We start from the raw sequence: 56,750 nt of genomic DNA, 5'->3' as shown, positions 1-56,750 counted from the left end.
CGCCATCACAGGGATATCTGACCTTGTCATCGCCTTTATGCGGTCGGCAACCTCGGCTCCCCCCTCGATCTTGACTGCAGATGCTCCGGCCTCTTTGAGAAATCTTCCGGCATTTCTTACCGCTTCTTCGATAGATGCCTGATATGACATGAAAGGCATGTCCCCGATCACCATCGCATTTTTTGATGCCCTGGATACCATCTTTGTATGGTATATCATCTCATCCATTGTTACAGGCAGTGTATTCTCAAGTCCCTGAACCACCATTCCCAGAGAGTCTCCTACAAGGATCATATCTATACCTGCCTCGTCAACTATTTGGGCAAAAGGGTAGTCATAGGCGGTAAGCATTGTGATCTTGCTGCCGCTGCGTTTTTTGTTAATGATATCCGTGATAGTAATTGATGACATGGTATTTATCTTTTATGCTACTCAGTAATAATTTCTACCAGCTCCAAATCGAATGTAAGGTCTTTGCCTGCAAGGGGATGATTTGTATCCATCATAAATCCTTTTGGGGTTTTTCCGATAACCGTTGCCATGACCGGCATCCCGTCAGCCCTGTGGAGTTTTACAGTCTGCCCGATCGACGGGTCAAACTGTTCGGGCGCTTTGCTTTTATCAAATTCAAATATCATCGCTTCATTCCTCGCGCCGTAAGCCTCAAGGAATGGTATATGGACTGTCTTTGACTCTCCGACCTTCATGCCGGTCACGCCCTTATCAAACCCGGGGATGACATGTTTATCGCCAAGAGTGAACTCTAAAGGATGAGTTTCACGCGAAGACTCTAACACCTCATTATTTATATCTTTTAACGTATAGTGAACCTTAACCTTATCGCCGCTCTTTGCAATCATTTATCCTGCCCTCCAAATACTGATTATTATTTTATCATTGATTATAACACAGACAAATCTATGCTATGCCTTACTGCCGCTTCTTATGAAATATATCGCTGCACCACAAATTATCATTGTCAGGCATAGCGCCTGCCCCATGCTTAAAGGGCCGAGGATGAATCCGAGCTGGGGATCGGGCTGCCTGAAGAATTCTATGACAAACCTGACAAGCCCGTACCCTATTAAATACAGCGACAGGAGAAATCCATTGAACGGACTCTTTTTGCGTACGCTCCATAGAATGATAAAGAGGATTAACCCCTCAAAAAATGCTTCATACAGCTGTGACGGATGCCTGAGCAAGGTATCTGAATCAAGCGGAAAGTACATCCCCCACGCAGCAGTTGTCTCTCTGCCGTAAAGCTCGCCGTTAATGAAGTTGCCGATCCTTCCGAATGTGTAGCCGAGAGGAGCTACAGGGGCAAAGAGGTCTGTGAAATACCAGAAATCGATCTTCCTTTTTCTACAGAAGAGCAGGGCGGCTGTTATGAGCCCTACGAGTCCACCATGGTATGACATTCCCGCAATGCCGATGAATTGAATGCCGTTCTCAAATGAGAATGGGAGAAATATCTCAAGCGGGTGCGAGAGGTAATAATTCAGATTGTAAAACAATACATACCCGAGCCTTCCTCCTGCCATAAGGCCGACGATCATCCAGACAAAGGCATCCTGTATAGTCTCTTTTGTAAAACTGAATCCTTCACCTTTGACCCTCTTTATTACAAGGAGATAGACAATGGCGAACGCGACGATGTACATCATTCCGTAATAGCGGATCTGAAACTGGCCGATAGCTATGATGTTAGGGTTGATGTGCTCCGGTATATGCTGCCAGAAGTCAGTGAAGTTGTTCATGATTTCCTGTAAGTTATTTTAATTCCCCTCTATCAAGAGGGGATTAGGGGTGTGTTGCTCCCTAATGCCATGCGCCTATTTTACGAAATAAGAGGCACGGGTTACAAATATTGACAATATAAATTTCTGCTGTAAAAAAGTTCTTGTTTAAAATTCTAATAAATATTATGATTACATTCATTATGAGCTTTAAAGACATGAGTCAGAAAATGATAGATACAAAAATCACGACGCAACTTTGCAACTTCATGAATATCAGGCGACGATTATTAATGCTGTTTATTATGTTGCCAGTACTGTCTGCGTGCAGGCATCTGCCAACGCCCCCGATCATTATGCCGTTTGAGGTGCAGAAGGCTGGAACAAAGATCGAAAGCTATTTCCGTATCGAAAAGAGTGATACATACAGCTTCACTTTGCGGGTTGGGTTCAAGAAGGGTGATTTTGAGCGTGTCGCCAGGCTGGCTGGTCATTTCAAGTATAGTGACGGCATCCCCATTCCGCTGCGAATTCGAGTCGCGCAAATCGATACTACGGGTGAAAAAACGATTCTGGATAAAGAGGTATCAGAGTTGCAGTATGCTGGAATTTCCGTTGACAGATTTCATGGAATCATTATTAATTTTAAGATGTCCCCCGGCGATTACCGGGTCTATATCGAAAGTCTAAAAGATATTTCTGCGTTGCAGGGAACCCAAATTGAGTTCGCAATCGAGCGGGCTTATCTCGGAAAATAGTGCAGCCTGCACTCGCAGGCATCTTGTCTTTATTCCTCCTCTTAGCAATTACAATCTGCAAAAATTGTATAATAAAACCGGAGGTGCTGATATGCAAAAAACATTGTCTGCCGAAATTAAGAGAGTAACAAAAGATAAGGTCAAGTTTGAAATAACAAAAGAAAATTATGAGATGTTCTGTAATGCTGTCGGTCTTTATAAAAAGGATTTTATCGAGACACTGAAAAAATCAGAAGCAGATCATAAAGCAGGCCGTACAATAAAGAGAAAATCTCTGCTTGAAATCGCATAGAAGGCATGACAGAGATATATACTACTGCAACATTCGATGAGTTGTTTCTTAAACTTCCGATAAAGATTAGGATTAAAGCTGACGAGAAGACAAAATTATTCAGGGAGAATCCCTTTAATCCCATCCTCAGAACAGAAAAACTTCATCCAAAAGGTCATGATGTCTGGAGTTTCAGAATTGATATCCACTACAGAATCGTATTTAGATTTACAGGGAAAGATGTGGTTGAATTCCGCTTCATAGGCCATTACAATCAAATTTACAATTACAACATTTTCGGTTGAGAATAATGCGTAGAACCCCTTGCCTTTATTTCCTCCTCTTAGTTTAAGGGGAGGTTAGGAGGGGTTATTATAGTAACTCCCCCTTGCCCCCTCTTAACTTAAGAGGGGGAGGAGTTTCTGAAATCTTAAAGCAGTCCGGCTCTCTCCATTATCTCAGGCACTTTGTCTTCCGCGCCGATCGCCATGATGTGAACGCCGTCGCAGATCTTTTCATCCTTAAGCTGTCTGATATGCCTTGCCATTATATCTATTCCTGCATCTAAAGCCTTTTCTTTGCCCGCTGCCTTTAACTCATCGATAAGGTTCTGAGGAACGGTAATTCCGGGAACGAACTTGTTCATGAAGTTAGCCATGCCAGCGCTCTTCAGGAGAACTAATCCGGCAAGTATCTTAACAGGGAATTGCCTTGAGTAATTCATAAAATCCTTGAACTTGTCTATGTCATATATCGCCTGTGTCTGGAAGAAGTTCGCTCCTGCCGCTATCTTCTTTTCAAACTTCATAAGCTGCGGCTCAATCGGATTGGACTCAGGTGTGACAACAGCGCCCTGATAAAAATCGGTCGCGCCTTTAAGCTCATTACCCATCATATCTTTGCCTGCATTAAGACCGGCTACTATCTGAAGAAGCTGGACAGACTCGATGTCATATACAGGTTTTGCCTCTTTATGGTCGCCTGCATTAGGATGGTCGCCGGTCATGCAGAGGACATTCTTTATTCCGAGTATACTCGCGCCTAACAGGTCTGACTGAAGCCCGATGCGGTTTCTGTCGCGGCAAGTCATCTGGAGGATAGGCTCATGCCCCATTTCAAGAAGGAGTTTGCAGAATGAGACAGAGCTGATGCGCATGACGGCAGACTGGTTATCCGTTACGTTCAGGGCATCCACTTTCCCTTTGAGCAACTCTGATTCATGGAGTATCTTCTTTATATCAGTGCCCTTTGGAGGGCCGACTTCTGCTGTTACAACAAATTTTCCGGAATTAAGGGCGTCTCTAAGGCTCACTTTTTTACCTCCTCTTTCTCACGGGTATTAAGGGTAGCGGGCTTTCTGCTGGCTGACCAGTTCTTCGGGCTGAGCGTCTTTTTGAAATCTTCAAGCCTGTTGGTCTTCTTCATCCTGTTATATATCCTTACCCACGCGCACTCTATGTCCGGGCTGACCTCGCATTTGCCTTCATTCGTCCCGCCGCAGGGGCCGTTCAGAAGCCCCTTGGGGCATGCGGTGACAGGGCAGATGCCGCCTGTCTTATCAAGTATGCACTCGCCGCACAGGGAGCATCTTTCATCGAACATCTGAAACCTTGTCATGTTGCCGAGAAAGAGCGTATCGTTGGACGGGAATACGGGTTTGTCAGGGAATATCTCAACGGCTGACTGTGTGCCTGCTCCGCAGGACATGACGATTATGGCATCAGCAGCAGCGCATGAATCTTTATCTTTTTTTAACTCGATCTTTGTGCCGAGCGTCTGGCATCCTGTCTTAGGAAGCATGGTTCCGGTGACGGTCTTTCCCTCAGCTTCAAGCGCTATTTTAAGCGCTGCGAGTTCTGGTTCGCCGCCTGTTCCGCAGAGTGAAGCGCACTCGGAACAGCCGATGAGAAAGAAACTTTTGTAGTCTGCGATATTTTCCAGCAAAGCCTTAAAGTCGCGTTTCTTGGTGATTATCATTTTTCACTCCTTATGCCTGAAATATGGGCCGGTTTAATTGTTCTGCTTGATAAGCTCCAGAAGCTCCATCCTTGTAGATTCCTTGGTCCTGAAGATCCCTCTGACGGCTGATGTGACTGTGCTCGCTCCTGACTTCTTAAGCCCGCGCATGGAAAGGCAGAGGTGCTCCGCGTCAATGATCACCATCGCGCCTTTTGGTTTTAATTTCTTCATTATAAGGTCGGCAAGCTGGGTTGTAAGCCGTTCCTGCACCGTGGGCCTCTTGGCAAAGAGTTCAACCGCTTTTGCCAGTTCACTTAAACCGACGATCTTTCCGCCTGAAGGGATATAGGCGACATGCGCCTTGCCTATAAAAGGAAGAAGATGATGCTCGCATACTGAATAGAATGGGATATTTTTAAGAAGCACCATCTCGTCATGGCTTTCACCCTCTATTGGTTTAAGAATCTCATCATCCGGCGTGGAGAGGCCTGCGAAGATCTCTTCATAGAGTATGGCGATGCGCTGCGGCGTATCCTTGAGCCCGGGCCTTTCGGTGTCTTCCCCGATGCCTTCAAGAACCAGCCTTATGCCTTTTTCAATCTTCTTTCTATCCATGTTTGCCACGTAATATAAAACAGATTATCTTATTTTGTCATCAAAGCAGGAAGTATCGCCTCAAGCGCGTCAACAGCATGCACAGGATGGCTGTCAGGATGTATCGCTCTATTAAATAGTTTTTCAGCATTGACTGCTGCATCAGATTCACTTGAGCCTGCATAAGAGGCAAGAAGTTTTGTAAAAGTTGAAACAGTAATTGACCTGTTGTCTTCAACTGCCTTTCTGACCTTATCTATATTCTGGTACAGCATGCCGAGCCATCCCTGATGCACAAGTTTGGTGACCGTAGCAGGGCCGACGCCGCCGGTCTCCAGAGTGAATGCAGCAGCTTTAGAGCGCGCAGCAGGGTCAACATCACCATAAGGCGATTTGCCGTCTTTTCTGAATGATGTGGATGCGTCTATTATCAGGCATCCCTGCTTAACCATCTCAGGGGTAAAGAAGTATTCTGTGTCAGAATGAACTTTGTAAGGGTGAAATCCCATGCAGCCGAAGATTATATCAGCGCGTTTTGAAAGTTCAATATAAATTCTACGCTGTGTTTCTTTATCAGAAGCGCCGCCTGAACCTGTCTTTGTATGCAAGGGCCCTAATACCGTTGCGTCAAAGCGCTTTAATAGATTAAAGAGAGGTTCTCCGACGATATTGCTTCTGCCTGCTACTACAACCTCAAGTCCTGCGAAGCTGGCTATGCCGTCCGGGCGAAGCCTGGCTCCTTTCTCTCTGACGAGGTAGACGCTTGACAGATCCACCATGCCTCTTGGAGTGCAGCAATCATAATAGCGTTCCGCGCCCAATGACATAAGTCCCAGCGTGACCTGATTAAGCCCGTCGCCGTCCTTTGCTACATTGATACGGTTGCAGAGAGCGGTTGTATCAATCGTCTCTCCTGCCTTGCCGCCGAATGGAAGCTGGAACATTAAGATGGATATGGATTTGTCATTGTTCCACTGCTCAAGCTTTTTGTACATTTCAGAAGCTGTGACAGTAGAAGGGAATTCTTCGAGCATGCTGGAGAGGCCTGACATCTTTGTTGTGGCTGATTTCATACCGACGTAGCTTCTTGATGCTGCGACTTTCGGATCGTCTTTGTCACCAACCAGAACGGTCAGTACCTTTGAGTCAGCAGGCTTAACATCCTTTAGAGCCGGTATCTCGCTCAGAAAATCAGACCTGCGTTTAAGTTCGGGTATGATCACATCCTGATATCCCTTTGGAAATTTCTGCTCTCCCTTTACGACCCCTGAGCCGTTAATGACATTGGAATATTCTTCTCCGCGGAATGTGCGTGAAATAAGATGTTTGAAATCATCCTGCGCAAACAGCCAGTGGTTAATGCCTCCGATGCGTTCTTTATACTCTCTGTAATCCATTAGTTCCTCCTGAGAATTATTTGAATTTTAGTCAGGGATTGCTTTAAAAAATTGAGAAGAATTTTAGCATTTATGAATTATGAGTGTCAAAAAGTGATAGAGGCAGATAAAGGCAGATTTAATGATGAGAGTGAATTAAAATCAATCCCCTCTTGCCTGAATAGCAAGAGGGGATTGATTGAATAACAGCTGAATACAATTGCAATTACGAACTAACCCTTTTTCTCCTGTTTTGCTTTTCTCTTTTCTTTAAGGGTCATCTTTGGTGCTTTCTTAACATCTGATTTTTGTTTGTCTTTTCCTTTGCTCATTTGATGCCTCCTTTTTTAAGATGGGATTAGTTTTTGTTTATTGTTATGAATCATTATAAATATTTTTATTTATACAAGCAAGGGGAATATGCGGAGATCATGCTTTGCAGGAGATGACCCGTTTATCAGTAATGATGATATCAACCTTGATGTCATGAGGTTCTGCCGGTATCCTGTCGCCGATCTGTTCTTCAAAAGCAAGCGCCACGGTTATTATATGTTCAGCCTTTGAAAGCATCTTTGATTCATAGCTCAGCAGCCTGTCATAGTAACCGCCTCCGTATCCCAGCCGGTTCCCTTTAGTGTCAAATCCTGTTCCCGGAATGACAACCAGGTCGATCTCTTTCAATGAGACTTCACGGTCTTTCAGTATGCCCGGTTCCTGTATGCCCATATATCCCGGGATAAGCTCTGAAACGTCCCTGACCTCAAACAGCTTTAATCCTCTGTTATCATGCTCAACCAGCGGTAAGATGAGTTTCTTCTTTAGATGTATCACGTCCTGAAGGTAATTCATTGTATCAACTTCAGAGCGGAATGAGGCATATAACAATATGCATTCAGACTTTTTAAAATCTTCCAGTTCAAAAAGCTTCTTTTCAATAGATCTCTCTTTTGCCTTCTTCTCGTCAGGATCTATTGAATTGCGCTTATTGAGCAGGTCTTCCCTGATTATCTTTTTCAAATATGCTTCTCCAGATTCATCTTTATCTTTTTAACTTCCTCAACTGCAATGGCTGACGCCTTGTTTGATGGAAGCCCTTTGACGTCAGCCTCCATTATATCGTTGTTAAAAGATATCGCCCCAAGCAGTTCCATATCCTTCAGCGAATCTTTAATAAAAGATATATCGCTTTCACCTCTCGTCTTATTGGCAACGGCAAAAATCTTTTTGATGCCCAGTTCTTTTGCGAGCCTTTTCACGGAGAGCGCTGTCTGTATGCTCCTCTGCCCCGGCTCCACAACAACTATGAATCCGTCCACGCCTTCGGCAGTACCCCTTGTGAGGTGCTCTATGCCTGCCTCCATATCAACTATGACGATCTCATCTCTCTCAAGGATTAGATGCTTGAGCAGTCTCTTTAAGAGCGCACTCTCAGGGCAGTAGCATCCAGATGAGGCAGTCCTTGATTTTCCCATGATAAGTAGAGTTGTATTGCCGAGTTTAAACCCGAAGCCTTCAGGTATATCATCAACCTTGGGATTGAGCCTGAATATTCCGCCCGGTTTTCCTGGTTTTACACCTGTCCTCTCTTCTATCAGGTCCGGCAGGTCAGCTATCGGCCGTATGGTGCTTAGATCATCTTTTGAGATGCCCAGTGCAGCAGCAAGGTTGGCATCCGGGTCTGCGTCAACCGCTATGACCTTTTTGCCTTCTGAAGAGTAGATATGGCTTAAAAGAGCCGACAGCGTTGTCTTGCCGACACCGCCTTTGCCTGTTATCGCTATTTTCATTATATTAACTCCTCAGTTATTGAATGGATGTATGAATCAAATTAACATGTATGAAATATTTTATCAAAGAATTTAAATTATTAATTATTTCATTGACTCTGAAATTGCGCTCTGATAGGATGTTCTTATGGCAGAGAAGGCAAAGAGCGCAATATTTTTCGGTAAAGAATACAGAGTATTCCTCTTTAGTATCAGCCTCATCATAGCCATTTTTGTGTCAGGAATTTTTCTCGGATTATATTACAGGAACGGCCAGTTGATCGAGGAAGAGATCCTCACTGCCGCAAGAGGTGACTTCAATGACATCGCGCTGAACAGAAACTGGGGCTCCGGGCACAGCGGGGTATATGCAGAGAAGAAGAAGGTCATCGATCCTGAGAACTATCTTAACAATCCTGATTTTGAATCCATGAACGGCAAGTTTTATACAAAGGTCGGTTCGACACTGATGACAGGCGAGATTGTGCGGTTTGCGGCGATTGAGGAGATGCTCCTGTTTCATATAACGAGCCTTTATCCTCTTGATCAAAAGAACCTCGCGGATGAGTTCGAGCGGGATGCTCTTGTGAAGTTCAATGAGGGCGTTCAGGAGTTCTACCGCAAAGAGGTTATAAATGACAGAACATATTTCAGATACATGGCGCCTCTCTACATGAAGGATGAATGCCTTGGGTGCCACTTTGAGCAGGGCTACAGGCTTGGAGAGATCAGGGGCGGTATAAGCCTTAACTACAATATCGAGCATATTCAGGCAAAGCTCAAAAACAATAATTTCATAATCTTGTCTTTAGCTGTTCTGACGATCATCTTTCTTCTCGGGATCATTTATTTGATCGTACTGAAACTGATGAGGAAGCTGTCACAGGCGTATAAGAGGATCGAGGAGCTTTCGATAATAGATGAACTTACAGGCCTGTATAACAGGAGATATCTTGCATACCGCCTGCATGAAGAGGTCAACAGGGCGCAAAGGTATGGCCATTATTTAGGATGCATCATGATGGACATTGACCACTTCAAAAAGTTCAACGACACATACGGCCATATATTCGGCGATCTGATACTGCAGAAGGTTGCGGCGATAATCAGGAAGCACTGCCGGGCTGAAGATATAATCGTGCGATACGGCGGGGAAGAGTTTGTCATCATCTCACCTGAAACGAGGGTTGATGGCGTTCACGTGCTTGCGTCAAGGATACATGATCTGATAGCTGAGGAAGAAATTGAGGGCCCCGGTTCTGAACCGATCAGGATAACAGTAAGCATGGGTATTGCCGAATTATTCTATGAAGAGAAGGAAATTCCCGAGAGTGAAGATGAGATAATAGAACTCGCCGACAGGGCGTTATACTCTGCAAAAGCAAAGGGCAGGGACAGGATAGAGGTTTTTGAAGAGTTGGAGAAATGATTGTTGTGATGACATTTATTTTATCTTCGCCAACAAGACCTTTCGCATAACATCAACAGGCGGTTTCACTCCGGTCCACAATTCAAACGCAAGCACACCCTGCCAGAGCAGCATGCCTGAACCATTGATCGTCTTTGCGCCTCTTGCCTTTGCTTCTTTGAGAAGAGGAGTCTCTTTGTAGATAAGGTCGCAGACCACCATTTCAGAAGTAATTTTATTCGTGTCAAAGGGCAGGGGGTCGGTATCTTTCAGGCCGAGCGGGGTGGCGTTTATGATAATGTCTGGCTTGCCGGCTTGTTTAATATCATCCAGCAGTGTCACGTTATCACGAATTTTGCTGAGATCGTCCACAAGCTTTTGAGCCTTGGTTTTGTCTATATCAAACATGAACAGCTTTGACGCCTTCTCGCTCAAATAATAACTTATCGCCCTTGAGGCGCCGCCGGTTCCTATAACGAGCACATCTTTATTATCTATGGTGATATTTTCTTCAGACAGCGAACTCATAAATCCTCTGCCGTCTGTGTTGTAGCCTTTAAGCCTGCCGTCAGTATTAACTATCGTATTGACAGCGCCTATGAATAATGCCTCTTTATCAACTTCATCAAGAAGAACGATTACATTCTCTTTATGCGGGACTGTGGTGTTTACGCCTAACATCCCGAGCGCTCTTATGGAGTTTACAGCGGCGGGCAGGTCATGAGGCGCAACTTTAAATGGGACATAACACATATCAAGTCCAAGCTTTTCAAATGCTGCATTGTGCATATTAGGCGAGAGAGAGTGCTCAACCGGATACCCGAATATGCAGACTATTTTAGTCTTCCCACTTACATCCATCTTTTATTCCTTCTATAAGTCCCTGAGGTGTTGACTCGATGACCTTGACCGGAATGCCAAGCGTCTCTTCGATGTCTTTGATCTTAACATTATCAAGAAATACATTTGTCCCATCCCGCAGTGTTACATCCGGGACAAGAAGGCAGTCAGCCCTTGTCTTGCCTACGAGGGTCTTTATTATGTCCTTGCCTGTCAAAAGCCCGGCAACGGTCACTGACGAACCAAAGTGCCTGTTCTCAACCTCAAAGACCTCAAGGTTAAGCCCGTCTATCGTGTCCAGCCTTTTTTTGAATTCATTAAGAAATGGCATAAAAGATCTTCCGGTAAATGTGACTATATTTTTCGGCTCGATCTTTTTTGGGAGTTTTGCTTTTTTAGCCAGGTTCAAAAACAGCGGGACCATTCCGACACCGTTCTCTAATTGAGGAAGGTCGCCGTAGTTCTTTAATGCTGGGGAGGGTATGCCGGCATCAATGTATAATTCATCAGCGATGTAAACGAGAGTATCACCATGGCGTTTATTGAATCTTGCCTGAAGCTTCTTAACTTCCTCAATGACCTTTTTTGCTCCATCTGCTTCAATAGGCTGCACAAGTTTCTTTTTGTATTTGGTCAGGCCGACAGGCACAACAGAAATGGAGAGCATATACGGGTAAAATTTAGAGAGATCTCTTATTGTGCTCAGCAGTTCTTCCCCGTCATTAAACCCGGGGCATAGCACTATCTGGGCATGTATCCTTATCTTGTGAGAAGTGAAGTATTTTATTTCTTCAAGTATGTCGGGCGCCTTTTTATTGCCCAGCATCTTTCTTCTTAAATCATTGTTCGTTGTATGCACGGATATATACAGCGGGCCCAGCCGTTGCGAAACGATCCGCTCCTTATCTTTTTTTGTGAGGTTGGTCAGTGTCACATAATTGCCATAAAGAAAAGACATACGGTAATCGTCGTCTTTAAGATAGAGGCTCTTCCTCATGCCCTTGGGCAGCTGATTCACAAAGCAGAAGATGCAGTTGTTATTGCAGGATTTAGTCTTAAAGGATTTAAGTTCAATGTCAAGGTTTGAGATGTCTTTCTTTGGAACGGTGAAGTTCAGTTTTTTATCGCCTCTGATGATATCCATATGCAGAGATGAATCAGCGGCATGGAACATGTAATCTATTATGTCCTTAACAGGCTCGTTATTAATGGCTGCTATAACATCGCCTTTTTTTAAACCGAGCTTCTCGGCGTTGCTGCCTTCTTTTATATGGTTGATGCTTAGGTTCATAATCTTTATGCCTGGCTGTTGCCGGGATTAATTGTCTTTAGTCCGTTATATATGTACTGCAGCCCTGAAACTATTGTCAGAAATGCTATGAATATCAGTAACAGAAAGAGTGAAGATGTATCACCATTTATATTTACAAACAGCAGGACAACGCCTATAAAAATAAACTGAAATGCGCTTGATGCCTTTCCTAAAAGTGTAGGTTCTATCTTAAGCCTGTTAACGATAAAGTATGTGATGATGCATCCGGTAATAACTATCAGGTCCCTGCTTATGACCACAATAGTGAGCCACTTTGGTATCATGCCGTAATAGGTCATCAGTACAAATGATGTCACCATAAAGAACTTGTCTGCTATCGGGTCCAGAATCCTGCCAAGTTCGGTTGTCTGTTTTGTTATCCTCGCTACAAGGCCGTCAAAGATATCAGTGCAGGCTGCAAGTATAAATATATAAAGTGCGGCCTGGTATTTATTGTACATAAACGCAGCAACAAATGGCGGCAATAAAAGTATCCTTGTGATGGTAAGAATATTTGGAATGTTTTTAAACATAAAATAATATCAATTGCCTAATAAATCATATAAATAACAGAGTTAGCATATATTGCTAATAAAAAGCTTTAAAAATAAAACAGCCCCTGTTATAAAATGATAACAGGGGCTGTCAAAGCTTATTTATGTATTTTTAAAATACGCCTTGCACTTTACCTGTTTCAGTATCTACATCAACCCTCTTGAATGCAGGATTGGAACTTGTTCCAGGCATAAGGCTGATAGCGCCTGCCACAGGAACGATAAATTGTGCGCCGCCGTATGTGAGCACCTCTCTGATCTTGAGCTTCCATCCGGTAGGCACGCCCTTAAGAGCAGGGTTATCAGAAAGAGAGAGGTGTGTCTTGACCATGCACAGCCCTAACTTTGAGAGTTCAGGGTCTTTCTGTATCCTGGCAAGAGCTACCTCTGCCTCAGGCGAGTATTCAACTCCGTCTGCGCCGTATACTTCCTTTGCGATAAGCTCGATACGCTCTTTAACAGGCTGATCAAGCTCATAGAGGAATTTAAAATCATTCTTTTCTTCACATGCAGCAACAACTGCTTCGGCAAATTCAATAGCGCCGGCACCGCCTTTCTCCCAGTGTTTTGAGAGAGCGACCTTTGCGCCTGCGGCTTCAACGAGTTCGCGGACCTTGGCGATCTCAGCGTCGGTGTCAGAGTAAAATGCGTTTATACATACAACAGGGCTGATGCCTGCCTTTCTGACATTCTTAATGTGATGGAGAAGATTTCCGCAGCCTTTTTCAACCCAGCCGACATTCTCAGTGCTGTATTCTATAGGCATTGCCTTGCCAGGAACAGGGACCGGCGCTCCGCCGTGGCATTTAAGAGCCCTGATAGTTGCGACTACAACCGCGCAGTCAGGAACGAGTTTACTGAAACGGCATTTAAGGTTCCAGAACTTTTCAAAACCTATATCAGCTCCAAATCCTGATTCTGTCACATGATAGTCAGAAAGCTTAAGGCCGATCTGGTCAGCGATGATAGAGCTCTGGCCGATAGCGATATTGGCAAACGGGCCGGCATGAACAATAACAGGCTGGCCTTCAATGGTCTGCATAAGGCTTGGATTTAAGGCAGAGACCATCCATGCTGTCATCGCTCCCGCGACCTGAAGGTCTTCAGTTGTGATAGGCTTGCCCTTCTTGTTATAGGCAACGACTATCTTGCCCATGCGCTCGCGCATGTCCTTCAGGCTGGTTGCGACTGAAAGTATCGCCATGACCTCTGATGAAACAGCGATGCCGAACTTTGACTTCATCAGGAAGCCGTCTTTATTGCCGTTAACTCCGTCAATGCCGATTATTATATTTCTTAAAGACTGTGCGCAGAAATCGATTATCCATCCCATCTCAACTTTAGTAGGATCGATATCAAGCCTCTCCATGTTGCTCAGCCTCATAAGCTGCTCGTCATTATAATTACGTTCATGCTGCATCCTTGATGTAAGAGCAACCATAGCAAGGTTGTGCGCGTTCATGATTGCGTTGATGTCGCCGGTGAATCCAAGCGAGAAGGGGGTCAGCGGGATACACTGCGCAAGCCCGCCGCCTGCCGCAGAACCCTTGATGTTCATTGTAGGGCCGCCTGAAGGCTGCCTTATCGCTGCGCTTACACTTTTGCCGAGCTTTCCAAGGCCCTGAACAAGGCCCATTGTTGATGTTGATTTCCCCTCGCCAAGCGGCGTTGGGGTAATTGCCGTAACGTCAATATACTTTCCGTTCGGCCTGTCCTTAAGGCGTTCCATAACAGCCCTGTAGTCTATCTTTCCGATGTAATGGCCCTGAGGCAGAAGCTCCTCTTTCTTAAGTCCAAGGCGCTCTCCTATCTCATAGATAGTTGCCATTGTTTTTTCTGCTTCTTCCGCAATCTCCCAGTCTTTGTGTTTTGTTGGATCGAGTGGCATTGTTTTAATGTCCTCCTTAGTTTTTGATATTGTTGAACTATTTAATGCAGACTAAAATGCTTTGCAGTTTGTATGTAATAAATCTATAATATCTGCAGCCTGGCAATGACAATTGCAGGTCTGAAACTTTAGCATAGAGTAAACTTGAGTGTCAAACATTTTTTAGCATCAAATCTCAGAAAATAACATTAAGGAGGATTGATCAATGAAACCGAGTGAAAGAGAAGCAGAATTTATCGCAAGGATGGAGTTTGATAGAAAGAGGAAGGTCGATGAAGAGAAGCACAAAAAACTTAAAACAGAAGAGAAGAAGAAACTGAAAGACCTTCATCAAATGAGATGTCCTAAATGCGGAATGGAATTGATAGAGATAGACTACAAAAAACTTAAGGTGGATAAGTGCTCTGAATGTGACGGCATATGGCTCGATGCCGGTGAGCTTGATGCTATATCAAAGCTTGAGAAGGCAGGGCTTGATAAGCTGTTTGGTGTTTTTAAGAAATAAAGGTTAATTATACCTGACAGGCGAGGCCTTTACCGCGATGAGCAAATGTATATTAACGGTAAAGGTCTTTCTTGTCATAACTGTTGTTCCACTATAATCTAATTACAGATACTTTCAAAGGCAATTTGAATGACGCTTTGGCTTAGTTTCATCGTATGCACATCTGTAATTGTCTATTCAGGGACAAGGCTTGCCAAGTACGGAGACGTTATCGCTGAGAAGACAGGGCTTGGCAGGGCATGGATCGGCCTGGTGCTCATGGCGTCAGTAACGTCCCTTCCTGAACTTGTTACAGGTATAACCTCTGTCACATTTGCAGGGGTTCCTGATATCGCAGCGGGTGACGTCCTGGGAAGCTGTGTCTTTAATATGCTCATCCTTGCGCTTCTTGATGCTGCGCACCGGCCGCAGCCATTGTCTGCAAAGGCACACCACGGACACATTCTCTCTGCTGGTTTTGGAATACTTCTTTTGGGAGTAGTCGCCATAAGCCTGTTTTTGGGAGACCGTATTCCTGCATTTGGCTGGATCGGACTTTATACCCCTCTAATTATGGGTGTCTATTTAATCGCCATGAGGCTGGTCTATTTTTATGAACAAAGGCAGATCTCCGCATTCATAAAAGAAGTAGCTGTTGAATTGCAATACGAAAAAATATCGGCAAAGACTGCTGTCGTACATTACAGCATCCATGCGATTGTTGTTGTCATAGCAGCCATCTTCCTGCCCAAAATAGGCGAAGCTATTGCAGAGACAACAGGTTTGGGCCAGACATTTGTGGGCAATATCTTTATAGCTGTATCCACATCCCTTCCTGAGGTGGTGGTCTCTATAGCTGCCGTGAAGATGGGGGCGATAAACCTTGCAGTCGGAAACTTGTTCGGATCCAATATATTCAACATATTAATCCTTGGCATTGACGATCTCTTTTTCTTGAAAGGCCCTATGTTATCATTTGTAAATCAGAACCATGCGATCCCGGCATTATCCGCCATTGCCATGACAGCCATTGCAATTATCGGTTTGACCTATCGTGCTGAGAGTAAAAAATTGTTTCTGGCATGGGATTCTGTCGGGATGATTTTAATATTTATGATTAACCTAATGCTGTTATATATGATGAAATAGAAGGAGAGATAAACAATGAACTGGCATCAAAAGAAAATCAATGAGGTAGTTGACGAACTGAAGACTTCGCTGCAGGGGATCTCTTCGGAAGAAGCTGCCAAACGTCTCGGAGAATACGGCCCCAATGAATTAAAGGAGAAGGCGAAGAAGACCCCGCTCATGATGTTTTTTGACCAGTTCAAGGATTTCATGATAATGGTGCTTATCGCCGCCGCTGTTATTTCAGGGTTCATCGGTGAGGTGTCCGACACTATTGCAATCATTGTAATTATTGTTATAAATGCGGTTATCGGCTTTATACAGGAGTACAGGGCTGAAAAGGCTATGGCTGCTCTTAAAAAGATGGCAGCTCCATTTGCAACGGCAATAAGGAACGGCGTGCCTGAGACCGTAGACGCCTCGCTGCTTGTTCCGGGAGATGTTGTCATAATTGAGGCCGGCAAGATAATGCCTGCTGATATGAGGCTGATCGAGTCAGCGCAGCTGAAGGTGGAAGAGGCGGCCCTTACCGGTGAATCAGAGGCTGTTCTGAAACATACGCATGAACTCCATGATGAGCACCTGCCTTTAGGCGATAGAAAGAACATAACATATAAGGGCACATTCGCGACCTATGGCCGCGGTTCCGGCATTATCATTGCGACAGGCATGAATACAGAGCTTGGCAAGATCGCGACAATGCTGCAGGAAGAGGAAGAGGTGAAGACCCCGCTTCAAAAGAGGCTTGCCAGCTTCGGCCAGAAGCTCGCCATTGCCGTGCTTGCCATATGCGCAATAGTCTTCGGCATCGGCGTGATGAGAGGGGAGGATCCCATGCTGATGCTCCTGACAGCTATCTCCCTTGCTGTTGCAGCGATACCTGAAGCGCTGCCTGCGGTAATAACTATATCTCTTGCCCTCGGCGCAAAGAAGCTGGTTCAGCAGAATGCACTCATAAGAAAACTTCCTGCCGTAGAGACGCTCGGCTCAGTCACCTACATTTGCTCAGACAAGACAGGCACTCTTACCCTCAATAAAATGACGGTGGAGGAGCTGTATATAGATAATGAAATAGTAAAGACAAAAACTTCTCAACCTCAAAATTTCAAAACTTCTCCATCCTCTTTGCTGATGACCGCTCTCGCGCTCAGCAATGACGCTGTCTTTGATAAGGACGGCAAGCTGATCGGAGACCCGACTGAGACCGCGCTTTTTGATATCGCAGACAAGAACGGGTTTAACAAGTTGGAACTTGAGAAGGAACTTCCACGTGTTGCTGAGATCCCGTTTGATTCTGACAGAAAATGCATGACAACGTTTCATATGACCCCCCCCATCCCCCCCTTGGTAAGGGGGGGCGAAGGGGGGGTAATCTCCTTCACCAAAGGCGCGATAGATGTATTGCTCGATAAAGCTGACAATATCCTAACGTCTGACGGACTCAAGCCTGTCAATAAAGAAGAGATAATAAAAAATGGCGACAGGATGGCTGCTGATGGCCTGCGTGTTCTTTGCGTTGCCATGAGAAAGTGGGAGAGCCTGCCTGATGACATGTCTTTTGAAAATGTTGAGTCAGGGCTTACCATTATTGGCCTCACCGGCATGATGGATCCGCCTAGAGAAGAGGCAAAAGAGGCTGTCGCGATGTGCATAAAAGCGGGAATAAAACCCGTGATGATAACAGGAGACCATCCGATCACTGCGAGAGAGATAGCAAAGAGGCTCGGCATCATTGATGAGGACCCGAGGACGATAATTACCGGAAGAGAGCTTGATAATCTGACAATGGAGGAGTTTGAGGAGCGGGTTGAGCATATAAGGGTTTACGCGCGAGTCGCGCCTGAGCAGAAACTTAAGATAGTAAAGGCGCTTCAGGACAAAGGGCAGTTTGTCGCAATGACAGGCGACGGCGTGAATGACGCACCGGCATTAAAACGGTCTGACATCGGCGTTGCCATGGGAATCACCGGCACGGATGTCTCTAAAGAAGCCTCGGATATGATACTGCTTGATGACAATTTCGCGACCATAGTTAAGGCTGTAAAGGAAGGCAGGAAGATATATGACAACATCAGGAAGTTCGTAAAATATCTCCTTACAACCAACTCAGGCGAGATATGGACGCTCTTTCTTGCTCCGCTGGTCGGGCTGCCGATCCCGCTTTTGCCGATACATATACTATGGATAAATCTGGTTACTGACAGCCTTCCGGCGCTTGCGCTTTCCGCCGAACCTGCGGAAGGAGATGTTATGAGCAGGCCGCCGCGGCATCCGAAAGAGAGCATATTTGCTTACGGATTGGGGATTCACGCTATATGGGTCGGGCTATTAATGGGCGGTGTAGTTCTGTTCGTTCAGGCATGGTCGATCAATACCGGGCATGCCCACTGGCAGACGATGGTATTCACCGTGCTCTGCCTGACGCAGTTAGGCCATGTCCTTGCCATACGGTCGGAGAAACAGTCTCTGTTCACCATAGGCTTGTTCACCAACAAGTTCCTGCTCGGAGCAGTTGTGTTGACCTTCATCCTTCAGATGGCAACCATATATGTCCCGGCATTTAACTCTGTTTTTAAGACAGAGCCGCTGACACTGAGTGAACTGGCATTAACACTCGCGTTATCGTCTATAGTTTTCATTGCGGTTGAGATAGAGAAGTGGTGGAAGAGGAGAATGGATTAATTGCAGGTGGATGTTCTTTTTCCTATTAACGCAGGGTCATTCACCTATCTCGTGCCTGATGAGTTAACCTCTGGTATTAAGATCGGCTGCCGTGTGCTGGCGCCGTTCAGGCGTTCAGAGAAGGTCGGCATCGTAATTGGAATTAATAAAAATCCCCCCTTGCCCCCCTTTGCCAAAGTGGGGGTACATGGAATTGCCAAGGCGATCAAACTTAAAGAGATAACAAAGGTCTTTGATGAAGAGCCGCTTGTCCCTGATAAACTTCTGAAGCTCATGGATTGGGTAGGGCAGTATTATATCGCTTCCCCCGGCATGGTCTTAAAAAACGCATTGCCGTCATCTATCTTTGAAGGCAAAAAAACCGGAAAGCAGAGAATAACTTCCGGCTCGGAAGAAGGAATTAAAAAACGTATCGTCCTGAACCTTGAACAGAAGGATGCTTTAGAGAAGATCAATGATGCCGAATCAGGCGTATTCCTTCTTCATGGCGTTACAGGCAGCGGTAAGACAGAGGTATATATCCGGGCTGTAAAATCTCTTCCTCAGAATAAATCTGCGATAGTCCTTGTGCCTGAGATAGCTATCACAGCCCAGATGATAGGACAGTTCAGGAATAACTTTGGCGACAAGGTTGTCTTTTATCATAGCGGGCTGTCTGTCGGCGAGAGGCTTGCAAGCTGGCATAAGATGCGCACCGGCGAGGCTAAGGTCGTGCTTGGCGTGAGGAGCGCGGTCTTTTCTCCGTTTGATAATCTCGGCCTTATTATAATTGATGAGGAGCATGACGGGTCTTATAAACAGTTTGACGGGCTTAAATACAGCGCAAGAGATGTCGCTCTTGTGCGGGCGCAGATAGAGGGGATAAAGATCGTCCTCGGTTCAGCCACGCCGTCACTCGAGACTTTTTATAATGCTGAGATCGGGAAGTTCACTAAGATCGAACTTCAGCACAGGATCGACAAGAGGCCTATGCCGGATATTGAGATGATCAATATGTCCAAAGAGAATAAGGTGCTGTCATTCTCTGAAAAGTTAATAACAAAGATCAAGGAGAAGCTCTCTGCGAAAGAGCAATCACTGATACTGCTTAACAGAAGGGGATATTCCCCGTTCCTTATGTGCATCGACTGCGGATATACCTACAAGTGCCTTGTCTGTAGCATAACCCTCACTTATCACAAGAATACCGAGAGCCTGAACTGCCACTACTGCGGCTCATATCTTAAACCTGCTGACGCCTGTCCTGAATGCCGCAGTACGAAACTTGAATATATCGGCACAGGCATACAGAAGATAGAAGAGGGGCTTAAAGACCTTATCCCTGAGCTCAGAGTGGCAAGGATGGACAAGGACACAACCACACGCAAGCTCTCTCACTACAGAATGGTCAAGGATATGGAGGCCGGAAAGACGGATCTCCTTTTAGGAACCCAGATGGTTGCTAAAGGGCATGATCTTCCTGATGTTACTCTTGCCGCTGTGATATCCGCTGATGTTGCGCTTAACCTGCCTGACTTCAGGTCAGCGGAACGCGCGTTTCAGCTATTTACCCAGCTTGCCGGAAGGGCGGGAAGGGGCGATAAAAAGGGCGAGGTGCTTATTCAGACTTACGAGCCTGATCATTATATGTTTGATTATGTCAGGCGGCATGATTACAGGGGCTTTTATGAAAAAGAGATTGATCTCAGAAAAGAACTTTCTTATCCTCCCTTCAGTAAACTTGTCCGAATAGTGTTTGGTTTTAAGATTAAAACAACAGGCGAAAAGGTTATTAAGAGCCTGTCAGCAAGGCTTAAGAAAAATGAGGCCGGCAGTGTGACAGTTCTCGGCCCGGTCATTGCGCCTATTGAAAAGATAAAGAATCTCTACAGATGGCATCTGATATTAAAAGGGAAGAATTCTAAATCTCTGAGGCAGAAGGCTCTTGAGATCGCTGATATGGTCAAAGACATTAAAGATATGAAGGTTGATATAGATGTTGATCCGATAAATATGCTGTGAACTAATCTATCTGATATTCAGTGTTTATCTTTTAAAACTGTTTTTATCTCTTCAATATCATTCCTCATCTGTTGGGCCAGTTCTTCAACACCTGCAAATTTCTTCTCATCCCTGATGCGCTTTATGAACTCCACATTTATCTCCCTGCCGACGATCTCGTCGTCAAAGTCAAAGATGTGGACTTCGAAACTTAGCTTCATCTGTTTAAAGGTCGGGTTTACCCCGATGTTGGCGGCGCCGCAGTATGTTTTTTTGTCGAACTTTACCTTTACCGCATAGACACCGTCCATGGGAAGAAGTTCGTTAGATGTTGAGATATTGGCGGTCGGGATATTAAGGAGCGCCTTTCCTCTCTTTGCTCCCTCGATTACCACGCCTTCAACAGAGTAGTGCCTTCCAAGAAAGAGCGGCGCCTCATCTACCTTGCCCTTTGCGATAAGGCTTCTCACCTTTGAACTGCTGAGAGTTATATTGTTGTATGTGATATCAGGTATGGATGTTACCTTGAAGCCGTATTCATTGCCAAGCTCCTTCAGCATTTCAGGACACCCTTTTCTCCCTTTGCCGAAGCGGTAGTTGGCGCCTATGAATATCTCCTTCACGCCGATTGCATCCCAGAGTATGTCGTGCACAAAATCCTCAGCTGTCATATGAGAGAATTCTTTTGTGAAGTTTGCGCAGACCAGCACGTCTATCCCGTGCTTCTTTATAAGTTCAGCCTTGCTCTTAAATGGGGTAAGCCGGCTTGGCGCCCTTTCAGGTGCTATAACCCGCAGAGGATGGGGCTCGAATGTAAATACGATGGATGTTCCCTTCTTCTTTCCGGCTTTATCAGTGACCATTTTAAATATCGACTGGTGGCCGAGATGCACGCCGTCAAAGTTGCCTATAGTAAGGACAGGGTAGGGGTACTTCTTTTTTATATGCTCAATCCCGTCAATGATGATCATGCTTGATAGTATAACGCATGTCAGCTTTTATATGCCGCCTTAAGCTGGCCGCAGGCAGCGGATATTTCCGAGCCTTTGCTCTGTCTTATGGTAGCAGGGAGCCCTGCATTTAAAAGTATCTCCTGGAACAGATGTATCCTGTTTCCAGATGGTTTATTCAGCGTCTTGTCATCAGATGCGTTATAAGGAATCAGGTTGACCTTTGCCCTTATGCCCTTAAGCAGTTTCACAAGCCTTTTCGCATCTTCATCCGAGTCATTCAGTCCGTCTATCATTACATACTCAAAGGTGATCCTTCTCCTTGGCGCCAATGTGAATTCCCGGCAGGCGTCCAGCAGGTCTCTAATCGGATATTTTTTATTGACAGGCATTATTCTGCTCCTGACCGCATCGGTGGTAGCATTCAGGGATATCGCGAGGTTTACACCAGGGCCTTTTTCACCAAGTTCCAAGATCTTCGGGACTATGCCGGCGGTTGAAAGGGTTATCTTTCTCTTTGAATACCCCATCAGGGAGGTGAGTTTCCACAATGCCGTGTTCACCTCTTTGAAATTATTAAGCGGCTCGCCCATCCCCATCAGCACGATATTGGTGATATCCTGTTCATCCTTTTTATCTTTAACATCCGCGTTAATATATTTCTCAAGCACTAAGACCTGATCAATGATCTCATGAGATTTGAGGTTCCTTATGAAGCCGAGCTTTCCGGTCATGCAGAATTCGCACTTCAGTGCGCATCCGACTTGTGAAGATATGCAGATGGTATATTTCCCTTCACCGTGAATATTAGGGATAAGCACGCTCTCTATCGTCTCGCCGTCCTCAAGTTCAAAGAGGAATTTACTCGTTCCGTCTTTGGCTGTTTTTTTATCAAGAAGCTTCAGGCTGCTGATAAACGCCTTTTCCTTTAACCTCTCCCTAGTCACGGCCGAGAGATCGGTCATCTCGTCAATAGATGCGGCGTGTTTTTTGTATATCCAGTTTATGACCTGCTTTGCCCTATACGGCTTTTCGCCGAGCTTTTGGATGAAGATGCTCATCTCTTCTTCAGATAACTGTTTAAGATTTGTTTTCATAATAAATCCGGAAATTTTTATTTTGATATAATATATTATTCTATCTATTATTTTGGAGAAGAGATATGAAATGTAAGATGGAAGAGCACAGGGATTTATGTAATTGCACCTATGCATCGTGCGAGCGTAAGCTCAAGTGCTGCGACTGTCTTCATTATCATAGAAAGAAGAGCCAGCTTCCGGCATGTTTTTTCAATGCCGAGTTTGAACGGACATATGACCGTTCTATTGAGAACTTCATAAAGATGTATCAGAAATAAAATATCGCCGGTGTGGTGTAATTGGTAGACGCGCCGGACTCAAAATCCGGTCTGGGCGACCAGGTGGGAGTTCGATTCTCCCCACCGGCACCATTTTTGAAGTTTCATCGTATTATTTTCTCTCGATTAATATATTAAACTTGAATTGTCCAGGACATTGAGGCATTAATGTATTTTTTGGATTTTATTAAGGCGTGGTCAGAGAATAATTTAGATATTATCTTCTTCTTTTCCGGGTTCGGCTTCTTCATCATGGGTATCGCCATCCTTGTCCAGCCCAAGAAAGGGAGCGAGTTCAGGGTTGCTGACTTTTTCTGGCTCCTTGCGGCCTTTGGGTTGACCCACGGATTGAACGAGCACCTTGACATGTGGTCATTGATAAGAGGCAGGCACCCTTTTCTTGATTTTGTCCGATGGTACATCCTTGTAATCTCTTATATCTTCCTATTTGAATTCGGAAGGAATCTTATTCGCATGGTTTCCCCTGGTTCTTCCATGTGGCAGAAACGGGCAGCTAAGTTTCTCGGTTGGTGGTGCACTCCTCTTATTGCAGCGTTTATCCTGTATAAAAGCGTATTCACTTATGACTTTTGGATGATAGCCAGCATATGGACAAGATATCTCTTCGGTTTTATCGGAAGTTTATTGATAGGACTCGGGCTTTCTTTATACTACAGGAACAACGAGGCCATCTTCAGGCCCATAAGGGTTAAAAAGTATTTTTTAACGTGCAGCATCGCTTTTTATTTATACTGCTTTCTGGGCGGACTGGTTGTGCCCAAAGCCGATTTTGCTCCATCAAACTGGCTTAACACGGAATCATTCCTTGAAATGTTTTATTTTCCGGTTCAGTTCTTTCGTGCCGTTTGCGCCCTGACTGCTGCCTGGGCAATAGCCGGTATCCTTAAGATATTTAACTGGGAGGTGAGGAGTAAACTTGAGGTATCCGCTAATCGTCTTCGGAAGATGATATTTAAAGTATCAAAATTGGAAGAAGACGAGAGAAGGCGCATTGCCGAGGACTTGCATGACCATATCGGCCAGAATTTAGCCATTTCCAAGCTAAGGTTAAAAACGATTAAAGAGGCCTCGATGCCTTCATCAGAAGCTATTGATGATGTCCTTGAACTGATCGATGAGTCAATAGCATATACAAGATCGCTTACGTTTGAATTGAGCCCGCCCATCCTTCATCAATTGGGATTCGTTCCTGCAGTTGAATGGCTTGCGGAGCAGTTCAGGAAAAAGTACGGCCTTATTACAGAGGTAGTGTCAGAAGGGGAGATTCATGATATCAGCGGAGAAAAAAGCATAGTCCTATTTAAAACTGTCAGGGAACTTCTGCATAATATTGTTAAACACGCTCTTGCCGAAAAAGCAGTCATCAGAATAAAGAAAGCTCACCAAGACCTCTGTGTTACAATTGAAGATGACGGCATCGGATTTGACGCCAAATCAATTAATGATTACCTGGAAAACGAGAGTGGATTCGGAATATTTAACATACAGGAAAGAATTGCTTATTTTAAAGGGACATTTAATATAGAATCTGAAAAATCAAGAGGGACAAAGATTGAAATAATTGTTCCCCTTGAGCATTATTAAGATAGCTATGACTGATACGAATATAAAAATTCTCATTGCGGATGACCATAAAATAATGCGTGACGGCCTCCGTACGCTGCTTGAAAAACAGGCTGATTTTCAGATCGTGGCTGAGGCGGGTGACGGGAGAACCGCAGTCAAGATGGCACAGGAACTATCTCCTGACCTTATTGTTATGGATGCTTCTATGCCAGATATGAACGGCATCGAAGCGACCCGCCAGATAATTTCCAGCATTCCAGGCATAAAGATAATCGCTTTATCAATGCACTCTGACAGGCATTATATTGTTGAGATGTTAAAGGCAGGCGCGTCAGGATATGTGCTGAAGGATTGCGCATTTGATGAATTGATATCTGCCATGCGGTCGGTACTTGATGATGCGATGTACCTGAGTCCAAAGATAACAGATACGATCCTTACCGAGTACATTAACGATGTGCCGTTTAAGAATATTTCCGCTTTCTCTTCCCTTACAAACAGGGAAAGGGAGGTTTTGCAGCTTATCGCCGAGGGCAATACCACTAAAGAGATAGCAGGACTTCTGGGTATCAGCATAAAGACTGTCGAAACCCACCGCCAGCAGTTGATGAATAAATTGAAGATCCACAGCATAGCCGGTCTTACCAAGTATGCTGTCCGTGAGGGCCTGACCTCTCTTTAGTGAGGCTGCAGCTTTTGCAGTAAATTATTTTTTGTTAGCCAAATACATAACAAATATGTACAATAAGGTAAAATTATTACAGGAGATATAAATGAAGAATTTGAAGATATCCTTATTCACATTAATACTGGTCGCTGCTTTGGGGCTCATTGTAGTTTATGAATCTGTAAATGCCGAGGATCTTATTCCATGGAAGGGAGACAGGGTAATCGGATCACAGGCCGCTGATTTCACAATAAAGGACCTTAAGGGCAATGATGTCACACTCTCTTCTTTCAAAGGCAAGCCTGTCCTTCTGAACATCTGGGCTACCTGGTGCCCTTACTGCAGGAAGGAGAGGGCTGAGCTGAATGAACTGTATAAAGAGTATAACGGGAAAGGGTTGGTAATAATCTCGGTAGCGAATGACAGATCTATTGAAAAGGTAAAGCAGTATATTAAAAACAATCCTGCCAGTTACATGGTCCTTTCAGATGAGGACAGCATTGTAACAGATGCTTATAGTGTTTATGGCTTGCCGACCAATTTTCTTATTGACCGCAACGGTATAATAAAAAACAAGTTCTCGGGTTTTCGAAGCTGGACTGACCCTGAGTCAAAAAAGCTCCTGGAAGAGTTTATCAAGTAGCCTTTCTTTCTTGACAAATAAAATCTCCAATGATTAGAATTTCTCTCATATTCGTTTTTATATAGTTACATTTAATATTAAATAAACAACTAAATAAGGAGGAACATTATGAATCCCGAAGACGTCAAATATCACAAAGAACACACCTGGGTAAGGGTCGAAGACAAGAAGGCTACGGTCGGCATCACTGACTATGCACAGGAATCACTTGGTGACATTGTCTATATAGATGCTCCTGAATTAGATGGGGAAGTAGATGCAGGGACAGAGCTCACTCAGATCGAGTCTACCAAGGCTACCTCTTCTGTGATCAGCCCCGTAACAGGTACAATCGTGAAGATAAACGAGGACCTTTCTGATTCTCCGGAGATCATCAATGAGGACCCGTATGGCAAGGGCTGGATAGCTGTACTTGATATTGAGGACGAGGGCCAGCTTAACGGCCTTATGGATCTGGAGGCGTATGAGAAATATCTTGAGGAAGAGGTGAAGCTTAAATAATGAAGATAACAATTCTGGGCGCGGGCCCTGGCGGGTATGTAGCAGCATTAAGGGCAGCACAACTGGGAGCTGAGGTAACGGTAATTGAAGACGGTGAGGTAGGCGGCACTTGCCTTAACTGGGGATGTATTCCTACAAAGACACTTATCGCGTCCGCTGAGGTTCTGCACAAGGCGAGAAACGCAAAGGATTACGGGCTGGATTTTGAAGGCTCTATCTCTCCTAATATAGCGAAGATAGTTGAGAGAAAGAACAAGGTTGTAGGCACTCAGGTCAAGGGCATACGCGGGCTCTTCAAGTCATGGGGAGTCAGCCTGATTGAGGGCAGGGGCGTTATCGCTTCCCCGAAAAAGCTGAAGGTCACACTGAAGGACGGCTCTGTTTCAGATATTGATACTGACAAGATAATTATCGCTACAGGTTCAAGACCTGCGCAGATACCGGTATTCCCATTTGACGGGAAAAGGATACTCTCAAGCGACCACGCAATCAATCCGGATTCCATTCCTAAAAGCCTCCTCATCGTAGGGGCGGGCGTCATAGGGTGCGAGTTTGCATTCATATACAATGAGTTTGGTTCTGAAGTGACTATGGTCGAGATGATGCCGAACGCCGTCTCAACAGAAGATGAAGAGATATCGCAGATACTCGAGAGAGAGCTTAAGAAGAACAAGATCAAGCTCCTGACCAATACAGGCGTTGATAAGGTTGACGTAAAGGCTGACGGCATAACCGCTACACTCACAAATGGAAAGACTGTCGAGGCTGAGAAGGTGCTCGTATCAATCGGAAGGGCTGTTAACAGCGCGAATATCGGACTTGAAGATGTTGGCGTCAAACAGGGCAAACGCGGAGAGATAATCGTAGACAGCAGCCTGCAGACCAATGTTGAAGGTATCTATGCCATAGGTGATGTTACCGGAGGGATAATGCTTGCGCACCTCGCATCAAAAGAAGGTATGGTCGCTGCTGAGAATGCCATGGGCGGAAACAGCAAAGTTAATTATGATGTTATTCCTGCTGCGATATTTACAAGCCCGGAGATAGGATCAGTAGGACTGAGGGAGAAGCAGGTCGCTGCAATGGGGATTAAATACAAGGTCGGAAGATTTCAGTTCAGGGCGCTTGGCAAGGCGCATGCCATGGGGGAGATATCAGGCCTCTTTAAGATGATAACCGAAGAAGTGACTGACAGAATAATTGGCGCGCACATAATAGGTGCGCATGCTTCCGACCTGATACATGAAGTTGCTCTTGCTATGCAAAATGGACTGACCGCAAAGGATATTGCAGATACAATACATGCCCACCCGACACTTGCCGAAGGTATTATGGAGTGTGCTGAAGATGTCCATGACAGGGCGATTCATTCACCAAAAAAGTAGACAGGCTTTAAGCATTAGTGAATAAAATACATCATGTCTTATCAGATAACATATTGAATTTATAATCATGGTCAGGCTTTTTGCCTGGCCATATAATTTTTTCAGGTAATTAAATAATGAAGACCAATGAAGTAAAGATAGGAAATGTATCTATCGGAGGAGATAACCCTCTTGTATTTATTGCAGGCCCCTGTGTTATCGAGTCAGAAGCGTCTACTCTTAAGGCTGCTCTAAGGCTTGCTGAGATGTCTCAGCGGCTGAATATCCCGATCATTTTCAAAAGTTCATATGATAAGGCAAACAGGACATCTGTTACTTCATACAGAGGCCCCGGCATTGATGACGGGTTAGCTATTTTAGATAAGGTCAGGCAAGAGACAGGGCTTTCTATAATCTCTGATGTCCATTCTGTTGAAGAGGCGAAGAAGGCTTCTGAAGTGTTGGACTGCCTTCAGATACCGGCATTTTTATGCAGGCAGACCGACCTTATAGTTGAGGCTTCCAAGACCGGCAAGCCTGTTAATGTAAAGAAAGGACAGTTTCTTGCGCCGGGTGATGTAAAGAACATAATAAATAAAGCTCTCTCAACCGGAAATGAAAATATTCTGATCACAGAGCGCGGCGTTTCTTTTGGATACAATAATCTCGTTGTTGACATGCGCTCCATACCGATAATGCAGGGGTTTGGTTATCCGGTAGTTTATGATGCCACTCACAGCGTTCAGCTTCCGGGTGGGATGGGGAGTTCATCAGGAGGCGAGAGACAGTTCATAGAGCCGCTTACGAGAGCTGCGGTTGCAGCAGGGTGTGATGCTGTCTTCTTAGAGGTACATGAATGCCCTGAAAAGGCTCTATGTGACGGGCCGAATATGGTGGCGCTGGATTCACTGCCGGAATTACTGCAGCAGCTGGTTCAGATCAACGAACTGATAAGGAAGATGTAAGTAAAGTCATGGATAAGTATATTGAACAGGCAAAAAAGGTTTTAAGGATCGAGGCGGATGCCATCGAGGCTATGATCGAAAGGGTCAATGAAACGATCATAGAGGCTATTGATATCCTGTATCAATGCAAGGGGAAGGTCGTGGTCACCGGGATGGGAAAGTCAGGGCTTATCGGCAAGAAGATAGCCGCGACACTTTCATCAACAGGAACCTCCGCATTCTATCTTAATCCTGCAGAAGGAAGCCACGGCGATATCGGCATGGTGACAAAAGATGATGTTGTCATTGCAATATCAAACAGCGGCGAAACTGACGAGATAATTAATATCCTTCCTGTGCTTAAGAGGCTTGACGTAAAGATTATCGCGATGACTGGGAATTCCGGATCGACACTCGCCAGGAAATCTGATGTCGTGCTTGATATATCAGTTAAGGAAGAAGCATGTCCAATGGGGCTTGCTCCGACCGCCTCAACCACAGCCACGCTTGCGATGGGCGATGTTCTGGCCGTGACCGTATTAAGCAGGAAGGGCTTTACTGAGGAGGACTTCGCATTCTGCCATCCAGGAGGCAATATCGGCAGGAGGCTGCTGACAACTGTCGAAGACCTTATGCACAAAGGAAGCGATGTGCCTGTTGTCGGCCTTGATACGAACATGAAGGTTGCCATACTAGAGATCTCATCCAAGCGCCTCGGCATAACAACGGTTGCTGATGCGGAGGGAATGTTCAAAGGCGTGATCTCTGACGGGGACCTCAGGAGAGGTCTTGAAAAATGGGGTGAGGGTTTTATCAATCTCAAGGCCGGTGATGTCATGTCAGTTAGTCCCAAGACAATAATGCGCGACGCCCTTGCTACAAAGGCTGTTTCTATAATGGAGAAGAACTCAATTACATCTCTTGTCGTTCTGGATCAGTCACGGAAGGCTGAGGGGATAATACATCTGCATGACCTGCTTAAGGCTGGGATAGTTTAAAAAATGAAAGATATGAATAATACCGCTGAAAAAGCAAAGAATATAAAACTGCTGATACTGGATGTTGACGGTGTTATGACTGACGGCAGCATAATGCTTGATAATAACGGGAATGAATACAAGATATTTCACGTCAGGGACGGCCATGGGATAAGAATGCTGGATAAGGCCGGCATTAAGACAGCTATCATTACAGGAAGAAGGTCAAAGGTTGTGGAAAGAAGGGCGCTGGAGCTCGGCATTACTGATGTACATCAGGGAGTATATAAGAAGTCGGATGTCTATGACGGGCTTCTCAAGAAATATGGTCTCAACGACGAGAATGTTGCTTTTATGGGTGACGATACGGTTGATATCGAACTTTTCAAAAGGGCAGGCATGACCGCTGCGCCGGCAGATGCTGAGGATGATGTCAAAAAGATTGCAGGCTTCATATCAGGCAGAAACGGCGGGAGAGGCGCTGTAAGAGAATTTATCAACTTAATATTGAAGTCTTCGGGCCTCTGGAAAGATGTCTCAGGCGAGTCCATTGATTAACATACCCACTCTCATCACATTAAGCAGAATATTTGTGATCCCGGTCTTTGTCTTTGTTGCGGCGAAGAATCCTTTTATGGGCGCCATTATATTTTCGCTTGCCGCTATTACAGATTTCTTTGACGGATATATTGCGAGAAGGTCAAAGCAGGTGACCAAGCTCGGGATACTGCTTGACCCGATAGCAGATAAACTTCTCGTCATATCCGCTCTTATCGTTCTTGTGGACATGGCGCTTGTGCCGGCGTGGATAGCCATAGTCATCATTGCCAGGGAATTTCTCGTGACCGGACTGAGGGTGGTTGCATTGACAAAAGACCTGGTGATACCTGCCGAACTTGGGGGAAAGATAAAGGTCGGCGCGCAGATAGCTTCGATAATAATACTGCTGCTTGACAGGTCATTGATCAGCTATGATTTTTTCGGTCCGCTCGAGTTCCTTGTTGAATACAGCGTCGGTATCACGCTCCTTTGGGCAGCAATGATAATAGGCCTGGTGTCCGGAGTACAATATTTTAAGGCATTCTGGAAGAAGCTGTAATGAGTCTCAGAATTTATCTTTACCTTCTTATCCCGCTCTCTTACCTTATCGGCTCCATTCCTTTCGGCGTTATCATAAGCAAGGCAAAAGGCATAGATATAAGGAGCACTGGAAGCGGCAATATAGGGGCGACCAATGTCTTGAGGGGCGTTGGCAAACTACCCGCGCTTCTTACGCTTGTATGTGACATTCTTAAGGGGGCGGCGCCTTTCTTTTTACTGTATCTTATACTTGGCGAACGTGGTTCTTCTTCTTTTGATCTATGGGGCGGGATGGCGGCTCTGGCAGTTGTGGCCGGACATCTCTTTCCGGTCTTTCTTTCCTTTAAGGGAGGGAAGGGCGTTGCAACAGGACTTGGGGTTATGCTTTTTTACAGTCCGATAACCCTGGCAGTTATGGTCATTATATGGCTGGTGACCGCTGCCATTGCCAGATACTCCTCTCTCTCTGCCATAACTGCATATTCTGTAATGCCGATAATACTTGCACTGTCAGGCGCTTCATTTATTAAAGTTTCTTTTGGTTTAATACTTGCTATGATGATTGTCTTAAAACATGCTTCAAATATAAAGAGGCTTTGCAATGGCGCAGAGACTAAAATAGGCGGCAGTAAGGGATGACTGGCAAAAGAAAACCGGCTGTGGTTCTTTTAAGCGGCGGCATTGATTCCACGACAACCTTGTATATCGCAAAGGCTCTTGGGTTTGACCTTTATGCCATAACATTTAACTATGGCCAGAGGCACAGTATTGAGCTTAGCATGGCCCGTCTATGCGCAGAGAGGCTTGATGTCAGAAAACATCTTGTCCTTGATATTGACCTGAGACAGATAGGCGGGTCAGCTCTCACCTCAGATATGGAAGTGCCGAAAGCAGTTAACAGCCAAGAGCAGGCACAATCCCAAATCCCTGTTACTTACGTTCCGGCAAGGAATACCATATTTCTATCATTGGCGCTTGCCTGGGCTGAAGTTATAGGTTCCGAAGATATCTTTATAGGCGCCAATGCTGTTGATTACAGCGGATATCCTGACTGCAGGCCGGAGTTTATCCATGCATTTGAGAATATGGCAAACCTCGCTACCAAGGCTTCAGTTGAGGGAAGTCTAAGATATAAAATTCATGTTCCGCTGATAGATATGACTAAAGCCGGGATAATAAGGAAAGGCGCTGAACTTGGCGTGGATCATTCTCTTGCATGGAGCTGTTACGATCCTGAAATGAGGAACGGTAAATATTTGCCGTGTTTGAGATGTGACAGCTGTGTGCTGAGAATTAAGGGATTTAAAGAGGCAGGAATAAGTGATCCTTTATCAGATGCCTGAAGAACTTAAAAATCGCTGTTGAACTTGTAGCCGAATCCGGCCCTGCAGACCCCGTTAATATGTTCTGTCCACTGGGCAAGCCCGAATTTCGGTATATCGTCGTGACTTTCTGCTTTGATCGTGATGACCTGGCCTTTTTCAAGGGGATAATGGGTTATCAAACTAAAACCAAGATCCGAAATATCAACTATCTTTCCTCGAGAAAGGATCTTTGTGCTCTGCCTGAACTGTATCTCAGTAACTTTGAACTCGATATCAATGTCGGTTGTTCTTCTGAATGACTTCCGTCTTTCTTTCATTGTTTTAACCTTGCAGTGTTTCTATATAAATCTTATCAATTAGAATTAACTAAGTCAAGGAACTGATAATGTTTCTATTGCCCTGATTAATTATGTTTTGTTGTGTTGACCGCAATAAGATTGAAAATAATTTATATTTAGATTTAAATGAAGTAAAATGAATAAGTATGGAAGATAAAGGCATAAATACAGCAGGCATTATCATAATCGGCAATGAGATACTCTCCGGCAAGGTGCAGGATGTGAATTCTTACTATCTTGCAGCTGAACTCAGGTCGTTAGGCGTTGATGTCAGGCGCATATCAGTGATACCTGATGAACTCGATGTCATAGGAAAGGAAGCAAGGGATTTCTCCGTTGCATATGACTTTGTATTCACGACCGGCGGGGTGGGCCCCACACATGATGATGTCACAATGGAAGGTATCGCGCAGGGCTTTGGTGTCAGGCTTGTGCGCAGCCCTTTGATCAGGAATATTTTATCATCGTTATATGACTCTATGAATGACGCAGTGTTGAAGATGGCCGATGTGCCTGACGGTTCTGATATTATCTTTAATGAAAAAATGCGGTTTCCCGTTGTTAATTTTAAGAACATATATATCTTTCCCGGAATCCCCGGCTACCTTAAGAACAAGTTTCCCCTCATCAGGGAGAGGTTCGCATCATCTTCCATATATCTGAATAAAATATTTCTAAAGACACGTGAGTCTGATGTTGCCGCAGTGCTGAGCGAACTGGATTCCTCGGAGAATGGCATCACCATAGGGTCGTACCCCATTTTGGAGTGCGATGATTTTAATCTTATTGTTACAGTCGAATCCAGGTCTATGGACTCATTGGAAAGAGCAATGAGGAAACTTATTGAAAAACTCCCCGGAGAGGGCATTATAAAAATAGAGTAATATGGATGAGCTTTCAAAGGAATATGTTATCTCCTATTACAGTAAGTCCCTGAACTTTCACGGTGACACGCCAGCCGCTGTAAAATGGACCGGGCAGGGACAGCTCCTCCGTTTTGAATCCCTGCTCAATCTCAATGGGGATATCAGCGGCTGCAAGGTCCTTGATTACGGGTGCGGCAAAGGGGACTTTTATCAGTTTCTTACGGATATGGGGATCGATGTTGATTATGTTGGATTTGATATTAATAAGGATATGGTCGCTTTAGCCAGAAGAAAGTTTCCACAATGCAGGTTTGAGATCTTTGATATTGAGAAAGATACGCTGGATGAGGATTTTGATTATATTTTCCTGTGCGGTGTCTTTAATCTTAAGTTAGAAGGTATTTATGAGACTGTGAAGAATGTGCTTTCGAGACTCTTCAAGCACTGCCGTCATACCCTTGTTTTTAATGCGCTTTCTTCACATGACCCGAGAAAGGACTTCGAGCTTCACTACATCTCACCCGAGGATATTTATGATTTTGCGGCAGCTGATATTTCACCTTACGTCGCCCTCAGGCAAAATAAGGGTTTGTATGACTTCAACCTGTTTATATATAAGTCAGATAAGCACTAATGAGTCAGGTGGTCTTTTCTTGGTTTCAGCAATATGTATAATATATTTAATGGATAATATTTAAACTCTTGCCTTTGTCTTAATTGATCATATGAAAGCCAATAAGTTTCTTGTCTACATTATGCTTTTATCGATAGTCGCGGTTGTATCCCTGCCGATATTTACCGAACTATATGTCTATCCTGCTTTTTCCAGATACCATATGAAGGAAACAGAAGAGCATTCTGTACACATATCCAATCACATCGCCGGGATCTTCGACATTAACAACTTGTCTATAAACTATACTTCCTCTGATGATTTTGTTAAAGAGATAGATAATGCCAGGAAGAACTTTAACCTTTTTAAGATAAAAGTCTTTACACCTGACGGCAGGCTTGCATACTCAACTGACAAGGGGGAGATAGGCGATATCAATAAACACCCGTACTTTTACGATATCGTCCTTAAAGGTAATATTTATTCAAAAGAGGCAAAGAAGGATACGAAATCTCTTGACGGCAATATTATACCTATCGATGTTTTTGAAACTTATATACCTGTAATGAAAGATGGAAAGGCTGTTATTATTTTCGAAACCTATCTTGATAATTCTACAAGCAAGGCGGCCTTTGATAAGATCATATCAGATATAACTAAAGCGATGTCAATTGTGTCATTGCTTCTTTTTGGCACGGTCATGTTCAGTTCTTTCAAGGCAAGAAGGAGCATGGCAGAACGTGAGCGCGCAGTAAATGAGCTTATGAAATACCGCGACAACCTTGAGTCAGAGGTCAAAGAGCGTACCGCAAAACTCGAAGATGAAAAGGCCAAGACGGAAAGTATTCTTGCCGGAATGGGTGAAGCTGTAAGCATGCAGAACCTTGATTTCAAGGTCATGTACCAGAATAAGGCGCATATTGACATTGTTGGAGATCATTTTGGTGAATATTGCTATAAGGCATATCAGAAGCAGGATAAAGTTTGTGAAAACTGCCATCTTGAAATGGCTTTTAATGATGGCAAGATCCATACTGCGAAACAATCCAGAATAACCGAAGATGGGGAGATACACTATGAAATCATGGCGTCTCCCTTGAAAGATTCATCCGGGAAGATAATAGCGGGTATTGAGATGGTCAGAGAAATTACTGAAAATGTTCAGAGGGAAAGGATGCTTGACGAAGCAGTTTTAGAATTGACCAGATCTGAAAATGACCTCAGAAACCTGTTTGAATCTGTTAATGATGCTGTCTTTGTTCTTGATCTGAAAGGGAACTTTATTGATGTCAACTCCATCGCTTTTAAACGGCTGGGTTATACAAAGGAAGAGATGCTTTCAATGCATATCTCTGCACTTGACTCGCCAGAGTTTGCCTCAAGGGTGTCTGAACGCTTTGATGAGATCACAAAACGAGGCAAAGCCATATTTGAGTCTGCCCACCTGAGAAAGGACGGCACAGCCATGCCTGTTGAGGTGAATTCAGTCCTGACCATCTTCAAGGGCAAAGAGGTATTGCTCAGCACTATTCGTGACATAACCCAAAGAAAGCAGATTGAGAATGAACTGTTTCAGTCAAGGACGGAGTGGGAGGAAACATTTAATAACATAACCGATATGATCACTATCCATGACAAAAATTTTAATATAATTCAGGCAAACCAGGCCGCGCTTAATACGCTGCATTTGCCAAATTCAGCCCCCGGTAAACAGCTTAAATGTTATCAGTATTATCATCGCACATCATCTCCGCCTGAAAAATGCGCGAGCTGTGAATGTATCACTACCGGTAAGCCTACCACTTTTGAGATGTATGAGCCGGCATTTGATAAGCACTTAGAGGTCAGGGCCATGCCCAGGTTTAATAAGGAAAACGAGATTGTCGGGGTTTCCCATATTGTAAGGGATATTTCTTACCGTAAGGCTTCTGAGCAGGCCCTTAAAAACGCACATGATATGCTGGAGGAGAGGGTCAGGGAACGGACAACGGAATTGCAGAAAACCAATGAGCAATTATTGGATGAGATGAATGAGCGTCTTCAGCTTGCGCACGAACTGAAGGAGAGCGAAAAACGTTATCGGAGATTTTTTGAGGATTCACCGACATCTCTCTGGGAAAAAGACTTCTCTGAGATCAAGGAATATATTAATAAATTAAAGAGGGCAGGTATAAATGATTTTAGGGATTATTTTTACAGCCATCCTGATGAGGTCAGGCACTGCGCGACACTGCTTAAGGTAACCGATGTAAACACAATAACGCTTGAGATCTACAAAGCAAAAAGTAAAAAGGAGTTTCTGGAAAATCTGCACAGGGTTTTTTGTGAGGAGACTTATGAACTTTTCAGGCTTGAGCTTATTGCTGCTGCTGAAGACAACTTTGAACTTGAAGCTGAGGGCATAACTCAAGATCTTAAGGGCAGGAAGAACCATATTTCCATAAAATGGTCTGTGCAGTCAGGTTCAGAAAAGACGCTTTCTAAAGTTCTTGTAGCTGTTGTTGATATAACGGAAAGGAAAAAGGCTGAGGAGTCGCTGATCGATAATGAAAAACGGCTGCGCGCAATTACAGATTCAACAACAGACCTTATATGGGAAGCAGATACAAGGTATGATGTATTGTACTGGTTTGGGGATGTCGATGGACTGCTTGGTTATGGCCCGGATGAGTTTCCGCGCACTATTTCAGGCCATATGGAGAACATACATCCCAAAGACCGCGAAAGGATTGCCGCATCTTTTGAAAAAGCAATAAAAACCCAGAATGATTTTTCTGCACAATACAGCATTATATGCAAGGACGGGACTTATCGTGTATGGGAAGAGAGGGGAAGGGCGGTTGGTTTTGAAGATGGCAAGGCTGTCAAATGGGTCGGTTCAATAACCGATATTACTGAAAAAGTCAGGATGGATGAAGAGCAAAAGTTTATGCAGGCAAAACTGCTTCATACCAACAAGATGACAGCACTCGGCACGCTTGTTTCCGGAGTTGCCCATGAGATCAATAACCCTAACGCATTTATAATGACAAATGCTGAATTGCTATCCATGATCTGGAAAGATGTCAGCAGCCTGCTTTCTGCTCATTATAAAAACGATAAAGAGCTTTCTCTTGGAGGGCTTCCTTACTCCGAGCTTCGAAATGCAATGCCCCAACTGCTGAAAGGCATCACTGAGGGGGCAGGCAGGATCAAGTCAATAGTTGACAACCTAAAGGACTTTTCAAAGCCTGATAAATCAAATCTTGATGAGGATGTTGATATTAACGAGGTTATCAGAAGTTCTGTATTGATACTCGGCCCGCAGATTAAGAAACATACCATTCATTTCAGCACACACTATATGAAGAATCTGCCTTTGATAAAAGGCAACAGACAGAATTTTGAGCAGGTAATTATAAACCTTCTTTCTAATGCTCTCCAGTCTTTGACGGAGAAGGAATGCGGTGTGCGTGTATCCACGCTTCATAATCAAAAAGACAATGTCATTATCGTAACTATAAAAGATGAGGGCGCAGGCATTCCGCCTGATATCATGGACCGCATCACTGAACCCTTCTTCACAACAAAGATCGACACCGGCGGCACCGGGCTCGGCCTTTATATTTCATATGCTATTATCAATGATCACAAAGGCAGCATGAAGTTTGAATCCATAGAAGAGAAGGGAACGACTGTTACCATTTATCTCCCAATAGTCAATAATGAATACAGAAAAAACTAAAGTGCTTCTGGTAGACGACGAACCTCAGATACTTCTGAGCCACAGCCTTTTGCTGCGTACATCCGGCATTGAGACGGTAACTCTCAAAGACAGCCGTGACGTTATGTCTATGCTCCAAAAAGAGAACATATCTGTTATAGTGCTTGACCTTTCAATGCCGCATTTATCCGGCACGGAACTTTTGTCCAAGATCAGATACGATTTCCCACATATCTCCGTGATAATTATGACTGCAACCAATGAGATTGAAAAGGCGGTTGAGTGCATAAGGTTAGGCGCAATGGATTATCTTGTGAAGCCTGTTGAAAAGAGCCGTTTTTTCTCCAGTATTAATAAGGCGATCGAATTGTACAATCTGCGCAATGAGATATCTTATCTAAGTAAGAGCATACTGACAGATGAACTTGAAAATGAGGATGCTTTTTCCGGGATAATCACAAAGAACAAAAAGATGAGGTCGATCTTTAATTATATTGAGGCTATTGCCAGATCCAGAAAACCTGTATGTATAACAGGCGAGACCGGGGTTGGCAAGGAACTGTTTGCAAAGGCTGTACATAATGTCAGCAAGGTTAAAGGCCCTTTTATCGCTGTGAATGTTGCCGGGCTTGATGATACTATGTTTTCTGATACGCTGTTCGGGCACAAAAAAGGGGCATATACCGGCGCTGATAGAGAAAGGAAGGGGCTTATCGTCAAGGCTTCAGACGGGACACTTCTTCTTGATGAAATAGGGGATCTCAACGAATTGTCACAGGTAAAGCTCTTGCGCCTTCTTGAAGAGGGTACATATTATCCTCTCGGGTCTGATATTTCTGAGAAGAGCAACGCCCGCGTCATTGCAACTACAAATAAGGACATCGGCAATGAAACCATTGGCGGCAAGTTTCGTAAAGATCTTTATTACAGGCTCAGTGCGCATCTGATACATATCCCGCCGCTCCGTGAACGCATTGAAGACATACCGATGCTGCTAGGTCATTTTTTAAGTGATGCCTCAGAATCTTTACACAAGAAGACACCTTCAGTCCCGATTGAGCTTGTCCCCCTGCTTTCTAACTTTTATTACCCCGGCAATATACGGGAACTGCAGGCTATGGTCTTTGATGCAGTGTCGCAGCATGGGACTGGGACACTCTTTATGGACAGCTTTAGAGATCACCTGAAGAATAATGCCTCGCTTTCAAAAAATGAATTGATGGTGCCGTTAGACATATCCAGATCCGCCATTGAAATATCAGGACGCTTCCCGACCCTGCAGGATGTAAATGATTTTCTTGTTTCAGAAGCACTTAAACGCTCAAGCGGAAATCAGGGGGTCGCGGCATCTCTCCTGGGGATAACCCGTCAGGCTCTTAATAAACGCATTATCAGAAAGAAACAGCCATCATGATAATGGATATAGACATTTTTTGCTCCTGAGACATTTTTTGCAATTAGATAATCTCTTTTGTTTCCAGTAAGATAAACCTGAACAACCGTAAAAAATAATATTCTGTCTCATCTGCAGTCTATTTCCACAATCTTACAAGTCGATTCTAATCCATTGATATTTCAGTATAAAATCAATATTTTCTATTTGGGCATCTTTCTTGCTTTTTATAGAGTTCTGATGCGTAATTTAATGTTGTCAGTTGCAGCAGGTTAAGAGGAGGAGGATATGCAGCTTAAAGTCAGTGAGGATGTCTTAAAAGATACAAGCAATTGTAAAATGGGTTTTTCCTGTTTATCAGGAAAAGGAGATTGCCTTTGTGAGGTTGAGGATAGTTCCAACGGCATGGTTCTTTTTATTAAGCCTGCCTGCAAGTCCGGTTTCTGCTATTACAGGCTCTCATTCGGCTGCTCCTATATCTGTAACTGCCCTGTCAGAAAAGAGATATTTAACCGTTATAACACATAACTTAGAAATATATTAAATTTATTTTCGGAGGATTAATAATGAGAAATCTGTTTGGAGGGCTTGATGTTGTTGAAGGTGAGTACGAAGATGTCATTGTAAACGAAAATGATGTTGAATTGTTTTTTGAAGAACCTAAAGAGATCGTAACCAGGGATGAGCAGACAACAGACAACCCGATAGAGATATACCTTAAAGAGATGGGCGCATTCCCTTTACTTACAAGGAAAGGAGAGGTAGATGTAGCTAAAAGAGCTGAGGCTGGAAAGGAGAAGATATTCAAGGTGATATTCTCAACACCTTTTGCAGTCGGAAGGGTATTGACCTCAGCCAAGGAACTTAAAAAGAACAATTTATCAATCACTGATATTCTTGCCAACAGTGAAGACCTTTCGGAGTCAAAAGAGAAAAAGGCTGCTGAACTATTCCTTAAAGATGTAAGGTCTATTGAAAGGCTCAACAGCAGAAGGATGATCCTTTTCAATGAGCTTCATAATAAAAAGATTAAATCGGTTGAGACTAAATTGATAAGATCAAAACTTGAAGAATCTAAAAACATAATAATAAAAAAATTATCAGAGCTGAACCTCAATCACGCTTTCACTGAAAAGATAGTCCTGGATTTCAGGGCATTTGCAGAGATGTACAACAAGATATCCCGCAGTGAGAAGCCCTCTAAAGATGATAAGGCTAAGCTATTGGAGATCGAGTTCAGCCTTGGAATGAATAAGACTGGGATCATGAACTCGCTTGTTCAAATAAACGAAGGGGAGGCTGAGGTTAGTAAGGCCAATAACATTCTGATAGAGGCAAATTTAAGGCTTGTTGTAAGCATAGCTAAAAAATATATCTGTAAGGGTCTCAATCTTTCCGACCTGATGCAGGAGGGGAACATCGGCCTGATGAAGGCAGTAACAAGATTTGACTATAAGAGAGGCTATAAATTCAGCACATATGCAACCTGGTGGATCAGGCAGTCCATAACAAGGGCGCTCGCAGATCAGTCAAGGACTATCAGGATACCTGTTCATATGATAGAGTCGATGAATAAACTTGCAAGGGTATCAAAAAACCTTGTTCAGGAACTCGGCAGGGAGCCTCATGCTGAAGAGCTTGCCAAGGCAATGGATCTTCCTCTGGGCAAGATAAGGACGATATTAAAGATATGCAAGGAACCTGTTTCACTTGAGACGCCGATGGGTAAGGAAGAAGACAGCCTTTTGGGTGATTTCATAGAAGATAAGTCAGCCCACTCGCCTCTGGAACTGGTTCTTAATGATGAGTTGAAAGTTCAGATGAGAAAGGCGCTTGGTACACTTTCTTACAGAGAGTCAGAGATCCTTAAGAAACGTTTCGGATTGGAAAGCGATGGTTCATTAACCCTTGAGGAGGTTGGAGAGGCATTTAATGTTACGCGGGAACGGGTCAGGCAGATAGAGGTATCAGCCCTGAAAAAACTGAGACACCCCGGCAGAAACAAATATCTCAGCGGTTTTATCAAGGATGTTTTTGTTGAACGATTTAATAATATTGAAGGAAACATGATATAGGCTTTAAACGTAAAATGCTTCATCATAGAGACCGGGTAATATAAAAATTATCCGGTCTCTTTTTTGTGTGATAAAATTAAGACACATGGCATATAACAGAAAAAATATCACAGACTTCATAAAGACAGGCTTATGGGAGATCGACACATCTTCCCTAAGCCGTTTCAAAGCATTGGCGGTCTGGTCTGTCAGGCTCTTTATTGTAGTATTCCGTGAGGTCACTGAAGGCCAGCTTACGCTCAGGGCAATGGGGCTTGTATACACGACACTTCTTGCCATGGTTCCTTTACTCGCCGTAAGTTTATCGATCCTTAAAGGCTTCGGACTGCACAATCAGGTAATGGAACCCTTTCTGAGAAAGTTTCTTGCTCCCTTTGGTGAGAAAGGGGCAGAGATCACCAGCCATATAATCAGTTTTGTCGATAATATGAAGGTTGGAGTGCTCGGTTCTCTTGGTATGGCTTTGCTGGTGTACACTGTAATATCAGTGATCCAGAAGTTCGAGGGAGCCTTTAATGCGATATGGAGGATAAAGAGATCCAGAAGTTTTGCCAGAAAGTTCAGTGACTATATCAGCATATTGCTTGTCGGGCCTCTACTGATGTTTTCAGCTATCGGGATAACCGCATCTTTCACGAGCAATACTATCGTCCGTAAGATAACCAATATTGAACCTTTCGGGTCATTATTTTATGTAATTGCCCAATTATTGCCTTATGTGCTTGTATGCGGGGCATTCACGTTCTTTTATTTATTCATACCTAATACTAAAGTAAAATTTAAATCCGCACTTATAGGAGGGATATTTGCGGGTATCTTATGGGAAACAACAGGGTGGGGATTCGCAGCCTTTACGGTCTCCTCAACTAAGTACTCTGCAATTTACTCAGGGTTTGCGATACTTTTAATGTTCATGATCTGGCTCTACCTCAACTGGCTTATTATTTTGGCAGGGGCCCAGATAGCCTTTCTTCATCAGCATCCCGAACTCATCGGATTAAAGGATAAGGTCTTATACCTCAGTAACAGCCTGAAAGAAAGGCTCGCTTTGATAATAACCTTTCTGATCTGTTACAACTATCACCATAACAAAGAGCATTTGACGATCCATTCACTAATAAATTATTTGCGCCTTCCGGAAGAGACTATAGATAAGATGGTCACACTTCTTAAAGATAACGGCCTTCTCATTGAAACAAACGAGTACCCGCCTGCTTATATTCCGGCAAAGGAGATTGATACTATATCCCTGTATGAAATTGTATCTGTTGTAAGAAGTTCAAAAGGTGAGATACATCTTGCAGTCAAGAGCGCTTCATCCATACCGGAAGTGAATATTGTAATGGAGTCGCTTGATGATTCAATAAGAAACACCCTCGGCTCCAAGACCATTAAGGATCTTATCCTTTCGGCAGGTAAATAAAGATGTTCAAGAAAATGATGTAGCCGCAGCAGGAAGAGGCCTACTTTATTATCCTCTTGCGCAAAAGCCTGAATGGGTAGGGCAGAAGTATCAATGCAAGAACAGTAAGCCATGCCATATCAAGCATGACCGGAGATATCTCGCCTGAGGAGAAAGAACGGCATATATTCACCAGATGGTATAACGGTGAAAAGAATGCTACCTTCGAGACAAATGCAGGCATGTTGTCGATGGGAAAGAATATTCCTGAGAAGAGAAACATCGGCGTCATAAGCAGTGTGTTGAAATAATTGAATGAATCTATGCCCGGCACTATAGAAGTAACTATCAGGGCTATCTCAGCGAATATCAAACTGCTGATAAAGATAGCCGGAATAGTTGTGACTATCAATGCTGACCCGAGCAGTCCCATGAAAGATAGCACCGTCATTATGATTATGCCGTAGAATGTCCCTTTTGCAGCTCCCCATAACAGTTCGCCCAGGACAAGGTCAGAGATATTTACAGGCGTCACGAGTATGGCGTCAAATGTTTTCTGGAATGTCATCCTGATGTATGTGCCGTATGTGCATTCAAATGTAGCGGCGAACATTGATGATGATGCTATCAGGCCGGGGGCAAGGTAGTTTATATACGGAACACCCTTAATCTCTTTGACATAAGCGCCAAGCCCTAATCCCAGTGCCGCAAGATAGATTATGGGCTCAAAGAAATTAAGCACAAGGCTGGATTTGTACCGCTTTGTATAAACGGTAAAGTTCCTCTGAAATACCCTGTATGCCCTTTTTATATTCATGTGACCTGATCCTTAAGGTGTTTCCCGGTTAATTGCAGGTAAGCATTTTCTAAATTTCCACCGTGGATATTCATAAGGCTTGAAGGCGTATCGATCGTGATTATCCTGCCTTCATCCATAATGGCAACCCTGTCGCAGAGGTTCTCTGCCTCTTCCATATAGTGCGTAGTCAGTATCAGTGTAGTATCCTTTGACTTCATGTGCCTGAGCTTGTCCCAGACATAATGCCTTGTGTGCGGGTCAAGCCCTGTTGTGGGTTCATCGAGTATCAGCATCTCAGGTGTATTGATAAGAGACCTTGCCAAAATAAGCTTGCGCTTCATTCCTCCTGAGAGGTTCCTGATATTAACATCAGCCTTGTCCTTAAGCTCCACAAAATCAAGCAGCTCCCACGCAAGCCTTGATGCCTCTTTTCTGACGATATCAAAATATCTTGCGTAGACGATCAGGTTCTCATACACGGAAAGCTCAAGGTCGAGGTTGTCTTCCTGCGGCATCACGCCTATCTTTGATTTGATCAGGCTGGGGTCTTTTGTTGTGCTGATCCCGAATACACTCAGTTCGCCGGATGTCGGAGGCATGAAGCAGCATATCATGCTCATGGCGGTCGTCTTGCCCGCGCCGTTAGGCCCTAGAAACCCAAAGCACTCACCCTTGCTGATAGTGAAGTCTATATTATCAACCGCTCTCAGAGAGTTGTAATCTTTTGTAAGCCCTTTAGCAGTTACAATGTTCATGGGAATTATTATAGCATCATCAAATCAGAACGGGCGGTCTGCCGGGTTCCTCCTCTTAGTTTAAGGGGAGGTTAGGAGGGGTTAAAGTCTGTTTATATAAATAACACCGGATGAGACCTTCTTCTCGATCATCCGTCTTGCGATCTTCTTTATCATGTTTCTTGAAAAAGGTATGACCATCAGAAGCCCTACCGCATCCGTAAAAAATCCCGGGATGATAAAGAGCACACCGGCTAACAATAACATCATCCCGTTAACCATCTCCTCTGCCGGTGATACGCCTTCATTCATATTCTGCTGCATCCTGCGCATCACCCCAAGCCCCACGAGCTTTACCATGTAAATGCCGATAAGAGCAGTCAGCAATAAGACAACTATCGTATTTGCAGTTCCGATCCTTGAGCCTACCTCGATCAAGAGCGTGATCTCAATGATAGGTACGATTATGAATATAAAAAACAGTGGAAAGAACATGCAGGAATTATATCTGAATTAAGGATGATTTTCCAAAGTTTATGGCGTAGGCGTTTTATTTATCAATCACACCTTTAAAAACACTTTTAACATCCTTCAACAATTCCTTATGAATAGCAGGCGGGCCGGCGACTATGTTTCCGGTGGTGAGATAATCTGAACCACCGCTGAAATCTGTGACAATACCTCCTGCCTCTTTTATCAGAAGCGTTCCCGCCGCAATGTCCCACGGGCTCAGGCCAATCTCAAAAAATCCGTCACACCTTCCGGCGGCAAGATATGAGAGGTCAATGGCTGCTGAACCGGCTCTTCTTATGTCGCTTACTTTGCTGATAATATTTTTGAACAGATTCAGGTAATTATCCATATGTTCTCTTTGCTTAAAGGGGAAGCCTGTTGAGATAAGTGAGCGGCTGAGGTCGGTTGTTTCGAGCTGCTTGAGCGGCTGGCAGTTCAGGTAAGCGCCATAACCTTTTAATGCAGTGAAACTCTCCTTTCTCAAGGGGTCATAAACAACACCTGCGATCATCTCTCCCTTATGCTCAAGTGCTATAGAGACTGAAAAGACAGGGAATCCGTGAATGAAATTCGTCGTGCCGTCAAGAGGGTCGATGATCCAGCGGTATTCTGAAGATGAAGTTTCATTGATGGATTCTTCAGCAAGGATTCCATGGCCTGGATAGCTTTGCTTAATGATCTTTATAATTAGATTTTCAGACTTTTTATCAACATAGGTGACAAAGTCAGATCTTTGCTTGGTATCTATGTCACCTGCTGAAAGCTTCCCGAGATTCTGCAAAATAAATTCACCTGCGATCCTGGAAGCCTTAACCGCAGTCTCAAGAAGATCGCTGTCATTATAGATATTCATGAGAGATAATATAACATTTCATCAAGGTACAGTATAATAATATCATCAAATCAGAGTATGACAATAAACTAAAAAACATTGTAAGAGAGGAGAATTATGAGAAGATTATCAATCATATTAATTTCAGTCTTTGTATTTGCTTTAGGAACAGGGGTTGCCTTCAGCAACGAGAACAAGAGTAAACATAATGAAAATTCTAATGACAAGGTAAGCCAGGAGCTTTCAGTTAAGCATCCTGATAACTGGGTTGATGAAGAACTTCATGGTGAATACGTTGAAGAGTATGGCGATTCCAAGTGTCAGGAGTGTCACGGTGCAGATTTGAAAGGCGGCAAAGACGCTCCGTCATGCAAAGAATGCCACGATAAGCATGAAGATAATGACTGACAGTATTTCTCTTAAACAGTACCCCATATAATTACATGGCGGTCTGACACTGTTTCAACTGTAAGCGCGCCTAAGCCGTTTTGTCTCAGCTGGCTCTTTATCTCGTCAGGGGTATATGCGGCAAGGAGAGAATTATAAAAATCCTTCTGCAGTATCGGTGAGGCTTCTGCAGCGTGCTGTCTCACAAGTGCTTCAGCAATCTCAGCAGAGACGGGACGGAAGAGATCCATGATAAATATTGGTGCATTCTTTTTTGCGCACTCTCTTACTGTCTTCCACAATACATGAGGATCGGCAAGATGGTGCAGTATGCTGTTTGATATGACAGCATCGAATTTGTACTTTAACAGGGTAGGGTCAGGCAGCAGGCAGTTTGACAGTTTGATCCGCTCTGTATAGCCGCACTTATTAATATCACGTTGGGCTATTTCAAGCATCTCTCCCGCGCCGTCAATGCCTGTAATGTGGATGTCAGGCAATGCCTTTGCAAACCTGATGATCACATCGCCTGTGCCGCAGCCGATATCAAACACTTCACCTGAAGTAAAGTCAGGGAAACGTTCTTTGAAATAGGAGACAAAGGCTTCGTGAGGTTCAGAGAAATCAGTCTCAGCATATGCCCTTGCCTGCTCAGCGTCATCCATTAACTCTTTTTCAGGAACTCGTTCCATATTTATCGCCACTGGCATTGAATGTCATATGTGCCGTGCGGCCTGAACTTTCTCTTAAGAAGGTCAAGGCTGTCGCCGAGAAGTCCGTCCAATGAGTAGTCTCCCATATTCTCTTTCTGAAGATAATAAAGGTAACCTATCTCCTCCGGTTCAAATCCTATCAGGCGCGCTCCAATTCCGTCTGCCTTTAAAGCATCGGCTGATGCTATAGCGGTCATCATCTTCACAGCTGTCCCGTCCACAGGGCCGTCGCCTTCCATGCAAACATATCCGTCAAGAACAACGAGGTCAGGCCATACCTTCTTTGCCATCTCTGCGATGTTGTGGTGTATCATCTTTACGCTCTTGCGGTAACCCGGATAACTTGAGAAGAGAAAATTAATAAGCCAGTTTGGCAGAGTTCTGCGAGCCTTTGATACGGTGCCGGCCGGCAATTTATCAAGAAATGTCTTTGGAGCGTCAACCTCTACGCCTCCCTTCATGCCGTGCAGCATCGCCATGTCCTGCCTCATGACAAGGCCTGCCATATTCTTTATGCCGAATGTGCCTATGGCGAAGTTATGAGTCTTGGGTATGGCAAGGGATATCTTGTAATCATAATCATCAGCGCGCTTTGTTATCCTTAAATGTGTGTCGCCCACGATAGAATGAATAGTGCTGTGGATGAATTCCTTGTCATTATCAAAATCAGTAAGAATTATATTTTTGTATTTATCCGGCAAACGATTGTAATCAAAATCTTTAAAAACCTCTTTAGTGGGGATGCCGTTGTAAAATGCAGAGGCAGATGCCTCGCCTACAGTGATAGGTGTCTCATGTGCGATTTCTCTTATAAACTCAATAACCGCCTCTATTGTCTCGACATGTGTGTTTGCAAAATCAGGCTTAAGCGCTACAAGGTTGGGCTTGATAAGAATATTTTTGGCTTCACTAATGGGCTTCAGATCTTCATGGATCAATGTCAGGCATCGTTTGATATTCTCTTTCCTGTTCTCACCTTTGATGATAGCTGCTTTCTTTCCGTCCATAAATCCCCCTTAAAATGATGCGATATTCATCAGATGCTCAAATGATCCGTCATTCATCCATCTGTCCAGGTCTGACGGCTCTTTAAGCTGCTGGCCGCGGTATCTTGAAACTACGACGTATGAAGCGCTTAAACCTTTCATGCCTGTTATATCTCCCCAAAGCTTTTCAAATTGAGCAACAGGGTAAACATCTTCCTGCCCGTTTCCCCAAAGGTATTTTACATTTTTGATAGTTACATATGTAGGCGTTCTCATCTCAACATCATGGATAGCTTCTATGATCCGGTCATATTTGGTTTTATCATTTTCTGATCGCAGTATTATCTCTCTGTCAAGCCCGAAGAACGCCAGAAGTGAATCTATCGTTATCCAGTTTGTTAGTGTGCTGTAATAGCTAAGGCTGAACTCGTCATCCTCTCTCGGCAAAGCAAGCCCCTCGATCAGATGTATCCTGCCATTCACCCTGGCAAGTCCGCCGCCTTTATCTTCTATATATCTTGGTATCACTTCAAATGTGACGCAGGATTTATTGGAGATATGAAGCCCTAATAATTCAGGTGAGACACTAACGCCTAACGTATCGATATTAGTGGCTAAAATGTATTTTAAGGCCGGGCGTTCCTTTAGTATGGTAGCCAGTGTGCCGTTTTTTAACATGTTTGGTATCTCATACCAGTGTCCGGGCGGGTTAAACCTTAAAATGGGTTTATTCTCTGAGTAATCTTTTCCTTCACCTTTAGACTTAGTCCACTCAATGAGGGATGCATGCTGTGCATGTTCAGCATCCGTGCTTTGCCCGTGCTTTTTCTCCCATATGAACTGAAGATCCCTCACCATAGGATAGACCCTTCTTGCTATGCTTTTTCCGGGTGAGAGGTAAATATCTTTTTCACAGCCGAAATGATCGAACCTCATTAAATATCTCTCAATTGAATCATGTGTTAAGTAACTTGTTGTAAATACATGAGGGATATTCTTTCCAAACAGCTCAGCAGTCTTTCTGCTTTTAGCCAGGTGTACCTCAAGAAAGGTTCTGTACCTGTCTCCTACTTTAAGAAAAGGGTTTATTGGTTTTGCCACTGCCGCGCCATGGCACCAGCGGCTGCCCATGCCTGCGGCAAAGGTCACAACCGCAACCTCGCCATTGCTTAAAGCTTTAGCGCCGATGTCGCAAAACGACTTTTCCTTTAACGCGTCTTCTTCATGGAATATCTCATCACTGTCCACATCTTCAACAATTGTAGATGCAGGCATTCTGTTCTTCTCAAGGCTGATATCACCATTTATCAGAAGCGAACGATTGTGTTCATGGGAAACCTTATCAAAACCGTATCTCTTCACGATCTCTGATTCAACAGCTTCCTCATTAGATGAATCTATATCATAAGTTGTCAGCTCAGGTATCTTCGGTATCATTGCATCTTTGCCTTTCAAAAGTGTTGCTGTTATTCCCTCATGGTTAAAATTAAAATCATAGACTATAGGGTCGATGATAAAGGGGTATGATGATCTGTATGTATCTTTCAGTTCCAGCATGATGACACTGATCCTTTTCTTGAACTGCGTATTAATCTCAGGGTTAACGATAAAGGCCATGCCGCCGCCTGACATTCCTCCCAGCATAAGAAATCCCCAGTAGTCATCTTTAAATTCATCCTTCATCTTTTTAATAAGATCATCAGTAAATGCGTTGTTAACTCCGGGAATGATCGGCTGTATCGCCTCTTCCCAATCCAGGGAAGTAAGCCTGCCAAGTTCTTTCATATTGCCTGACTTTAAGGCATCTGCTATCCTGTCAAAGAGCATGATGCCTTTTTCCCGTGCAGCCCACTCTTCGTCATGTTTAAGCAGATACTTTTCAGTGACCATCTCGAGGATCGAACCTACATCCTGTGATATCCCGCCGTGAACAAGAACCATGGACCGCAATATGTTGTCTTCTACTACAGGAGATATCTCATCCCTTGTAAAGAGCGTATAGTCAGGAAGCAGGCAGCCTCTGCTGACTCCAAATTCAGAGCTTCCTGATTCGGCAAGCCTGCCTGTAATAACCTTTATCCCCGGCCATAATCCTCCAGAATCCTGCCAGCCTCCGCCGGAACCTCCAAGCCACTCACCAAGTATCGCTCTTGAAGCAACTATCCTTCTGTCTTCTTCAGAAAGAGGGCCTTCAAGGTTTTTTATCTGGCCGCTGAACCGCATGAGCTGCGTTATGATCGCTGCCAGCAGGGTAGTGCTGACAGCAAGGCGGGAACCTTTAGGAATATTGTTAACGCTTGTTACTATCTCTAGACCTCCCTTCTTGCCGAGAAGCTTTGCAAGAATATCCGGAAGAGATATTTCACTCTTCTCAAAACACGGCGGCACAATGCCTGATGCGACAACTCCGGCTTTTAGAAGTGAAAGGTAATCGTTGCTGAAATTAAAAAGTTCCTTCAGTGTTGAGATATCCTTTGATGTTTTCAGGTCTATAGATGAAAGACGTATAACAGGCTTTTCTATATAACGGCAATAGCACTCACACGGCGGCAGGATCGGGCTGTCGCTGCCATGAACCCTAAGGTCAACTGAGATATTAATTACTCTTGCTCCCTCAGGAAAGTCCATGCCGAGAAAGAATATGTCTGACCAGCCGCTATGCGAGGGGTCGATCCTTATAGGTGATGCATCAACTCCGACAGGATAATTACCTGTAACGGGATCAAATACAGTAAGCCCAGGCGAGACTGTGTATGGATAATCATTCAAACCGTGAACATTAAAAAGATGATGATTTTCACTGCACCGGCTTATTGAAAGTTTGACTTGGCCAAAGAGATATTGAAATGATAATTTGTGATAAGATTCTGCGATCGCACTGTAGAGGTTTACGTTATGACCATCTGCCTTCTCAATTTCATTCAGAAAAATACTTATGGATCTCTCAAAATCTTTTTGGCCCGCAGCCTTAATCCCGTCGAGAGGGGCCTTTCCGCTGTGTGAAAGATCAGGGCCTGCAAGGAGCCGGAACCTGAATATGAAGAACAGAAAGAGTGAAGCTCTTACCTTATGATAAAGGTTTTCCGAATTTCTCCTGAATGACTCAAGCTCCATTGCAAGTGCAAGCAGTTTCTCCCTGCCATGGTCTTGCAATAAGGAATCGATCGAGCGGTTGCGCACAGAAGGTGAATCGCTCAATATTGTTTGGATTAGAAAATTAGCCATATCAGACTGATTATTTTAACATACTCATAATGAAGGTCATTTCTTTATTACATATAATAAAGGTGATATAATAAATATGCGTTTACAGGAGGTATATTAATGAAAACAGAAGATAAGGGGTGGAGTCCATACCTGGCCGGTGTATTGAGCGGGCTGGTGATCATCGCTTCCGCATGGATCGCCAACAACTTTTTCGGGGCTTCAACATGTTTTGTCAGGACGGCAGGTTTTATAGAGAGGCTCTTTGATCCTGAACGCGTTCTTACAATGGATTACTTTGTCAGATATATACCTGAAGTAGATTGGCAGATGATGATGGTTATCGGCATATTATTAGGCGCTTTTATCTCATCTATCACTTCAGGAAGCTTTAAGATAAAAACTGTGCCTGATATGTGGGAAAAACATTTTGGCCCAAGCAAATTGAAAAGAAATCTTACAGCTTTTGCAGGAGGAGTGATACTTATGTTCGGCGCTAGGCTTGCAGGCGGTTGTCCGAGCGGTTATGGGTTAGGGGCGCTTGTACAGCTTGCGGTAAGCGGCCTCGTGGTCATAATGTGTTTCTTTATCGGAGGCATTGTTGTGGCCCAGCTTCTGTATCATGGAGGTAACGACAAATGAGCACTCTTATAAATGGATTAATAACAGGCATATTATTCGGTTTTTTTCTTCAAAAGGGGAGGGTGCTTCGTTATGACAGGCAGATAGGAGCTCTCCGGCTCACTGATATGACCATAGTCAAGTTCATGTTTTCCGCGATCCTTACTGGCATGGTAGGTGTCCACATACTTTTTATGCTTGGATTTGCCAAGCCTCTTATACTGCCGACAAACCTTGTGGCTAATATACTCGGCGGCCTTATATTTGGTTTTGGATGGGGACTGCTCGGCTATTGTCCCGGCACATCGCTTGGCGCTCTTGGCGAAGGCAGACTGGATGCCTTCTGGGGGATGCTCGGGATGCTGGTCGGCGCCGGTATCTTTGCTGAACTATATCCCGTGATAAGCGATACGATACTTAGCTGGGGCGGGGAGGGATTTATCACTCTCTCTTCAATTATCGGAGTAAATGATTGGGTCGTTATTATAGTCTTCGTTGCCGGCGGGCTATTTCTCTTTAGATGGCTGGAAAAGGCCGGGTTATAACAAGAAGAGTCTATTTTTTCCTTGGAGGCTAATTGGCAAAAAATTCAATGTATCTTTACGGCAAGAACTCTGTGCTTGAACGTTTGCAGTACAACCCTTCAAGTATTAAGAGGATCTACCTTCAAGACAATTTCAAATCAAAAGAGATTATAGATGCCATAGATGCTGAGAATATACCGGTCAGCCGTGTGTCAGAGAAAGAACTTTTAAGAATAAAAAATGCAGACCGGGTTCAGGGTATAGTTGCAGAGGCTGAAAAGTTCAGATACAGAGCATTTAAGGAGCTTCTTCATCTCGGCGGCAATCGGGCAAGGCCCACTCTTATCTTTCTGGACAACTTAAGTGACCCGCATAATCTCGGCAGTATAATCCGCATAGCTGCATGTTTCGATGGTTTTGCAATTGTTATCCCTGAGCGGCATTCCTGCGATATTAATGAAACCGTTCTCCATGTCGCATCAGGAGGAGAGAATTATGTGCCTGTCTCAATGGTTGGCAATATGTCGCAGGCTTTGACAGAGGCGAAAGAATCAGGCTACTGGGTTGTCGGTGCTGTTGTGGAAGATGGGGCAGATATAAATAAGGTCTCTCTGCCTTTTCCACTTTGTCTTGTACTGGGGTCAGAAGGAAAGGGGATAAGGCACGGTATCGATAAGCACCTTGACATGAAGGTCACGCTTCCGATGAAAGGCGCTCAGCTTTCTTTTAATGTCGCCATGTCGTATGCGATATTTGCCCATGAAATAGCAAAACAGCGAAAGACATGATATATTTCTAACTACGGAGGGTAAAATGATAATTATTGTTGTTGATCAGGGGCATTTCAAAGCATACAGGGTTGTAAAAAACACACTTGAAAGCACAAAGATAGAACCGCTCAAAGCGTATGATAATGTTGATGCACATGGAAAATTCAGTGACAAGGTGACCGACGGCACCGGAAGGTTCGCATTAAACGGCGGCAAACAGGGCAGAAAAGGGACCGGTGAGGCGCATAATGTTGAGTCTGAGAAAAAGAGAAGGGTTATTAAGTTGATCACCGGAGACATTGAAGTGCTAATAAAAAAAGAAGGAGCTAAAAAGTGGTTTTTGGCCGCAGAAAAAAGCATTAATAATCAAATACTGGAAAATCTCTCTTCTGATGTAATCAAGAAGATGGAAAAAAACATTATTGCAGACCTGACCGGTACAGATAAGGCAAAGCTCCTTGGTAAATTTGGTATTGTTTAATCAGTTACTAATATGCCAAACGAAAAGATACTCATTATAGAAGATGATTCTGATATTGTAGAGATGATTACCTACAACCTTGAAAAGGAAGGATTTAAGGTTGTATTTTCATCAAACGGTGAAGACGCACTTGAACTGTTAAAAATTGAACATCCGAATCTGGTTTTACTTGATTTAATGCTGCCCGGGCTGGATGGATTTGAGGTTTGCAGTTCTATCAGAAATAACGATGCAACATCTCACATTCCTATCATAATGCTTACTGCAAAATCCCAGGAGGCAGATAAGATAGTCGGTTTTGAAATTGGCGCTGATGATTATATTACAAAACCTTTCAGCCCTAAAGAGCTTATTGCAAGGATAAGGGCTGTGCTCAGAAGATTAGAACCTCCTGTGCTTAAGCAAATTGGAACCGGTGATATAGCTATTGATACCTTGAAACACAAGGCTACTGTCTTGGGCAATCCGGTACATTTAACCTATACAGAATTTAAACTTCTTGCTTATATGACACAGAGGCCTGGCATCGTATTGACCAGAGACAAAATAGTTGCTGATGTTTTTAATTACAGTTCAGACAACAATGACAGCTATGACAGGTCGGTTGACAACCATATAAAGACCTTAAGAAAAAAACTCGGGACGGTCAGAGACCATATTGAAACCGTACGAGGTTTAGGATACAGCTTTAAGGAGAATTTATAGTACCCCCTGGAATTTATATGAAACTTTATGCCCGCCAATTTTTTGCTGAACATCCCTGCCTTAGCCAGTAATGAGCACTAAGAAACAAACTTCTGACGAAGAGCTTAAAAAAGCTCATGATGCATTAAATATACTTGCGCAGGAACTGGAAGCCAAAGTGTCCTATCTGAGCAAGGTGGATAAAATTAAGTCTGATTTTATTGCAAATGTATCCCATGAGATCAAGACACCCCTGACATCGATAATCGGGTTTGTTGAGACACTCCAGAATGGAGCGCTTAAAGACCCTGAAAAAGCCGACAGGTTTCTTTCAATCATCAAGAAGAACGCTGAGAGTTTATCTAACCTTACAAATGACCTCCTAAACCTTTCTGAACTGGAGCTTGGAACCAAGAAAATCGAGAAGAGTGAATTTGACTTAAAAGAACTTGCCGCTGAGGTTATATCCGGTTTTACTGTGGCTTTTTCAGAAAAAGGCGGTACTATAGAACTTAATACAAAGGGCGAAGACTTTAAGATAACTGCTGACAGGTTCAAGATCAAAGTAGTTTTGCAGAACCTGGTGGATAATTCTGTAAAGTACGGAAAGAGAAATGGAACGGCCATTCTGTTTCTCATAGAAAAGGAAAAGGAGATAATTATCGACATAGAGGATGACGGCATCGGTATAGCAGAGGAATGTCTCTGGAGAGTTTTTGAGAGATTTTATCGTGCTGATAAATCACGTTCCAGAAAAATCAGCGGTACTGGACTCGGGCTGTCTATAGTGAAGCAGATAGTTCTGCTTCACGGCGGCTACATAAGTATAAAGAGCAGGCTGAATGAAGACACAAAAATCGTTGTTTCACTTCCCAGGTCATAACAGATCTGCATACTCCTTTCTTAATTTAAAGCATGCATAGAAAGATAAAAAGAAAAGGCAGTTTTCATGTATATATCGTAATGTGTAAAAATGGCACGTATTATACCGGCTACACAAGTAATTTAGAGAATCGGATCAAATTACACAACAGAGGAGACGGCGCAAAGTATTTGAAAGGCAAATCGCCTGTAATATTAGTTTATTCCAAGGAATATGTATATTTCAAAAATGCGCTGAATGCTGAGAGAAGGATAAAAAGGTTAACCAGAAAAAGAAAAGAGGCTTTAATTGAAGTCTATAAAATGAATCTGCTTAAACATTCCGGACTTTTTCCTTAACATTACTTAGTGCCTGCAATAGTCAACAAACTCTCATATATTGTAATGCCATATAAAATGCTATTGATTTAATTATGTTATTTTAAATGGCAGCCTATTGACAACATGAGATAATTGTGATTATCATATAAACAACAATTGATATGAATGAGTGTTTATGCAGGAAACTATACAAATATTCAAGGCACTGTCCGATGAGACCCGTCTCAATATTATCTCTTTGATGAAAGAGGGTGAGATATGCGTTTGTGACATTACTGAAACCCTTCAGGTGTCCCAACCGAAGATCTCATTCCATTTGAATGTGCTCAAAGAGGCGGGGATCATAAAAGACCGGAAGCAGGGTAAATGGGTCCACTACAGCATAAATAATACAGACCTGTTCAGGAGGTTTCTCATTCACTCTGTCCTTGAAAGAATTCCCGATAAAACAGTTAAAAAGAATCTTTCGCAATTGAAAAAAGTTATGAGCATAAATAATAAAAACAGGTGCTGCGATAAGTAGTGGGGAAATGACATGGCTGAGCAAAATGTAAAGAGACTTTCTTTTATGGACAGGTATCTCACTGTCTGGATTTTCGCAGCTATGGCGCTTGGAGTTGGGCTTGGCTACTTTGTCCCCGGCGTTGAGGTGTTGATAAACAGCTTTCAGTCCGGCACCACCAACATACCCATTGCCGCGGGACTGATCCTCATGATGTATCCGCCATTTGCCAAGGTCAGGTATGAGGAGTTGGGAGATGTATTCAGGGATAAAAAAGTTCTCGGACTATCTCTCATTCAGAACTGGATAGTCGGCCCGATTCTCATGTTCTTACTCGCCATATTATTTCTCCATAACTATCCTGAATATATGGTGGGGCTGATCATGATAGGACTTGCGCGCTGCATTGCCATGGTCATTGTATGGAATGAGATAGCAAAAGGAAACACCGAATACGCTGCCGGACTTGTTGCATTCAATAGTGTTTTTCAGGTGCTTTTTTACAGTGTATATGCCTACGTCTTCATTACGGTTCTGCCGCCTCTCTTTGGACTTGAAGGGAGCATCGTTCAGGTAAGCATGGGAGAGATAGCAAAAAGCGTCTTTATCTATCTCGGCATCCCGTTTATTGCCGGAATGCTGACACGTTTCATATTGATAAAGGCCAGGGGCAAGGAGTGGTATCAATACCATTTCATACCAAAGGTCAGCCCTATTACTCTGATCGCGCTGCTCTTCACAATTGTCGTCATGTTCAGTTTGAAAGGGAACCTTATTGTTCAGATCCCGATGGATGTGGTGCGCATCTCAATTCCGCTGATGATCTATTTCATTCTGATGTTTCTTGTCTCATTCTATATGGGGAAGAAGGTCGGCGCCGATTATTCAAAAACAGCAACTCTGGCTTTCACCGCTGCAAGCAATAATTTTGAACTGGCAATAGCGGTAGCTATCGCTGTGTTCGGCATTAATTCCGGTGCGGCGTTTGCGGCGGTCATCGGGCCACTTGTGGAAGTGCCGGTAATGATCGGCCTCGTAAACGTGGCACTCTGGTTTCAGAGACGCTATTTTAGAAGTGTTTATTAAAATCCTCGATATAATTTAAACAAATCCGCTTTTTTTTATCTTCCCTTATGTGAAATATAAAGCCTTAATGAATTAAAATAATAAATTAAGAATTAGCATAGGAGATCATATTGAAAAAGAAGTTCTTCATTAAAACAATGGGCTGCCAGATGAACGTTAATGATTCTGAAAAGATAGCCGGCATCTT

The 56,750-nt window shown here is 43.8% G+C and carries 60 protein-coding genes, 1 tRNA gene and 1 pseudogene (2 of these 62 only partly in view); 39 read left to right on the top strand and 23 right to left on the bottom strand.

The features are described from left to right. The 3 genes from panB to lgt form a co-directional block, all read right to left on the bottom strand. Window positions 1–411 carry the 5' portion of a 3-methyl-2-oxobutanoate hydroxymethyltransferase gene (panB, locus tag Q7U10_10155; protein ID MDO8282963.1) on the bottom strand. It extends 390 nt beyond the left edge of the window, so the window shows 411 of its 801 coding nt (coding positions 1–411); the start codon lies at window positions 409–411; its stop codon lies off the left edge, out of view. Window positions 412–428: 17 nt separating this feature from the next. Further along, window positions 429–860 carry an FKBP-type peptidyl-prolyl cis-trans isomerase gene (locus Q7U10_10150; protein ID MDO8282962.1) on the bottom strand — a complete coding sequence of 144 codons (432 nt, stop codon included), beginning with the start codon at window positions 858–860 and terminating at the stop codon, window positions 429–431. 63 nt (window positions 861–923) lie between these two features. Then, entirely contained in the window at window positions 924–1,760 is an 837-nt protein-coding gene (gene lgt / locus Q7U10_10145; GenBank protein MDO8282961.1) for a prolipoprotein diacylglyceryl transferase, read from the bottom strand. 182 nt (window positions 1,761–1,942) lie between these two features. On the opposite strand from lgt, the gene Q7U10_10140 reads away from it, so the two are divergent. From Q7U10_10140 to Q7U10_10130, 3 genes are all read left to right on the top strand, one after another. Next, on the top strand, window positions 1,943–2,497 hold the full coding sequence (locus Q7U10_10140) for a DUF5625 family protein (GenBank protein MDO8282960.1): 555 nt from the start codon (window positions 1,943–1,945) through the stop codon (window positions 2,495–2,497). A 91-nt stretch (window positions 2,498–2,588) separates the two neighbouring features. Continuing rightward, window positions 2,589–2,789, top strand: a complete 201-nt coding sequence (locus Q7U10_10135; GenBank protein ID MDO8282959.1) for a hypothetical protein — start codon at window positions 2,589–2,591, stop codon at window positions 2,787–2,789. Window positions 2,790–2,794: 5 nt separating this feature from the next. Further along, on the top strand, window positions 2,795–3,073 hold the full coding sequence (locus tag Q7U10_10130; GenBank protein ID MDO8282958.1) for a type II toxin-antitoxin system YoeB family toxin: 279 nt from the start codon (window positions 2,795–2,797) through the stop codon (window positions 3,071–3,073). A gap of 125 nt (window positions 3,074–3,198) precedes the next feature. Here the strand turns inward: Q7U10_10130 and Q7U10_10125 are convergent, their stop codons facing one another. The 6 genes from Q7U10_10125 to Q7U10_10100 all read right to left on the bottom strand — a co-directional run bounded on the left by Q7U10_10125 (window position 3,199) and on the right by Q7U10_10100 (window position 8,484). Further along, window positions 3,199–4,080, bottom strand: a complete 882-nt coding sequence (locus tag Q7U10_10125) for a methylenetetrahydrofolate reductase (GenBank protein ID MDO8282957.1) — start codon at window positions 4,078–4,080, stop codon at window positions 3,199–3,201. Next, window positions 4,077–4,745 carry a methylenetetrahydrofolate reductase C-terminal domain-containing protein gene (locus Q7U10_10120; protein ID MDO8282956.1) on the bottom strand — a complete coding sequence of 223 codons (669 nt, stop codon included), beginning with the start codon at window positions 4,743–4,745 and terminating at the stop codon, window positions 4,077–4,079. Before Q7U10_10120 ends, Q7U10_10125 begins: the two co-directional genes overlap by 4 nt. 33 nt (window positions 4,746–4,778) lie before the next feature. Continuing rightward, window positions 4,779–5,342, bottom strand: a complete 564-nt coding sequence (gene folE / locus Q7U10_10115) for a GTP cyclohydrolase I FolE (protein MDO8282955.1) — start codon at window positions 5,340–5,342, stop codon at window positions 4,779–4,781. Window positions 5,343–5,371: 29 nt separating this feature from the next. Then, window positions 5,372–6,718, bottom strand: coding sequence for a tetrahydrofolate dehydrogenase/cyclohydrolase catalytic domain-containing protein (locus tag Q7U10_10110; GenBank protein ID MDO8282954.1), 1,347 nt, complete (start codon window positions 6,716–6,718; stop codon window positions 5,372–5,374). A gap of 408 nt (window positions 6,719–7,126) precedes the next feature. Continuing rightward, the gene (locus Q7U10_10105; protein MDO8282953.1) at window positions 7,127–7,714 is read right to left on the bottom strand and encodes a 5-formyltetrahydrofolate cyclo-ligase; all 588 of its coding nucleotides are present in this window, start codon (window positions 7,712–7,714) and stop codon (window positions 7,127–7,129) included. Beyond that, window positions 7,711–8,484 (bottom strand): carbon monoxide dehydrogenase accessory protein CooC, encoded by a 774-nt coding sequence (locus Q7U10_10100; protein MDO8282952.1) that lies wholly within the window; start codon window positions 8,482–8,484, stop codon window positions 7,711–7,713. Before Q7U10_10100 ends, Q7U10_10105 begins: the two co-directional genes overlap by 4 nt. A gap of 127 nt (window positions 8,485–8,611) precedes the next feature. Here Q7U10_10100 and Q7U10_10095 point away from each other — a divergent pair, with 127 nt between their 5' ends. Continuing rightward, complete coding sequence (locus tag Q7U10_10095) at window positions 8,612–9,892, top strand: diguanylate cyclase (protein MDO8282951.1); 1,281 nt, start codon at window positions 8,612–8,614, stop codon at window positions 9,890–9,892. Between the two features lie 15 nt (window positions 9,893–9,907). Here the strand turns inward: Q7U10_10095 and Q7U10_10090 are convergent, their stop codons facing one another. The 4 genes from Q7U10_10090 to Q7U10_10075 form a co-directional block, all read right to left on the bottom strand. Next, a complete protein-coding gene (locus tag Q7U10_10090) occupies window positions 9,908–10,732 on the bottom strand; it encodes a shikimate dehydrogenase (protein ID MDO8282950.1) in 825 nt (274 codons plus the stop codon). Further along, window positions 10,710–12,002 (bottom strand): DUF512 domain-containing protein, encoded by a 1,293-nt coding sequence (locus Q7U10_10085; GenBank protein MDO8282949.1) that lies wholly within the window; start codon window positions 12,000–12,002, stop codon window positions 10,710–10,712. Before Q7U10_10085 ends, Q7U10_10090 begins: the two co-directional genes overlap by 23 nt. Window positions 12,003–12,007: 5 nt before the next feature. Then, window positions 12,008–12,556: a CDP-diacylglycerol--glycerol-3-phosphate 3-phosphatidyltransferase gene (gene pgsA, locus Q7U10_10080; GenBank protein ID MDO8282948.1), complete on the bottom strand. Its 549-nt coding sequence runs from the start codon at window positions 12,554–12,556 to the stop codon at window positions 12,008–12,010. Between the two features lie 133 nt (window positions 12,557–12,689). Next, complete coding sequence (locus Q7U10_10075; GenBank protein ID MDO8282947.1) at window positions 12,690–14,465, bottom strand: formate--tetrahydrofolate ligase; 1,776 nt, start codon at window positions 14,463–14,465, stop codon at window positions 12,690–12,692. Between the two features lie 205 nt (window positions 14,466–14,670). Here Q7U10_10075 and Q7U10_10070 point away from each other — a divergent pair, with 205 nt between their 5' ends. The 4 genes from Q7U10_10070 to priA all read left to right on the top strand — a co-directional run bounded on the left by Q7U10_10070 (window position 14,671) and on the right by priA (window position 20,760). Next, window positions 14,671–14,970 carry a zf-TFIIB domain-containing protein gene (locus Q7U10_10070; protein MDO8282946.1) on the top strand — a complete coding sequence of 100 codons (300 nt, stop codon included), beginning with the start codon at window positions 14,671–14,673 and terminating at the stop codon, window positions 14,968–14,970. A 129-nt stretch (window positions 14,971–15,099) separates the two neighbouring features. Next, window positions 15,100–16,098, top strand: coding sequence for a sodium:calcium antiporter (locus Q7U10_10065; protein ID MDO8282945.1), 999 nt, complete (start codon window positions 15,100–15,102; stop codon window positions 16,096–16,098). Window positions 16,099–16,113: 15 nt separating this feature from the next. Then, complete coding sequence (locus Q7U10_10060; GenBank protein MDO8282944.1) at window positions 16,114–18,759, top strand: cation-translocating P-type ATPase; 2,646 nt, start codon at window positions 16,114–16,116, stop codon at window positions 18,757–18,759. A gap of 6 nt (window positions 18,760–18,765) precedes the next feature. After that, window positions 18,766–20,760 carry a primosomal protein N' gene (gene priA, locus Q7U10_10055; GenBank protein MDO8282943.1) on the top strand — a complete coding sequence of 665 codons (1,995 nt, stop codon included), beginning with the start codon at window positions 18,766–18,768 and terminating at the stop codon, window positions 20,758–20,760. A gap of 17 nt (window positions 20,761–20,777) precedes the next feature. On the opposite strand, the gene Q7U10_10050 is transcribed toward priA, so the two are convergent. Together Q7U10_10050 and rlmN are read right to left on the bottom strand one after the other, a co-directional pair. Then, window positions 20,778–21,710, bottom strand: a complete 933-nt coding sequence (locus tag Q7U10_10050; GenBank protein MDO8282942.1) for a bifunctional riboflavin kinase/FAD synthetase — start codon at window positions 21,708–21,710, stop codon at window positions 20,778–20,780. Window positions 21,711–21,730: 20 nt separating this feature from the next. Continuing rightward, the gene (gene rlmN, locus Q7U10_10045) at window positions 21,731–22,789 is read right to left on the bottom strand and encodes a 23S rRNA (adenine(2503)-C(2))-methyltransferase RlmN (GenBank protein MDO8282941.1); all 1,059 of its coding nucleotides are present in this window, start codon (window positions 22,787–22,789) and stop codon (window positions 21,731–21,733) included. Window positions 22,790–22,851: 62 nt separating this feature from the next. Here rlmN and Q7U10_10040 point away from each other — a divergent pair, with 62 nt between their 5' ends. The 13 genes from Q7U10_10040 to queC all read left to right on the top strand — a co-directional run bounded on the left by Q7U10_10040 (window position 22,852) and on the right by queC (window position 32,152). Beyond that, complete coding sequence (locus Q7U10_10040; GenBank protein ID MDO8282940.1) at window positions 22,852–23,046, top strand: DUF6485 family protein; 195 nt, start codon at window positions 22,852–22,854, stop codon at window positions 23,044–23,046. Window positions 23,047–23,052: 6 nt separating this feature from the next. Beyond that, window positions 23,053–23,139: transfer RNA gene (locus tag Q7U10_10035), tRNA-Leu, on the top strand. A gap of 75 nt (window positions 23,140–23,214) precedes the next feature. Next, window positions 23,215–24,651, top strand: a complete 1,437-nt coding sequence (locus Q7U10_10030; GenBank protein MDO8282939.1) for a sensor histidine kinase — start codon at window positions 23,215–23,217, stop codon at window positions 24,649–24,651. Between the two features lie 7 nt (window positions 24,652–24,658). Continuing rightward, window positions 24,659–25,315, top strand: a complete 657-nt coding sequence (locus Q7U10_10025) for a response regulator transcription factor (protein MDO8282938.1) — start codon at window positions 24,659–24,661, stop codon at window positions 25,313–25,315. Between the two features lie 91 nt (window positions 25,316–25,406). Beyond that, a complete protein-coding gene (locus Q7U10_10020; protein MDO8282937.1) occupies window positions 25,407–25,943 on the top strand; it encodes a TlpA disulfide reductase family protein in 537 nt (178 codons plus the stop codon). Between the two features lie 108 nt (window positions 25,944–26,051). After that, window positions 26,052–26,444: a glycine cleavage system protein GcvH gene (gene gcvH, locus Q7U10_10015; GenBank protein MDO8282936.1), complete on the top strand. Its 393-nt coding sequence runs from the start codon at window positions 26,052–26,054 to the stop codon at window positions 26,442–26,444. Continuing rightward, window positions 26,444–27,829: a dihydrolipoyl dehydrogenase gene (gene lpdA / locus Q7U10_10010; GenBank protein ID MDO8282935.1), complete on the top strand. Its 1,386-nt coding sequence runs from the start codon at window positions 26,444–26,446 to the stop codon at window positions 27,827–27,829. The genes gcvH and lpdA overlap by 1 nt, the downstream gene beginning before the upstream one ends. A gap of 116 nt (window positions 27,830–27,945) precedes the next feature. Further along, window positions 27,946–28,773: a 3-deoxy-8-phosphooctulonate synthase gene (kdsA, locus tag Q7U10_10005; protein MDO8282934.1), complete on the top strand. Its 828-nt coding sequence runs from the start codon at window positions 27,946–27,948 to the stop codon at window positions 28,771–28,773. Window positions 28,774–28,781: 8 nt separating this feature from the next. After that, window positions 28,782–29,750 (top strand): KpsF/GutQ family sugar-phosphate isomerase, encoded by a 969-nt coding sequence (locus Q7U10_10000; GenBank protein ID MDO8282933.1) that lies wholly within the window; start codon window positions 28,782–28,784, stop codon window positions 29,748–29,750. A gap of 3 nt (window positions 29,751–29,753) precedes the next feature. Then, the gene (locus Q7U10_09995) at window positions 29,754–30,287 is read left to right on the top strand and encodes an HAD-IIIA family hydrolase (GenBank protein MDO8282932.1); all 534 of its coding nucleotides are present in this window, start codon (window positions 29,754–29,756) and stop codon (window positions 30,285–30,287) included. Further along, window positions 30,280–30,828: a CDP-diacylglycerol--glycerol-3-phosphate 3-phosphatidyltransferase gene (gene pgsA / locus Q7U10_09990; protein ID MDO8282931.1), complete on the top strand. Its 549-nt coding sequence runs from the start codon at window positions 30,280–30,282 to the stop codon at window positions 30,826–30,828. The genes Q7U10_09995 and pgsA (Q7U10_09990) overlap by 8 nt, the downstream gene beginning before the upstream one ends. Continuing rightward, window positions 30,828–31,448 carry a glycerol-3-phosphate 1-O-acyltransferase PlsY gene (gene plsY, locus Q7U10_09985; GenBank protein ID MDO8282930.1) on the top strand — a complete coding sequence of 207 codons (621 nt, stop codon included), beginning with the start codon at window positions 30,828–30,830 and terminating at the stop codon, window positions 31,446–31,448. The genes pgsA (Q7U10_09990) and plsY overlap by 1 nt, the downstream gene beginning before the upstream one ends. Then, window positions 31,445–32,152, top strand: coding sequence for a 7-cyano-7-deazaguanine synthase QueC (queC, locus tag Q7U10_09980; GenBank protein MDO8282929.1), 708 nt, complete (start codon window positions 31,445–31,447; stop codon window positions 32,150–32,152). The genes plsY and queC overlap by 4 nt, the downstream gene beginning before the upstream one ends. Before the next feature lie 5 nt (window positions 32,153–32,157). Here queC and Q7U10_09975 read toward each other — a convergent pair whose 3' ends face one another. After that, complete coding sequence (locus tag Q7U10_09975; GenBank protein ID MDO8282928.1) at window positions 32,158–32,451, bottom strand: hypothetical protein; 294 nt, start codon at window positions 32,449–32,451, stop codon at window positions 32,158–32,160. A gap of 167 nt (window positions 32,452–32,618) precedes the next feature. On the opposite strand from Q7U10_09975, the gene Q7U10_09970 reads away from it, so the two are divergent. From Q7U10_09970 to Q7U10_09940, 7 genes are all read left to right on the top strand, one after another. Beyond that, window positions 32,619–33,356 (top strand): competence/damage-inducible protein A, encoded by a 738-nt coding sequence (locus Q7U10_09970; GenBank protein MDO8282927.1) that lies wholly within the window; start codon window positions 32,619–32,621, stop codon window positions 33,354–33,356. A 1-nt stretch (window position 33,357) separates the two neighbouring features. Further along, window positions 33,358–33,972 carry a class I SAM-dependent methyltransferase gene (locus tag Q7U10_09965; GenBank protein ID MDO8282926.1) on the top strand — a complete coding sequence of 205 codons (615 nt, stop codon included), beginning with the start codon at window positions 33,358–33,360 and terminating at the stop codon, window positions 33,970–33,972. Between the two features lie 91 nt (window positions 33,973–34,063). Next, window positions 34,064–37,675: a PAS domain S-box protein gene (locus tag Q7U10_09960; protein ID MDO8282925.1), complete on the top strand. Its 3,612-nt coding sequence runs from the start codon at window positions 34,064–34,066 to the stop codon at window positions 37,673–37,675. Next, a complete protein-coding gene (locus Q7U10_09955) occupies window positions 37,656–39,068 on the top strand; it encodes a sigma-54 dependent transcriptional regulator (GenBank protein MDO8282924.1) in 1,413 nt (470 codons plus the stop codon). The genes Q7U10_09960 and Q7U10_09955 overlap by 20 nt, the downstream gene beginning before the upstream one ends. A gap of 267 nt (window positions 39,069–39,335) precedes the next feature. Continuing rightward, window positions 39,336–39,575, top strand: coding sequence for a hypothetical protein (locus tag Q7U10_09950; GenBank protein ID MDO8282923.1), 240 nt, complete (start codon window positions 39,336–39,338; stop codon window positions 39,573–39,575). A 38-nt stretch (window positions 39,576–39,613) separates the two neighbouring features. Further along, on the top strand, window positions 39,614–41,122 hold the full coding sequence (locus tag Q7U10_09945) for a sigma-70 family RNA polymerase sigma factor (GenBank protein MDO8282922.1): 1,509 nt from the start codon (window positions 39,614–39,616) through the stop codon (window positions 41,120–41,122). Between the two features lie 85 nt (window positions 41,123–41,207). Continuing rightward, window positions 41,208–42,545: a YihY/virulence factor BrkB family protein gene (locus Q7U10_09940; protein ID MDO8282921.1), complete on the top strand. Its 1,338-nt coding sequence runs from the start codon at window positions 41,208–41,210 to the stop codon at window positions 42,543–42,545. 40 nt (window positions 42,546–42,585) lie between these two features. On the opposite strand, the gene Q7U10_09935 is transcribed toward Q7U10_09940, so the two are convergent. The 4 genes from Q7U10_09935 to Q7U10_09920 all read right to left on the bottom strand — a co-directional run bounded on the left by Q7U10_09935 (window position 42,586) and on the right by Q7U10_09920 (window position 45,423). Then, window positions 42,586–43,341, bottom strand: a complete 756-nt coding sequence (locus Q7U10_09935; GenBank protein ID MDO8282920.1) for an ABC transporter permease — start codon at window positions 43,339–43,341, stop codon at window positions 42,586–42,588. Beyond that, the gene (locus Q7U10_09930; protein ID MDO8282919.1) at window positions 43,338–44,078 is read right to left on the bottom strand and encodes an ATP-binding cassette domain-containing protein; all 741 of its coding nucleotides are present in this window, start codon (window positions 44,076–44,078) and stop codon (window positions 43,338–43,340) included. The genes Q7U10_09935 and Q7U10_09930 overlap by 4 nt, the downstream gene beginning before the upstream one ends. Before the next feature lie 81 nt (window positions 44,079–44,159). Continuing rightward, window positions 44,160–44,552, bottom strand: a complete 393-nt coding sequence (locus tag Q7U10_09925) for an FxsA family protein (GenBank protein ID MDO8282918.1) — start codon at window positions 44,550–44,552, stop codon at window positions 44,160–44,162. 55 nt (window positions 44,553–44,607) lie between these two features. Then, on the bottom strand, window positions 44,608–45,423 hold the full coding sequence (locus Q7U10_09920; GenBank protein ID MDO8282917.1) for an inositol monophosphatase family protein: 816 nt from the start codon (window positions 45,421–45,423) through the stop codon (window positions 44,608–44,610). Between the two features lie 96 nt (window positions 45,424–45,519). Here Q7U10_09920 and Q7U10_09915 point away from each other — a divergent pair, with 96 nt between their 5' ends. Continuing rightward, complete coding sequence (locus Q7U10_09915) at window positions 45,520–45,810, top strand: hypothetical protein (protein ID MDO8282916.1); 291 nt, start codon at window positions 45,520–45,522, stop codon at window positions 45,808–45,810. An 11-nt stretch (window positions 45,811–45,821) separates the two neighbouring features. On the opposite strand, the gene Q7U10_09910 is transcribed toward Q7U10_09915, so the two are convergent. The 3 genes from Q7U10_09910 to Q7U10_09900 are packed head-to-tail and all read right to left on the bottom strand — an operon-like array spanning window position 45,822 to window position 50,713. After that, window positions 45,822–46,481 (bottom strand): class I SAM-dependent methyltransferase, encoded by a 660-nt coding sequence (locus tag Q7U10_09910; GenBank protein MDO8282915.1) that lies wholly within the window; start codon window positions 46,479–46,481, stop codon window positions 45,822–45,824. Between the two features lie 2 nt (window positions 46,482–46,483). Next, window positions 46,484–47,509 (bottom strand): DUF362 domain-containing protein, encoded by a 1,026-nt coding sequence (locus Q7U10_09905; GenBank protein MDO8282914.1) that lies wholly within the window; start codon window positions 47,507–47,509, stop codon window positions 46,484–46,486. Window positions 47,510–47,518: 9 nt separating this feature from the next. Further along, on the bottom strand, window positions 47,519–50,713 hold the full coding sequence (locus Q7U10_09900; GenBank protein MDO8282913.1) for a UTP--glucose-1-phosphate uridylyltransferase: 3,195 nt from the start codon (window positions 50,711–50,713) through the stop codon (window positions 47,519–47,521). Between the two features lie 99 nt (window positions 50,714–50,812). On the opposite strand from Q7U10_09900, the gene Q7U10_09895 reads away from it, so the two are divergent. The 10 genes and pseudogenes from Q7U10_09895 to miaB all read left to right on the top strand — a co-directional run. Beyond that, window positions 50,813–51,334, top strand: a complete 522-nt coding sequence (locus Q7U10_09895) for a YeeE/YedE thiosulfate transporter family protein (protein MDO8282912.1) — start codon at window positions 50,813–50,815, stop codon at window positions 51,332–51,334. Continuing rightward, window positions 51,331–51,858: a YeeE/YedE thiosulfate transporter family protein gene (locus Q7U10_09890; GenBank protein MDO8282911.1), complete on the top strand. Its 528-nt coding sequence runs from the start codon at window positions 51,331–51,333 to the stop codon at window positions 51,856–51,858. The genes Q7U10_09895 and Q7U10_09890 overlap by 4 nt, the downstream gene beginning before the upstream one ends. A 32-nt stretch (window positions 51,859–51,890) precedes the next feature. Then, window positions 51,891–52,625 (top strand): 23S rRNA (guanosine(2251)-2'-O)-methyltransferase RlmB, encoded by a 735-nt coding sequence (gene rlmB / locus Q7U10_09885; protein MDO8282910.1) that lies wholly within the window; start codon window positions 51,891–51,893, stop codon window positions 52,623–52,625. A 25-nt stretch (window positions 52,626–52,650) separates the two neighbouring features. Further along, the gene (locus Q7U10_09880) at window positions 52,651–53,088 is read left to right on the top strand and encodes a host attachment protein (GenBank protein ID MDO8282909.1); all 438 of its coding nucleotides are present in this window, start codon (window positions 52,651–52,653) and stop codon (window positions 53,086–53,088) included. 12 nt (window positions 53,089–53,100) lie between these two features. Beyond that, window positions 53,101–53,793, top strand: a complete 693-nt coding sequence (locus Q7U10_09875; protein ID MDO8282908.1) for a response regulator transcription factor — start codon at window positions 53,101–53,103, stop codon at window positions 53,791–53,793. 70 nt (window positions 53,794–53,863) lie between these two features. Next, complete coding sequence (locus Q7U10_09870; protein MDO8282907.1) at window positions 53,864–54,655, top strand: HAMP domain-containing sensor histidine kinase; 792 nt, start codon at window positions 53,864–53,866, stop codon at window positions 54,653–54,655. A gap of 32 nt (window positions 54,656–54,687) precedes the next feature. Beyond that, window positions 54,688–54,993, top strand: a complete 306-nt coding sequence (locus Q7U10_09865) for a GIY-YIG nuclease family protein (GenBank protein MDO8282906.1) — start codon at window positions 54,688–54,690, stop codon at window positions 54,991–54,993. Between the two features lie 157 nt (window positions 54,994–55,150). Beyond that, window positions 55,151–55,363 (top strand): annotated as a pseudogene (locus Q7U10_09860) (metalloregulator ArsR/SmtB family transcription factor). 147 nt (window positions 55,364–55,510) lie between these two features. Continuing rightward, the gene (arsB, locus tag Q7U10_09855) at window positions 55,511–56,563 is read left to right on the top strand and encodes an ACR3 family arsenite efflux transporter (protein MDO8282905.1); all 1,053 of its coding nucleotides are present in this window, start codon (window positions 55,511–55,513) and stop codon (window positions 56,561–56,563) included. 110 nt (window positions 56,564–56,673) lie between these two features. Then, window positions 56,674–56,750: the 5' portion of a tRNA (N6-isopentenyl adenosine(37)-C2)-methylthiotransferase MiaB gene (gene miaB, locus Q7U10_09850; GenBank protein ID MDO8282904.1), read on the top strand. Its footprint extends 1,225 nt past the window's final position; only the first 77 of its 1,302 coding nucleotides appear in the window; its start codon is at window positions 56,674–56,676; its stop codon lies off the right edge, out of view.

It is taken from the genome of Thermodesulfovibrionia bacterium, from assembly GCA_030646035.1.
Classification (GTDB): Bacteria; Nitrospirota; Thermodesulfovibrionia; order UBA6902; family UBA6902; genus JACQZG01.
This window is presented reverse-complemented; position numbering and strand designations above follow the sequence as displayed.

Bases quoted from the DNA above. Each gene is read 5' to 3' on its own strand.
- Q7U10_09880 (MDO8282909.1), top strand. From the start codon at position 52,651: ATGATAATTATTGTTGTTGATCAGGGGCATTTCAAAGCATACAGGGTT.
- plsY (MDO8282930.1), top strand. From the start codon at position 30,828: ATGAGTCTCAGAATTTATCTTTACCTTCTTATCCCGCTCTCTTACCTT.
- kdsA (MDO8282934.1), top strand. From the start codon at position 27,946: ATGAAGACCAATGAAGTAAAGATAGGAAATGTATCTATCGGAGGAGAT.
- Q7U10_10130 (MDO8282958.1), top strand. From the start codon at position 2,795: ATGACAGAGATATATACTACTGCAACATTCGATGAGTTGTTTCTTAAA.
- Q7U10_10095 (MDO8282951.1), top strand. From the start codon at position 8,612: ATGGCAGAGAAGGCAAAGAGCGCAATATTTTTCGGTAAAGAATACAGA.
- Q7U10_10150 (MDO8282962.1), bottom strand. From the start codon at position 860: ATGATTGCAAAGAGCGGCGATAAGGTTAAGGTTCACTATACGTTAAAA.
- Q7U10_09900 (MDO8282913.1), bottom strand. From the start codon at position 50,713: ATGGCTAATTTTCTAATCCAAACAATATTGAGCGATTCACCTTCTGTG.
- Q7U10_10020 (MDO8282937.1), top strand. From the start codon at position 25,407: ATGAAGAATTTGAAGATATCCTTATTCACATTAATACTGGTCGCTGCT.
- Q7U10_10100 (MDO8282952.1), bottom strand. From the start codon at position 8,484: ATGAAAATAGCGATAACAGGCAAAGGCGGTGTCGGCAAGACAACGCTG.
- Q7U10_09925 (MDO8282918.1), bottom strand. From the start codon at position 44,552: ATGTTCTTTCCACTGTTTTTTATATTCATAATCGTACCTATCATTGAG.
- Q7U10_09965 (MDO8282926.1), top strand. From the start codon at position 33,358: ATGGATGAGCTTTCAAAGGAATATGTTATCTCCTATTACAGTAAGTCC.
- Q7U10_09875 (MDO8282908.1), top strand. From the start codon at position 53,101: ATGCCAAACGAAAAGATACTCATTATAGAAGATGATTCTGATATTGTA.
- Q7U10_10065 (MDO8282945.1), top strand. From the start codon at position 15,100: ATGACGCTTTGGCTTAGTTTCATCGTATGCACATCTGTAATTGTCTAT.
- Q7U10_09930 (MDO8282919.1), bottom strand. From the start codon at position 44,078: ATGAACATTGTAACTGCTAAAGGGCTTACAAAAGATTACAACTCTCTG.
- Q7U10_10000 (MDO8282933.1), top strand. From the start codon at position 28,782: ATGGATAAGTATATTGAACAGGCAAAAAAGGTTTTAAGGATCGAGGCG.
- Q7U10_10075 (MDO8282947.1), bottom strand. From the start codon at position 14,465: ATGCCACTCGATCCAACAAAACACAAAGACTGGGAGATTGCGGAAGAA.
- Q7U10_09865 (MDO8282906.1), top strand. From the start codon at position 54,688: ATGCATAGAAAGATAAAAAGAAAAGGCAGTTTTCATGTATATATCGTA.
- Q7U10_09945 (MDO8282922.1), top strand. From the start codon at position 39,614: ATGAGAAATCTGTTTGGAGGGCTTGATGTTGTTGAAGGTGAGTACGAA.
- Q7U10_09870 (MDO8282907.1), top strand. From the start codon at position 53,864: ATGAGCACTAAGAAACAAACTTCTGACGAAGAGCTTAAAAAAGCTCAT.
- Q7U10_10060 (MDO8282944.1), top strand. From the start codon at position 16,114: ATGAACTGGCATCAAAAGAAAATCAATGAGGTAGTTGACGAACTGAAG.
- Q7U10_10025 (MDO8282938.1), top strand. From the start codon at position 24,659: ATGACTGATACGAATATAAAAATTCTCATTGCGGATGACCATAAAATA.
- Q7U10_10030 (MDO8282939.1), top strand. From the start codon at position 23,215: ATGTATTTTTTGGATTTTATTAAGGCGTGGTCAGAGAATAATTTAGAT.
- Q7U10_10040 (MDO8282940.1), top strand. From the start codon at position 22,852: ATGAAATGTAAGATGGAAGAGCACAGGGATTTATGTAATTGCACCTAT.
- Q7U10_09975 (MDO8282928.1), bottom strand. From the start codon at position 32,451: ATGAAAGAAAGACGGAAGTCATTCAGAAGAACAACCGACATTGATATC.
- Q7U10_09995 (MDO8282932.1), top strand. From the start codon at position 29,754: ATGAAAGATATGAATAATACCGCTGAAAAAGCAAAGAATATAAAACTG.
- queC (MDO8282929.1), top strand. From the start codon at position 31,445: ATGACTGGCAAAAGAAAACCGGCTGTGGTTCTTTTAAGCGGCGGCATT.
- arsB (MDO8282905.1), top strand. From the start codon at position 55,511: ATGGCTGAGCAAAATGTAAAGAGACTTTCTTTTATGGACAGGTATCTC.
- pgsA (MDO8282948.1), bottom strand. From the start codon at position 12,556: ATGTTTAAAAACATTCCAAATATTCTTACCATCACAAGGATACTTTTA.
- Q7U10_10090 (MDO8282950.1), bottom strand. From the start codon at position 10,732: ATGGATGTAAGTGGGAAGACTAAAATAGTCTGCATATTCGGGTATCCG.
- Q7U10_09960 (MDO8282925.1), top strand. From the start codon at position 34,064: ATGAAAGCCAATAAGTTTCTTGTCTACATTATGCTTTTATCGATAGTC.
- Q7U10_10140 (MDO8282960.1), top strand. From the start codon at position 1,943: ATGAGCTTTAAAGACATGAGTCAGAAAATGATAGATACAAAAATCACG.
- Q7U10_09940 (MDO8282921.1), top strand. From the start codon at position 41,208: ATGGCATATAACAGAAAAAATATCACAGACTTCATAAAGACAGGCTTA.
- Q7U10_10070 (MDO8282946.1), top strand. From the start codon at position 14,671: ATGAAACCGAGTGAAAGAGAAGCAGAATTTATCGCAAGGATGGAGTTT.
- lpdA (MDO8282935.1), top strand. From the start codon at position 26,444: ATGAAGATAACAATTCTGGGCGCGGGCCCTGGCGGGTATGTAGCAGCA.
- Q7U10_09915 (MDO8282916.1), top strand. From the start codon at position 45,520: ATGAGAAGATTATCAATCATATTAATTTCAGTCTTTGTATTTGCTTTA.
- Q7U10_10110 (MDO8282954.1), bottom strand. From the start codon at position 6,718: ATGGATTACAGAGAGTATAAAGAACGCATCGGAGGCATTAACCACTGG.
- Q7U10_09895 (MDO8282912.1), top strand. From the start codon at position 50,813: ATGAAAACAGAAGATAAGGGGTGGAGTCCATACCTGGCCGGTGTATTG.
- Q7U10_09905 (MDO8282914.1), bottom strand. From the start codon at position 47,509: ATGGACGGAAAGAAAGCAGCTATCATCAAAGGTGAGAACAGGAAAGAG.
- Q7U10_09910 (MDO8282915.1), bottom strand. From the start codon at position 46,481: ATGGAACGAGTTCCTGAAAAAGAGTTAATGGATGACGCTGAGCAGGCA.
- Q7U10_09955 (MDO8282924.1), top strand. From the start codon at position 37,656: ATGAATACAGAAAAAACTAAAGTGCTTCTGGTAGACGACGAACCTCAG.
- Q7U10_09950 (MDO8282923.1), top strand. From the start codon at position 39,336: ATGCAGCTTAAAGTCAGTGAGGATGTCTTAAAAGATACAAGCAATTGT.
- Q7U10_09890 (MDO8282911.1), top strand. From the start codon at position 51,331: ATGAGCACTCTTATAAATGGATTAATAACAGGCATATTATTCGGTTTT.
- Q7U10_09970 (MDO8282927.1), top strand. From the start codon at position 32,619: ATGGAAGATAAAGGCATAAATACAGCAGGCATTATCATAATCGGCAAT.
- folE (MDO8282955.1), bottom strand. From the start codon at position 5,342: ATGGATAGAAAGAAGATTGAAAAAGGCATAAGGCTGGTTCTTGAAGGC.
- Q7U10_09920 (MDO8282917.1), bottom strand. From the start codon at position 45,423: ATGAATATCTATAATGACAGCGATCTTCTTGAGACTGCGGTTAAGGCT.
- Q7U10_10050 (MDO8282942.1), bottom strand. From the start codon at position 21,710: ATGATCATCATTGACGGGATTGAGCATATAAAAAAGAAGTACCCCTAC.
- lgt (MDO8282961.1), bottom strand. From the start codon at position 1,760: ATGAACAACTTCACTGACTTCTGGCAGCATATACCGGAGCACATCAAC.
- gcvH (MDO8282936.1), top strand. From the start codon at position 26,052: ATGAATCCCGAAGACGTCAAATATCACAAAGAACACACCTGGGTAAGG.
- Q7U10_10120 (MDO8282956.1), bottom strand. From the start codon at position 4,745: ATGATAATCACCAAGAAACGCGACTTTAAGGCTTTGCTGGAAAATATC.
- Q7U10_10085 (MDO8282949.1), bottom strand. From the start codon at position 12,002: ATGAACCTAAGCATCAACCATATAAAAGAAGGCAGCAACGCCGAGAAG.
- Q7U10_10135 (MDO8282959.1), top strand. From the start codon at position 2,589: ATGCAAAAAACATTGTCTGCCGAAATTAAGAGAGTAACAAAAGATAAG.
- Q7U10_09935 (MDO8282920.1), bottom strand. From the start codon at position 43,341: ATGAATATAAAAAGGGCATACAGGGTATTTCAGAGGAACTTTACCGTT.